At 58.4% G+C, this 45,309-nt stretch carries 39 protein-coding genes and 1 tRNA gene (1 of these 40 running past the window's edge); 20 read left to right on the top strand and 20 right to left on the bottom strand.

Annotated features, from left to right (window positions below):
• Positions 1-216: hypothetical protein (locus tag G5171_RS11990; RefSeq protein ID WP_421260224.1), on the top strand; the 216-nt coding region annotated here is incomplete at its 5' end.
• A gap of 136 nt (positions 217-352) precedes the next feature.
• On the opposite strand, the gene G5171_RS11985 is transcribed toward G5171_RS11990, so the two are convergent.
• The 4 genes from G5171_RS11985 to G5171_RS11970 all read right to left on the bottom strand — a co-directional run bounded on the left by G5171_RS11985 (position 353) and on the right by G5171_RS11970 (position 4,885).
• The gene (locus G5171_RS11985) at positions 353-2,284 is read right to left on the bottom strand and encodes a putative bifunctional diguanylate cyclase/phosphodiesterase (protein WP_421250801.1); all 1,932 of its coding nucleotides are present in this window, start codon (positions 2,282-2,284) and stop codon (positions 353-355) included.
• A 23-nt stretch (positions 2,285-2,307) separates the two neighbouring features.
• Complete coding sequence (locus G5171_RS11980; RefSeq protein ID WP_421260223.1) at positions 2,308-2,808, bottom strand: molybdopterin-binding oxidoreductase; 501 nt, start codon at positions 2,806-2,808, stop codon at positions 2,308-2,310.
• Between the two features lie 104 nt (positions 2,809-2,912).
• Positions 2,913-4,547, bottom strand: coding sequence for a chaperonin GroEL (groL, locus tag G5171_RS11975; protein WP_374807702.1), 1,635 nt, complete (start codon positions 4,545-4,547; stop codon positions 2,913-2,915).
• A 44-nt stretch (positions 4,548-4,591) separates the two neighbouring features.
• Positions 4,592-4,885 carry a co-chaperone GroES gene (locus tag G5171_RS11970; protein ID WP_005309514.1) on the bottom strand — a complete coding sequence of 98 codons (294 nt, stop codon included), beginning with the start codon at positions 4,883-4,885 and terminating at the stop codon, positions 4,592-4,594.
• Positions 4,886-5,145: 260 nt separating this feature from the next.
• Between G5171_RS11970 and G5171_RS11965 the strand changes: the two genes are divergently transcribed.
• Positions 5,146-6,480, top strand: coding sequence for an MATE family efflux transporter (locus G5171_RS11965; protein ID WP_236758186.1), 1,335 nt, complete (start codon positions 5,146-5,148; stop codon positions 6,478-6,480).
• Between the two features lie 47 nt (positions 6,481-6,527).
• Here the strand turns inward: G5171_RS11965 and G5171_RS11960 are convergent, their stop codons facing one another.
• Positions 6,528-7,004 carry an FxsA family protein gene (locus G5171_RS11960; protein ID WP_005340570.1) on the bottom strand — a complete coding sequence of 159 codons (477 nt, stop codon included), beginning with the start codon at positions 7,002-7,004 and terminating at the stop codon, positions 6,528-6,530.
• A gap of 442 nt (positions 7,005-7,446) precedes the next feature.
• Between G5171_RS11960 and aspA the strand changes: the two genes are divergently transcribed.
• Both aspA and G5171_RS11950 read left to right on the top strand, forming a co-directional pair.
• Entirely contained in the window at positions 7,447-8,889 is a 1,443-nt protein-coding gene (gene aspA, locus G5171_RS11955) for an aspartate ammonia-lyase (protein WP_005341227.1), read from the top strand.
• Between the two features lie 125 nt (positions 8,890-9,014).
• Positions 9,015-10,334 (top strand): anaerobic C4-dicarboxylate transporter, encoded by a 1,320-nt coding sequence (locus G5171_RS11950; RefSeq protein WP_021229055.1) that lies wholly within the window; start codon positions 9,015-9,017, stop codon positions 10,332-10,334.
• Positions 10,335-10,894: 560 nt separating this feature from the next.
• Here the strand turns inward: G5171_RS11950 and tsaD are convergent.
• Positions 10,895-11,908 (bottom strand): tRNA (adenosine(37)-N6)-threonylcarbamoyltransferase complex transferase subunit TsaD, encoded by a 1,014-nt coding sequence (gene tsaD, locus G5171_RS11945; RefSeq protein ID WP_005340567.1) that lies wholly within the window; start codon positions 11,906-11,908, stop codon positions 10,895-10,897.
• 179 nt (positions 11,909-12,087) lie between these two features.
• On the opposite strand from tsaD, the gene rpsU reads away from it, so the two are divergent.
• From rpsU to G5171_RS11920, 5 genes are all read left to right on the top strand, one after another.
• A complete protein-coding gene (rpsU, locus tag G5171_RS11940) occupies positions 12,088-12,303 on the top strand; it encodes a 30S ribosomal protein S21 (protein WP_005309452.1) in 216 nt (71 codons plus the stop codon).
• A 15-nt stretch (positions 12,304-12,318) separates the two neighbouring features.
• On the top strand, positions 12,319-12,762 hold the full coding sequence (locus tag G5171_RS11935; RefSeq protein WP_005341238.1) for a GatB/YqeY domain-containing protein: 444 nt from the start codon (positions 12,319-12,321) through the stop codon (positions 12,760-12,762).
• Positions 12,763-12,851: 89 nt separating this feature from the next.
• Positions 12,852-14,639, top strand: a complete 1,788-nt coding sequence (gene dnaG / locus G5171_RS11930; protein WP_421250798.1) for a DNA primase — start codon at positions 12,852-12,854, stop codon at positions 14,637-14,639.
• 183 nt (positions 14,640-14,822) lie between these two features.
• The gene (rpoD, locus tag G5171_RS11925; RefSeq protein WP_263718854.1) at positions 14,823-16,718 is read left to right on the top strand and encodes an RNA polymerase sigma factor RpoD; all 1,896 of its coding nucleotides are present in this window, start codon (positions 14,823-14,825) and stop codon (positions 16,716-16,718) included.
• Between the two features lie 187 nt (positions 16,719-16,905).
• A tRNA-Ile gene (locus G5171_RS11920) sits at positions 16,906-16,982 on the top strand.
• Positions 16,983-17,146: 164 nt separating this feature from the next.
• Here G5171_RS11920 and G5171_RS11915 read toward each other — a convergent pair.
• The 4 genes from G5171_RS11915 to purH form a co-directional block, all read right to left on the bottom strand.
• A complete protein-coding gene (locus tag G5171_RS11915) occupies positions 17,147-17,704 on the bottom strand; it encodes a cytochrome b/b6 domain-containing protein (RefSeq protein WP_216980127.1) in 558 nt (185 codons plus the stop codon).
• Positions 17,685-18,059 carry a cytochrome b562 gene (locus G5171_RS11910; RefSeq protein ID WP_216980126.1) on the bottom strand — a complete coding sequence of 125 codons (375 nt, stop codon included), beginning with the start codon at positions 18,057-18,059 and terminating at the stop codon, positions 17,685-17,687. The genes G5171_RS11915 and G5171_RS11910 overlap by 20 nt, the downstream gene beginning before the upstream one ends.
• Before the next feature lie 247 nt (positions 18,060-18,306).
• Positions 18,307-19,599, bottom strand: a complete 1,293-nt coding sequence (gene purD, locus G5171_RS11905) for a phosphoribosylamine--glycine ligase (protein WP_216980125.1) — start codon at positions 19,597-19,599, stop codon at positions 18,307-18,309.
• A gap of 109 nt (positions 19,600-19,708) precedes the next feature.
• Positions 19,709-21,301, bottom strand: coding sequence for a bifunctional phosphoribosylaminoimidazolecarboxamide formyltransferase/IMP cyclohydrolase (gene purH / locus G5171_RS11900; RefSeq protein ID WP_421260222.1), 1,593 nt, complete (start codon positions 21,299-21,301; stop codon positions 19,709-19,711).
• A 415-nt stretch (positions 21,302-21,716) separates the two neighbouring features.
• Here purH and zntR point away from each other — a divergent pair, with 415 nt between their 5' ends.
• Together zntR and G5171_RS11890 are read left to right on the top strand one after the other, a co-directional pair.
• Entirely contained in the window at positions 21,717-22,172 is a 456-nt protein-coding gene (gene zntR, locus G5171_RS11895) for a Zn(2+)-responsive transcriptional regulator (protein ID WP_335837108.1), read from the top strand.
• Between the two features lie 214 nt (positions 22,173-22,386).
• On the top strand, positions 22,387-22,626 hold the full coding sequence (locus tag G5171_RS11890; protein WP_236348958.1) for an alternative ribosome-rescue factor A: 240 nt from the start codon (positions 22,387-22,389) through the stop codon (positions 22,624-22,626).
• A gap of 215 nt (positions 22,627-22,841) precedes the next feature.
• Here G5171_RS11890 and hemW read toward each other — a convergent pair whose 3' ends face one another.
• The gene (gene hemW / locus G5171_RS11885) at positions 22,842-23,987 is read right to left on the bottom strand and encodes a radical SAM family heme chaperone HemW (RefSeq protein WP_421250788.1); all 1,146 of its coding nucleotides are present in this window, start codon (positions 23,985-23,987) and stop codon (positions 22,842-22,844) included.
• Positions 23,988-24,077: 90 nt separating this feature from the next.
• On the bottom strand, positions 24,078-24,674 hold the full coding sequence (gene rdgB / locus G5171_RS11880) for an RdgB/HAM1 family non-canonical purine NTP pyrophosphatase (protein WP_058059723.1): 597 nt from the start codon (positions 24,672-24,674) through the stop codon (positions 24,078-24,080).
• Positions 24,675-24,912: 238 nt separating this feature from the next.
• Here rdgB and G5171_RS11875 point away from each other — a divergent pair, with 238 nt between their 5' ends.
• The 3 genes from G5171_RS11875 to G5171_RS11865 all read left to right on the top strand — a co-directional run bounded on the left by G5171_RS11875 (position 24,913) and on the right by G5171_RS11865 (position 27,816).
• Positions 24,913-26,076, top strand: a complete 1,164-nt coding sequence (locus G5171_RS11875; RefSeq protein ID WP_042053392.1) for a multidrug effflux MFS transporter — start codon at positions 24,913-24,915, stop codon at positions 26,074-26,076.
• Positions 26,077-26,211: 135 nt separating this feature from the next.
• On the top strand, positions 26,212-27,261 hold the full coding sequence (locus tag G5171_RS11870; protein WP_421250787.1) for an oxidoreductase: 1,050 nt from the start codon (positions 26,212-26,214) through the stop codon (positions 27,259-27,261).
• Positions 27,262-27,570: 309 nt separating this feature from the next.
• Positions 27,571-27,816 carry a hypothetical protein gene (locus G5171_RS11865; RefSeq protein WP_193860654.1) on the top strand — a complete coding sequence of 82 codons (246 nt, stop codon included), beginning with the start codon at positions 27,571-27,573 and terminating at the stop codon, positions 27,814-27,816.
• A gap of 62 nt (positions 27,817-27,878) precedes the next feature.
• On the opposite strand, the gene rimJ is transcribed toward G5171_RS11865, so the two are convergent.
• Together rimJ and G5171_RS11855 are read right to left on the bottom strand one after the other, a co-directional pair.
• The gene (gene rimJ, locus G5171_RS11860) at positions 27,879-28,430 is read right to left on the bottom strand and encodes a ribosomal protein S5-alanine N-acetyltransferase (RefSeq protein ID WP_421244017.1); all 552 of its coding nucleotides are present in this window, start codon (positions 28,428-28,430) and stop codon (positions 27,879-27,881) included.
• Positions 28,430-28,984 (bottom strand): GNAT family N-acetyltransferase, encoded by a 555-nt coding sequence (locus G5171_RS11855; protein ID WP_182970399.1) that lies wholly within the window; start codon positions 28,982-28,984, stop codon positions 28,430-28,432. The genes rimJ and G5171_RS11855 overlap by 1 nt, the downstream gene beginning before the upstream one ends.
• A gap of 346 nt (positions 28,985-29,330) precedes the next feature.
• Here G5171_RS11855 and G5171_RS11850 point away from each other — a divergent pair, with 346 nt between their 5' ends.
• Positions 29,331-31,106 carry a M4 family metallopeptidase gene (locus tag G5171_RS11850; protein WP_421260221.1) on the top strand — a complete coding sequence of 592 codons (1,776 nt, stop codon included), beginning with the start codon at positions 29,331-29,333 and terminating at the stop codon, positions 31,104-31,106.
• A gap of 32 nt (positions 31,107-31,138) precedes the next feature.
• On the opposite strand, the gene G5171_RS11845 is transcribed toward G5171_RS11850, so the two are convergent.
• Positions 31,139-32,032, bottom strand: a complete 894-nt coding sequence (locus G5171_RS11845) for a LysR family transcriptional regulator (protein WP_216980120.1) — start codon at positions 32,030-32,032, stop codon at positions 31,139-31,141.
• Positions 32,033-32,124: 92 nt separating this feature from the next.
• On the opposite strand from G5171_RS11845, the gene mdtH reads away from it, so the two are divergent.
• Together mdtH and G5171_RS11835 are read left to right on the top strand one after the other, a co-directional pair.
• Positions 32,125-33,321, top strand: a complete 1,197-nt coding sequence (mdtH, locus tag G5171_RS11840) for a multidrug efflux MFS transporter MdtH (RefSeq protein ID WP_005340523.1) — start codon at positions 32,125-32,127, stop codon at positions 33,319-33,321.
• A 139-nt stretch (positions 33,322-33,460) separates the two neighbouring features.
• Positions 33,461-34,372: a bifunctional helix-turn-helix transcriptional regulator/GNAT family N-acetyltransferase gene (locus G5171_RS11835; protein ID WP_421260220.1), complete on the top strand. Its 912-nt coding sequence runs from the start codon at positions 33,461-33,463 to the stop codon at positions 34,370-34,372.
• A gap of 247 nt (positions 34,373-34,619) precedes the next feature.
• On the opposite strand, the gene prfC is transcribed toward G5171_RS11835, so the two are convergent.
• From prfC to G5171_RS11815, 4 genes are all read right to left on the bottom strand, one after another.
• Positions 34,620-36,206 carry a peptide chain release factor 3 gene (gene prfC / locus G5171_RS11830; RefSeq protein WP_005340517.1) on the bottom strand — a complete coding sequence of 529 codons (1,587 nt, stop codon included), beginning with the start codon at positions 36,204-36,206 and terminating at the stop codon, positions 34,620-34,622.
• A 219-nt stretch (positions 36,207-36,425) separates the two neighbouring features.
• The gene (locus G5171_RS11825; RefSeq protein ID WP_421260219.1) at positions 36,426-38,273 is read right to left on the bottom strand and encodes a diguanylate cyclase; all 1,848 of its coding nucleotides are present in this window, start codon (positions 38,271-38,273) and stop codon (positions 36,426-36,428) included.
• 195 nt (positions 38,274-38,468) lie between these two features.
• Positions 38,469-39,923 carry an ATPase RavA stimulator ViaA gene (gene viaA, locus G5171_RS11820; protein ID WP_421260218.1) on the bottom strand — a complete coding sequence of 485 codons (1,455 nt, stop codon included), beginning with the start codon at positions 39,921-39,923 and terminating at the stop codon, positions 38,469-38,471.
• 9 nt (positions 39,924-39,932) lie between these two features.
• On the bottom strand, positions 39,933-41,546 hold the full coding sequence (locus G5171_RS11815; RefSeq protein ID WP_236347561.1) for an ATPase RavA domain-containing protein: 1,614 nt from the start codon (positions 41,544-41,546) through the stop codon (positions 39,933-39,935).
• Between the two features lie 313 nt (positions 41,547-41,859).
• On the opposite strand from G5171_RS11815, the gene G5171_RS11810 reads away from it, so the two are divergent.
• Together G5171_RS11810 and rimI are read left to right on the top strand one after the other, a co-directional pair.
• Complete coding sequence (locus tag G5171_RS11810) at positions 41,860-42,285, top strand: DNA polymerase III subunit psi (protein ID WP_216980114.1); 426 nt, start codon at positions 41,860-41,862, stop codon at positions 42,283-42,285.
• A gap of 111 nt (positions 42,286-42,396) precedes the next feature.
• A complete protein-coding gene (rimI, locus tag G5171_RS11805) occupies positions 42,397-42,846 on the top strand; it encodes a ribosomal protein S18-alanine N-acetyltransferase (RefSeq protein WP_216980113.1) in 450 nt (149 codons plus the stop codon).
• Between the two features lie 37 nt (positions 42,847-42,883).
• Here rimI and G5171_RS11800 read toward each other — a convergent pair whose 3' ends face one another.
• The gene (locus G5171_RS11800) at positions 42,884-43,387 is read right to left on the bottom strand and encodes a hypothetical protein (protein ID WP_421260228.1); all 504 of its coding nucleotides are present in this window, start codon (positions 43,385-43,387) and stop codon (positions 42,884-42,886) included.
• Between the two features lie 227 nt (positions 43,388-43,614).
• Between G5171_RS11800 and G5171_RS11795 the strand changes: the two genes are divergently transcribed.
• On the top strand, positions 43,615-45,309 hold the 5' portion of the coding sequence (locus tag G5171_RS11795) for an AMP-dependent synthetase/ligase (RefSeq protein ID WP_167573616.1). 96 nt of this gene lie beyond the right edge of the window; 1,695 of the gene's 1,791 nt are visible here — the first part of the coding sequence; the start codon lies at positions 43,615-43,617; the stop codon falls past the right edge of the window.

Below are 45,309 nucleotides of genomic sequence, written 5' to 3'. Positions count from 1 at the left end.
GAAAATCAAAAATTGTTTTTGATGCTCGATGCTGTGAGTGCCCACACAGATTGCTTGATTCAAATTGTTAAAGAGCGACGCAACAGTTCGTTGCTGCGGGAGTGGAATTCTACTCAACCGCCTTCTCGAGTCAAGCCTTATTTTCAAAGGCTTTTCGAGGTTACCGACGAGGTTGTTTGCGTTGCCGCTTGCCCTGTCGATGGAGGCGCATTATAGGGAGTGAATTCGTTCTGGCAAGGCTAAATTGCATGTTTTTTTGATAAAACCGCACAACCGTTCAAACAACAAACAAAAAGAAGAAAGTTCGAGCTAAATCACACATTCTGGGGGCAGATGACAGGCAAGCCCCCTCTCAACTCATATAAGCCATTTCGGATTGTTGACGCGCCAGCCAAAGCTCCTCCATCTCCAACAAGGTTTGATAGATTTTTTCCGCCTGCTCTGGTCGGCTGAACAGATAGCCCTGCCCATACAAGTGGATATCGGTCAGAGATCGCAGTACATCCAACTGGGCCTGTGTCTCAATACCTTCACACACCAGACTCTTGCCCAACATGGATCCCATCCGACAAATATTGGCGACCAGTTCGGATGCCTCCATTGAGGAGTCAATGCCCTGTATAAAGGAGCGGTCGATCTTCACTTTGCTGACCGGTAACTTTTGCAGATAACTCAAAGATGAATAACCAGTACCAAAATCGTCCAATGCTAACAGTACCCCCTGCTGATTGAGATCCTGCATCAGTTGCAGCGAGTTCTTTACTTCCCGCATGGTAGTATCTTCGGTGACTTCCAGTACCAGACTGCTGGCAGGCAAATGGTGCTCCATCAATGCTTTTGCTACCAGTTTGAGCAGATTGCGCTGATACATACCCGGCGAGATATTCACGCATATCTGCAGATCGACCATTCCAAGCTGATGCCACTGATAAAGTTGCTCACAAGCAGTGTTAAGCACCCAACTGCCAACTCTCTCAGCGAGCTGAAACTCCTCAGCCACCATGATGACTTCATTCGGAGGAATAAAACCAAGCTCTGGATGACGCCACCTTAGTAAGGCCTCAACAGCTTCACAGCGTCCACTTTCAAGGTTGACGATGGGCTGGTAATAGAGTTCCAGCGCATTATGCTCCAGCGCCATAATCATGTCCGAGGCAAGATGCTTGCGCCGAGCCGTCTCGTTAAGCAGGGAGTTATCGTAAATCACATAGGGGACGTGGGTCTTGCGACTATGAAACAGAGCTTGTTCAGCACGACTCAATAACTCCTGTGTTTTGTCGCTGTCCATCGGATAGAAGGCAATCCCGATCCCCACCTCGAGCCGGAAGGGATAGTTATCATAGACGATATCTTGCTTCAGAGCGTGCAGCAGTCGCGCTACCAACTCCCTGACCTGACGCAGATCACTGCTACCACGCTGAATAATGGCAAATTGATCGCCCCCCAAACGACCACTCCACTCCCCTTCCTCACACAGCAATCTGATCCGTCTGGCCAATTCACTGAGCAAAAAATCGCCCGCATCATAACCAAACTTGCTGTTGATATCTCTGAAGTCGTTGATATCGACCAGAACCAGTCCGAAAGGCACCTCCTGAGTGGCACAGAGCTCCATCCGTTCCAGCAATGCCACCCGATTGGAGAGGCCAGTCAACGGGTCGCGCCTTGCGGCCCTAAAATGACGTCGAGCTTCATATATAAGAAGCGAACTAAGTAGTAAAACCGAGATCACCAACCCCGACACCATCAACAGCAGAGCATTACGTAATTGGCCAAAGTGGCGATCATTCTCTGAGTAGATGTTGATGTTCTTCTGCATAACGGAAGCTAGTGCATATGATAAAGGCTCCTGCAAGGGGGCCAGACGCATCATTACTTGCTGGTAGACAGAGTCACCGCTCTGCAGTTTGGTAATAACAGGCTCTATATCACGAATGTTGTTTTCAATCAGTTGCACCAAGCGCAAGGTTTTCTGCTTGTCTTGCATGCTTTTACGCAACTGACCGCTCAACAGGATAGGGGTTCTGCTCCAGAGAATGTCATAACGCAGCATCAAGTCATTGTGCTCTATTCCACCATAATGGTAGACCTCTACAGCACTGAGGAAGCGCCCCAGTTCAAGCTGCAACTGCATCAGCGCCCAGGAGACATCATAGGTATATTTCTCCATTGCTCTGGTCGCATTCTGGATCTGAACCAGACAATAGAGGGTACTCCCGGTAAATGACAGGATGGATACATACAGAATGACGAGCAGTGGCCACGCCCTGGTCTTTCCTTTCACCCCGTGCTCCCGTGACTCTTTTATCAGTGTTGGATATCTATCAGATCCAGCTGCCAAATCATCATGTCGGTATATTCAGAGCGCTTCAGCTCCGGATATTGATCAAGTGGCAACATAAACCAGAGCGGCCCCTTGTCACGAATCTTCATGGTTACCCCGTCATCTTCCCAAGCAAGGATAGGGTTATACTTGGCAACTTTGTCCCAGTTGATGCGGATCTGAAAACTGTTCAATGCTGTCAGGGTTATGCTCTTGCCATCAGCCCCCACAGCTGCCAGCACGTCTGCCACCTTGGGCCCTCTGTACTTATGAGGTTTATCAACCCAAGGGTTGCTGGTGACTATCTCATATTGCGGCAATGCCTGCAGCGTGGCCAAGTCAAAAAGCACTTTGCCATCGACCTCATCTGCGGCTCTGATATTGCCGCTTACTTTCAAGATCACTGGTCCCTTGGGGGCCTCGGCAGCCAACAGCGGCATGGTAATCAATGCAAACAGCAGAGTTATCCATCTGAGCACCTTCATCTTTCCTCCATACACTTTTCTGCTATCAACAGACTCAGTTTAGTCAGATATAAAAAAACGGCCCGCCAAGGCGAGCCGTTTCTCAAACAGAGCCGGGATGATGATTACATCATGCCCATGCCGCCCATGCCACCCATATCAGGCATGGCCGGAGCATCTTTCTTCGGCAGTTCGGTGACCATGCACTCGGTGGTGATCATCAGACCGGCGATGGAAGAGGCAAACTGCAGGGCGGAACGGGTTACCTTGGTCGGATCCAGGATACCCATGGCCAGCATGTCGCCATACTGTTCGCTGTAAGCGTTGTAACCGAAGTTGCCTTCGCCGTTCTTCACTGCGTTGGCAATGACGGAGGCTTCTTCACCGGCGTTGATGACGATTTGACGCAGCGGGGCTTCCATGGCGCGCAGGGCAACCTTGATACCGACGTTCTGGTCTTCGTTGTCACCACGCAGACCAGCCAGTTTGGCTGCAACGCGAACCAGCGCGACACCACCACCGGCAACCACACCTTCTTCAACCGCGGCGCGGGTAGCGTGCAAGGCATCTTCCACGCGTGCTTTTTTCTCTTTCATCTCGACTTCGGTGGCTGCGCCAACCTTGATCACGGCAACACCGCCAGCCAGCTTGGCTACGCGCTCTTGCAGCTTCTCACGATCGTAGTCGGAAGAGGTCTCTTCGATCTGCTGACGGATCTGGGCAACACGGCCTTCGATCACACCGGCATCACCCACGCCATCGATGATGGTGGTGTTCTCTTTGGTGATGACGATGCGCTTGGCACGACCCAGATCTTCCAGAGTCGCTTTTTCCAGCTCCATGCCAACTTCTTCAGAGATGACGGTACCGCCAGTCAGTACGGCGATATCCTGCAGCATGGCCTTGCGACGGTCACCGAAGCCAGGCGCCTTGACGGCAGCCACTTTCACGATACCGCGCATGGTGTTGACCACCAGAGTCGCCAGGGCTTCGCCTTCTACGTCTTCGGCAACGATCAGCAGCGGTTTGCCAGCTTTGGCAACACCTTCCAGCACCGGCAGCATTTCGCGGATGTTGGAGACTTTCTTGTCAACCAGCAGGATGAACGGATCGTCCAGCTCGACAGAACCGGTTTCCTGCTTGTTGATGAAGTACGGAGAGAGGTAGCCGCGGTCGAACTGCATACCTTCAACAACAGCCAGCTCATCTTCCAGACCCTGACCATCTTCAACGGTGATGACGCCATCGCGACCCACTTTGTCCATGGCTTCAGCAATCAGCTTGCCCACTTTCTCGTCGGAGTTTGCGGAGATGGTGCCCACCTGAGCGATGGCATTGCTGTCGGCGCACGGCTGGGACAGTGCTTGCAGCTCGGCAACAGCCGCCACAACGGCCTTGTCGATACCACGTTTCAGATCCATCGGGTTCATACCGGCGGCAACGGCTTTCAGACCTTCGTTGACGATAGCCTGAGCCAGAACGGTTGCAGTAGTGGTACCGTCACCGGCGGCATCGTTCGCCTTGGAAGCAACTTCCTTGACCATCTGGGCGCCCATGTTCTGGAACTTGTCTTCCAGCTCGATTTCGCGCGCAACAGATACACCATCTTTAGTGATGGTCGGAGCGCCAAAGGACTTGTCCAGCACCACGTTGCGGCCTTTCGGGCCCAGAGTCACCTTGACGGCATCAGCCAGAATGTTGACACCTTCCAGCATCTTGATGCGAGCTTCGTTACCAAACTTGACGTCTTTAGCAGCCATTTTCTTCAATCCTTTCTATCAATTCGGGGAAAATCGGGGATGGATTACTCTTCGACAATCGCCAGGATGTCAGTCTCGGACAGGATCAGGACGTCCTGACCATCCAGCTTCTCGGTCTTCACTCCGTAGCCTTCGTTGAAGATAACCTTGTCACCAACCTTCACGGCCAGCGCTTTCACATCGCCATTATCCAGGATGCGACCAGTCCCCACGGCAAGCACTTCACCACGGGTGGACTTCTGGGCCGCAGTACCAGTCAAGACGATACCGCCGGCAGATTTGGCTTCAGCTTCGATGCGCTTGATGATGACGCGGTCGTGCAGTGGACGAATTTTCATCGATAACTCTCCCAAAATGAGTCTCATTGTTGCTTTGAGGAATGGCCGTTCCAGGCCAAATCAGATATGTCCCTGATGTGGGGCAGAGTTGCTAACCCTTCAAGGGCAAATACAAAAAAAATTTTTTCACGTACTATAAACATCTTCGATGGTTCAGCCATGTCCGCACTCTGGAGCAAGGTCGGTTCAAGCCGCCCGGTTTCCATGCCAGAACCTTCAAAGCCAGCTGTAGAGACGAGCCCTTGACCCGCACCAACCCCATGCTGACAGCCCCTATTCCGGTCGTACTGCGCCAGATGACGGGCCCCATGATCTTCGGCATCATCGCCATTCTGGCCTTCAATCTGGTCGATACCTTTTTTATCGGTATGCTGGGAACCGAAGCTCTGGCCGCCATCAGTTTTACTTTTCCTGTCACTTTTGTGGTCACCTCGCTGGCGATGGGATTGGGTGCCGGATTGTCAGCGGTGATCGGTCATACCCTGGGGCAGGGCAAACACGATGAGGCAGCCCATCTCGCCACCGACAGCCTGTTTCTGGCGGTGATCATGGTAGCCCTGCTCTCCGCGGGGGGGGCTCTCACCATCAAGCCTCTGTTTACTCTGTTGGGGGCCAGTGCCGAGCTTATCTCTCTCATCCATGACTACATGCTGATCTGGTATCTCACCGTCCCCATGCTGGTGCTGCCCATGGTGGGCAATGCCGCCATCCGGGCGACCGGCGATACTAAAACCCCCAGTCTGGTGATGGCAGTAGCCGGGCTGGTCAACGGGGTACTGGATCCTCTGTTGATCTTCGGTATCGGCCCCTTTCCCGAATGGGGGATCCGCGGGGCCGCCATCGCGACCTCTCTCTCCTGGTTGATGGCGATGCTGGTCAGCCTCTATATCCTGCGTCATCGGGAAGGCTTGCTGCTGTGGCGCCTCTCGCCGCGAGCGCGATTGCTAACCCACTGGCGGGCGCTGCTCCATGTCGCCGTCCCCGCCTCTTTTACCAATATGCTCAACCCCCTGGCCAATGCGGTGCTGATGACGATCTTTGCTGGACTGGGTACCGAGGTGGTGGCCGCTTACGGCGCCGCATCGCGGGTCGAGGCGCTGCTGCTGATTGTGATGATGGCCCTCGCCTCCGTACTGGCCCCCTTCATCTCGCAAAACTGTGGCGCCGGCAATCCGGCCCGCGCCAAAGCTGCACTGCAGAGCTGCATGAGTTTTGCGTTGCTGTTCCAGCTCGCCATCTATGGCCTGACCTGGCTACTGGCGCCACTCATCGCTAACCTGTTCAGCGATCATCCACAGGTCATCCGCCTGATTATTCTCTATCTGCATCTAGTGCCGATCGGTTACGGATTTCAGGGCATGGTGATGCTGCTGGCCTCGGCACTCAATGGCGTGCGGGCATCCAGTATTTCGTTCTTGTTCAACGGATTGCGACTGTTTGGTTTTCTGTTGCCAGGAGCCTGGCTGGGGGCAAAGCTGGGGGGAGAACAGGGGATATATCTGGGGATCTTGCTGGCCAATCTGGCGGCGGGCACCCTCGCATGGTGGTATGCCCGACACCGCTTCGAGGCGTTGTGCCATCAGGGTAAACCCTGATTCAGTCACTCACCTCGGGTTTTCGTTTCGTCGATTACTCTTTACGCTCACTCTTTGCGCTCAAATTCGCCTTCGATGGTGGTGCCGCCCTGCTTGGCGTTCCCCAGATGATCATCGGACGGTGCGTTGCCAAACGGCGATTGAGTACGCTGGAAACCGCCCATCTGCATCCGGAACTGGCTGCTGCCGATCAGCTTGTCAGCCAGTTTGTTGCGCAGCCAGGGTTGCAGCAACAGCACACCGAAAATGTCGGTCACGAAACCCGGGATAATCAGCAGCAGGCCCGCCAACGCCAGCATCATGCCCCCCATCACCTCGCGGCCCGGCATCTCGCCCATCTGCATCTTTTGCTGGGCGCTGAACAGGGTCTTGATCCCTTCACTGCGCACCAGCGAGGAGCCCAATACCGCAGTCAGTATGAGCAAGCCGACAGTCGGCAGCGCCCCGATTACCGAGCCGACCTCGATCATCACGGTGAGCTCCAGCACAACCAGACCCACCAACAACAAAAACAACTTGCCCATATCCACTCCAGCACCGGTAAATTGAGAAAAAGTGGCGCCCATCCAACGATGGTCAGAGGCGATTTTGCCGCCCCGTCATCACCACTTTCTGCCCTGAATAAATGGGGGCCGTCCCCCCTTTTTCAAGTTGGTCAACTGACTCCTACGTCATCAGCAATCTAAAAAACCAGCAAAAAGTCACAAAAATATATAAAAATCATCACGATAAAAACTTCATAACATATGTGTACTTTCCTCAAAGTAATTTGAAAATGTCGCAAATTTAGTGATCCACCTCTAATAACCGATACCTCAATTGGAGTAGTATATTGATTAGTTTTTCGGGAGGTCACTCTCCCTACCGCCCCACTCGATGTGTGGTGCTTCAGGATGAGCTGTGCGCAAGGAACTCGCGACCACTCGGTGAGGATTTTTCCATTTATCTGATTTCTGAGGCATTACAATGAGCGACATCAAGAACGTCCGCATTGAAGAAGACCTGCTGGGCACCAAAGAAGTTTCCAATGATCTCTACTACGGTGTGCACACCCTGCGCGCTGTCGAGAACTTCAAGATCAGCTCTCAGAAGATTTCTGACGTTCCGGAATTTGTCCGCGGTATGGTGCTGACCAAGAAAGCTGCTGCACTGGCAAACGGCGAGCTCGGTACCATCCGTCCTGAAATTGCTGACAAGATCGTAGAAGCCTGCGACCTGATGCTGAACACAGGCAAATGCTTCGACCAGTTCCCGGTCGACGTTTACCAGGGAGGTGCCGGCACCTCCGTCAACATGAACACTAACGAAGTACTGGCCAACATCGCCCTGGAAATCATGGGTCTGGAGAAAGGCCGTTACGACGTCATCAACCCGAACGACCACGTCAACAAGTGCCAGTCCACCAACGATGCTTACCCGACCGGTTTCCGCGTTGCTGTGGTCAACAGCACTGACGTGACTCTGCATGCTCTGGAAGCACTGATCGCCGCTTTTGATGCCAAAGCAGAAGAATTCAAGAAGATCCTGAAGATGGGGCGTACCCAACTGCAAGATGCGGTTCCGATGACCCTGGGTCAGGAGTTCCACGCATTCGCCGTGACCCTGCGTGAAGAGATCAAGTCCATCAAGCGTTGCCAGGAGCTGCTGCTGGAAGTGAACCTGGGCGCGACCGCCATCGGTACCGGTCTGAACACTCCGCCCGAGTACTCTGCACTGGCCATCAAGCGTCTGGCCGAGATCACCGGTCGTGCCTATGTACCGGCAGAAGATCTGATCGAAGCGACCTCCGACTGTGGCGCCTACGTCATGCTGCACGGCGCCATCAAGCGTCTGGCCATGAAGCTCTCCAAGATCTGTAATGACCTGCGTCTGCTCTCCTCCGGCCCGCGCACCGCACTGAAAGAGATCAACCTGCCGGAAATGCAGGCGGGCTCCTCCATCATGCCGGCCAAGGTCAACCCGGTTATCCCGGAAGTGGTCAACCAATCCTGCTTCAAGGTATTCGGTAACGACATCACCATCACCTTCGCCGCCGAAGCCGGTCAGCTGCAGCTGAACGTCATGGAGCCGGTGATTGGTCAGGCGATGTTCGAATCACTGAGCCTGATGGAAAAAGCCTGTATTTCCCTGCGCGAGAAGTGCGTGGAAGGTATCACCGCCAACCCGGAAATCTGCATGAATCACGTGCTGAACTCCATCGGTATCGTGACCTACCTGAACCCCTTCATCGGCCACCACGAAGGGGATATCGTCGGCAAGATCTGTGCCCAGACCGGCAAGAACGTCCGCGAAGTCGTTCTTGAGCGCGGCCTGCTGAGCGCCGAGCAGCTGGACGAAATTCTCTCCATCGAGAACCTGATGAACCCGCAATACAAAGCCAAGCGTTTCACCCGCGAAGCTGCCGTATAAGCGAGTGTGGGCCGGGATCTTCCCGGCCCATAAAGTCAGTTCCCGATTGGTCTTTATCCCCAGCCCGATCGGGAATTGGCTTTTTGCCAAATAAAAACCAAAAACTAAAAAATGGAGTTATCGCTATGATTGGAATCGAGTTACTTGTCGTGCTCGCCGCTATCTATCTGGGGGCCCGGATAGGCAGCATCGGCATCGGCTTTGCCGGTGGTCTGGGGGTACTGGTATTGACGTGGGGTCTGGGCATGCCCATCCCGAGCGATCAACTGGTCAGCTACATCCCCTGGGATGTGATCATGATCATCGCGTCCGTCATCTGTGCCATCGCCTGTATGCAACTGGCTGGCGGGATGGACTATCTGGTCTTCCTGGCAGAAAAAGCGCTGCGCAAGAACCCCAAATACATCACCTTCGCCGCCCCGGTGGTCACCTATCTGATGACCATGCTGGCCGGTACCGGTCATACCGCCTTCTCCACCCTGCCGGTGATCGCGGAAGTGGCCAAAGAGCAGGGGATCCGTCCGTCCCGTCCGCTCTCCATCGCAGTTGTCGCCTCCCAGATCGCCATCACAGCTTCCCCGATCTCTGCCGCTGTGGTTGCCTTCTCCGGTATGCTCGAGCCGTTTGGTGTTGACTACCTGACCCTGCTGGCCATCTGCATCCCCTCTACCTTCCTGGCCTGTATCCTGGGCGCCTTCATTGCCAACATGATGGGCAAGCCGCTGGAGCAGGACGAAGTCTATCTGGAGCGCAAAGCCAAGGGTCTGATCAAACTGCGTGGTACTACCAAGCTCGAGATCAAACCGTACGCCAAGCTGTCGGTCTGGATCTTCATCGCCGCCATCGTTGCTGTCATGGCTTATGCCACTGCCATCTCCGGTAAAGTGGGCCTGATCACCAACCCGCCGATCCCCCGTGACGGCGCCATCATGGGCATCATGCTGGCCGCGGCCACCATCATGACCCTGGTGTGCAAACTGGACGCCACCCAGGTCACCAACATGCCGACCTTCAAGTCCGGTATGTCCGCCTGTATCTGCGTACTGGGTGTGGCCTGGCTGGGTAACGTCTTCGTTAAAGGCAACATGGACACCATCCAGCTGATCGCTGGCGATCTGCTGAACCAGTACTCCTGGCTGCTGGCTGTGGTGCTGTTCTTCGCTGCCATGCTGCTCTATTCACAAGGCGCCACTACCAAAGCGTTGATGCCTGCCGCACTGGCACTGGGTGTCAGCCCGCTGACTGCGATTGCCTCTTTCGCAGCCGTGAGCGCCCTGTTCGTACTACCGACCTACCCGACTCTGCTGGCCGCGGTAGAGATGGACGACACCGGCTCCACCCGTATCGGTAAGGCGGTCTTCAACCATCCCTTCTTCGTACCGGGCACCGCCACCATCGCCATCGCCGTGGCACTGGGCTTCTTCTTCGGCGGCATCCTGCTGTAATTCATCGCCTGCCGATCGCCAAATAAAAATCCCCGCCAGTTGGCGGGGATTTTTTTATCTCTTCCTCTAGCGCTTTGAGTGTTGCGACCATGTAAGGCAAGTGATGGTAACGCTCGCCTTATAAGGTCCTAAATGGCCGTGAGAGCCTTTTGGCTGCTCCGGAAAGGCTATCCCTCACCAACCCATCACTATCGCTTTATAGGACGCTAATGGCGCGATCTGATTTATCGCGTCATACAAGAAGAGCGGGAAGCCACTGTTAAAACAGATATAGAAAAACCAGAGAGAGCGGCAGATAGCAGAACGAACAGCTATAAGCCGAGATGAGGGTATATCGGCAAAAGCCATAAATTCAGTTTATTGCGAGCAATATGCGTCCCAAACAGGCTCCCAAACAGGCTTCGGGATGTTGCAGCAGGTCTGGCTGAGCCGCTGCCGATGTGAAGGGAAACATGTCGAGAAACTGGCAATAAAAATGCCTCGAGCAGGCTTCCGGATTATCGGGAGCATGCCCAAGGCATATCAAAACACCCGTCCGACAAGGAGCAGATTCCTCGGGATCAGACCGGATCCAAGGTATCCAGCGGCCAGCGCGGCACCGCTTTAACCGCCAACGGCTCGAACACGCCCGCCTTCAGACGCTGCATACCGGCATAGGCGATCATGGCGCCGTTATCGGTGCAATATTCAGTGCGCGGATAGAACACCTCGCCCTTGAGGCTCTCCATCAGCTCGGCCAGCTGGGCACGTAGATGGCGGTTGGCACTGACACCTCCAGCGACTACCAGACGCGTAAGACCGGTCTCTTTCAGCGCACGACGGCACTTGATGGCCAGGGTATCAACCACCGCATCTTCGAACGCCCGAGCGATATCGGCACGGGTCTGCTCATCATCACCATTGGCAGCAATCGTGTTTGCGGTGAAGGTCTTGAGGCCGGAGAAGCTCATGTCGAGCCCGGGACGATCTGTCATGGGACGGGGGAAGTGGAAGCGTCCCTTAGTGCCTTTCTCGGCCAGACGGGAGAGCAGCGGACCGCCCGGATAATCCAGCCCCATCAGCTTGGCGGTCTTGTCGAACGCCTCGCCAGCGGCATCATCGATGGATTCCCCCAACAGCTGATAGCTGCCGATGCCGTCAACCCGCACCAGCATGGAGTGACCACCGGAGACCAGCAGCGCCACGAAGGGAAACTCGGGGGCTTTCTCTTCCAGCATGGGGGCCAGCAAGTGCCCTTCCATATGGTGGACGGCGATAGCAGGCTTGTTCCATGCCATCGCCAGCGAACGACCAATAGTGGCGCCCACCAGAATGGCGCCAACCAGACCAGGACCCGCGGTATACGCGATGCCGTCGATGTCATCTTTGCCCAGTCCCGCCTCTTGCAATGCGGCCTGGATCAACGGGATCGTCTTGCGAACATGATCCCGGCTGGCGAGCTCGGGGACGACGCCACCGTAGTCCGCATGCAGCTTGACCTGGCTGTATAACTGATGGGAAAGGATCCCTTTTTGATCGTCGAAGATCGCGATCCCGGTTTCGTCACAGGATGTCTCTATGCCCAATACACGCATTGCTAAAAATTTTCACTGCTAAAATGAGACGGCTATGGTAACCTTCGCGGGTTTTTTAAACCAGAGCGATCTCTGCGGGTTTACTTTCATTCCCTGTCCAGAGTATAATTTCGCACCATTTTAAGACATGCTGATCGATTGAAGGTCAGCTAACAATTTATCACTGAGGTGAAAGGCACATGCCAGTAATCAAAGTCCGTGAAAATGAGCCGTTTGACGTTGCTCTGCGTCGCTTCAAGCGTTCTTGCGAAAAAGCCGGTATCCTGTCCGAAGTTCGTAGCCGTGAGTTCTACGAGAAGCCGACTACCATTCGTAAGCGCGCCAAAGCGTCTGCTGTCAAGCGTCACGCCAAGAAGCTGTCTCGCGAAAACGCACGTCGTATCCGCCTGTACTAATCAAGGGATCATGCCGTGTCTCTGAAGGATCAACTCAAGGATCAGCAAAAGCTCGCCATGCTTGCCAAAGACAAGCCGCGGTTGGGCGCTATCCGATTGTTGATGGCAGAAATCAAGCAGCGTGAAGTCGATACCCGTGTCGAGCTCAATGATGAGGATATCCTCGCTGTCGTGACCAAGATGGTCAAACAGCGCCGCGATTCCATCAGCCAATTTGAAGCTGCCGGTCGCCAGGATCTAGCCGACAAAGAGTCCGCCGAGATCGTTGTGCTGCAGGAGTTCCTGCCACAACAACTGACCGCAGATGAAATTGCCGCCCTGATCGAGCAAGCCATCGCCGAGAGCGGTGCTGCCGTCATGGCTGACATGGGTAAAGTCATGGCTGTCTTGAAGCCAAAAATTCAGGGGCGTGCCGATGTCGGCGCCGTCAGTGCTCAGGTGAAAACCCGCTTGGCGTAACAGGCAACTCTCTTGTTTGGTCGAAGAAGCCGTGCTTCCCTTGGAATGCGCGGCTTTTTTATTTTCTATCGCAGTGAAACAGGACGGTTATGGCAGGCAGGATCCCCCAATCCTTTATCGACGATCTGCTCGCACGCACAGACATAGTCGAGCTGATCGACTCGCGAGTGCGGCTGAAAAAAGCCGGTAAGAACTACCAGGCTTGCTGCCCTTTTCATAACGAAAAAAGCCCCTCTTTTACCGTCAGCCAGGAGAAGCAGTTCTACCACTGTTTCGGTTGTGGCGCCCACGGCAACGCCATCGGCTTTGTCATGGAATACGACGGCCTCGAATTTCCCGATGCCATCGAAGAGCTCGCCAGCATGCAGGGCATGCAAGTGCCTCGCGAGCAGAGCATAGGTGGTTCAGCCAGCTCCCAACCCGCAGTCAGCAAGGATCTGTTCGAGCTGATGAACCAGATCGCCCGCTTCTACGAGAGCAATCTGAAGAGCGCTCCCCATGCAGTGGAATACCTCAAGGGACGCGGCCTGACCGGTGAAGTAGTCAAACGCTTCAACATCGGTTATGCACCCAGCGATTGGGATCAGGTGCGCCGCCGCTTTGGTGCCAGCCGGGATCACGAGCAACTGCTTATCTCGGGTGGCATGCTCATCACTCGTGAAAATGGCGGTGGCAGCTACGATCGTTTCCGCGATCGCATCATGTTTCCGATCCGCGACAAGCGTGGCCGGGTCATCGGCTTCGGTGGCCGGGTGCTGGGTGATGGCACGCCCAAGTATCTGAACTCGCCGGAGACCCCCATATTCCATAAAGGGCGAGAGCTGTTCGGTCTCTATGAAGTGAAGCAGGCACACAAGGATCCGCGCCGGATCCTTGTAGTGGAAGGTTACATGGATGTGGTGGCACTCGGCCAGTACGACATCGACTATGCGGTGGCTGCGCTGGGTACTGCAACAACCAGCGATCATATCCACACCCTGTTTCGCACCACCGCCGAAGTGGTCTGCTGCTACGACGGTGACAACGCCGGTCGTGAAGCGGCCTGGCGGGCGCTGGATAATGCCCTCCCCCATCTGCAGGATGGCCGCGAGCTGAAGTTCGTGTTCCTGCCCGATGGCGAGGATCCCGACTCGTTGGTACGGCAGATCGGCAAGGAGGGATTTGAAGCCCTGCTCGATGAAGCTCAACCGTTCGCCGACTTCATGTTCGAGCGTCTCAGCCGGGATGCCGCCCTCTCCGGTGAGGCAGGCAAGTTCGAAGTGGCCAACAAGGCCGCCGAGCTTATTCGTCGCGTACCGGAAGGGTTTACCCGCGAAGGGTTGATCACCCGTCTATCCAGCATGATGCGCTGGGGTGAGAACAAGCAGCGTATCACCGAACTGTTTGCCCGCAATAGTCAGCCCAAAACCGAGGTCAACAAACCCAAGGCTGCCAAGCTGACGCCACTGCGGCGTGCGCTGGCACTGATGGTGCAATATCCGGCAGTAACGGCTGAGCTTCCCCCCATGCCGGAATTGGCCGGACTACGCGTACAAGGCATCAAGTTCTTGCTGCAACTGCACCAGCAGATCCTGGCACAGCCTGGTATCACAACCGCTATCCTGCTGGAACACTGGCGCGGTACCAAGGAGGGAGAGATCCTTGCTCAGCTGGCCATGCACGACCTGTTCGAGGAGATCAAACTCGATCAGGAGCCGGATATTCTGGGAGAATTGCAGGACACCTTCGTCGGCTTCATCAACCAGTTTCTGAAACAGCGGATCGAAGAATTGCAGGCCAAAGTGGCTCAGGAAGGACTAAGCTCCGAAGAAACCCAAGAGCTGATGATGCTGATAAGAGAGGTGCAAATTGAGAAAAGAAATGAGAGTGGGGCTTGATATTTGAGTGATTAGTCCCAATATGGATAGCGTTGCCCGAATCGACGGGATGAAAAGCAAAAATTTTATAACCGCCTGGCCCCGACAATACTGCGGGCAGGGGTTTCTCATGACCGACGCCGCAACCAGACATAGCATGTCTGGCGGTTTTCTATTAGAATTGGCTATTTGCGCAGCAGCGCACTGTACGCGCAACCTAGCAACACCAACCGGATGAGTTCTATGGAGCAAACCCCGCAGTCTCAGCTTAAACTCCTCGTTGCCAAAGGTAAAGAACAGGGCTACCTGACCTATGCCGAGGTGAACGATCACCTCCCGCAAGACATTGTCGATTCAGACCAGATCGAAGACATCATTCAGATGATCAACGATATGGGCATTCAAGTGGTTGAAAACGCTCCGGATGCCGATGACCTTATCATGGCTGAAGGTGGTACCGCCGATGAGGACGCTGCCGAAGCAGCGGCCCAGGCTCTGGCATCTGTTGAATCTGAGATTGGTCGCACGACCGATCCCGTCCGCATGTATATGCGGGAAATGGGTACCGTCGAACTGCTGACCCGTGAAGGCGAAATCGACATCGCCAAGCGGATCGAAGACGGTATCAACCAGGTACAAAGCTCCGTAGCCGAGTACCCTGAAGCAATTACTTACCTGCTCGAACAGTACGACAAGTACGAAGCCGAGCAGCTGCGTCTCTCTGACATCATCTCTGGCTTTATTGACCCGAACGAAACTGAAGATATGGCGCCTACCGCCACGCATATCGGTTCCGAACTCGGCGAAGACGATCTGGCCGACGAAGATGAAGAGGACGAAGAAGACGAAGACGAAGATGGTGACAGCTCTGACGACGACGGTGACGGTGGTCCGGATCCGGAAGTCGCTCGCGAGAAGTTCGGTGAACTGCGTGCCCAGTATGAAGTGACCCGCCTCTCCATTCAGAAGAATGGTCGCGCGCACGAAGATACCCAGGCCGCCATCGCCCAGCTGGCCGATGTATTCCGTCAATTCCGCCTGATGCCCAAGCAGTTCGATCGCCTGGTCAACAACATGCGTGAAATGATGGAGCGCGTCCGCGTGCAGGAACGCATCATCATGAAGCTCTGCGTTGAGCAGGCCAAGATGCCGAAGAAAACCTTCGTCGCGGCCTTCACCAACAACGAGTGTGAAACTGCCTGGTTCGAATACCAGAAGCAGGCTGGCAAAGCCTGGTCTCCCCGTCTGGTTGAAATGGACGAGGATATTCAGCGCGCCATCGGCAAGCTGCAGCAGATTGAAGAAGAGACCGGTCTGTCGATTGCCCAGATCAAGGATATCAACCGTCGTATGAGCATCGGTGAGGCCAAGGCCCGCCGTGCGAAGAAAGAGATGGTTGAGGCCAACTTGCGTCTGGTTATCTCTATCGCCAAGAAATACACCAACCGCGGCTTGCAGTTCCTGGATCTGATCCAGGAGGGCAACATCGGTCTGATGAAGGCGGTAGACAAGTTTGAATACCGTCGTGGCTACAAGTTCTCGACCTATGCAACCTGGTGGATCCGTCAGGCCATTACCCGCTCCATCGCGGATCAGGCCCGTACCATCCGTATCCCGGTACACATGATCGAGACCATCAACAAGCTCAACCGTATCTCCCGTCAGATGCTGCAGGAAATGGGTCGCGAACCGAACCCGGAAGAGCTGGCCATGCGCATGGGCATGCCGGAAGACAAAATCCGCAAGGTACTGAAGATCGCCAAAGAGCCTATCTCCATGGAGACGCCCATCGGTGATGATGAAGATTCCCACTTGGGCGACTTTATCGAAGATACCACCCTGGCTCTGCCAGCGGATGCAGCGACCAGCGAAAGCCTGCGCAACGCCACCCGCGAAGTGCTGGCCGGTCTGACTGCTCGCGAAGCCAAGGTACTGCGGATGCGTTTCGGTATCGACATGAACACTGACCACACCCTCGAGGAAGTGGGCAAGCAGTTCGACGTTACCCGTGAGCGTATTCGTCAGATCGAAGCCAAGGCACTGCGCAAACTGCGCCACCCGAGCCGCTCGGAAGTGCTGCGCAGCTTCCTGGACGAATAGTCCTGACCCTGTGTCAAACTACTCTGCCAAAGCCCCGCCATGCGGGGCTTTGTTTTGTCTGGCATTTACCCTTGCGACCCTCTTTGCGCCCTCAATCAAGCTGGACAATTAGTCGCCAAGTGGTTGATATGCCTATAGACTGCCCTTTCCTCTTCCCCTATAATCCACGCCGCTAAACGCACAATTTGGCCCCTTAGCTCAGTTGGTCAGAGCAGTCGACTCATAATCGATTGGTCGTGGGTTCAAGTCCCCCAGGGGCCACCAAATTGAAAAAGGCCGCTCATGATGAGTGGCCTTTTTGCATCTGCGGATCGAGCAATGTCCCGTGATAAGCTCGAGGAGGCCATAGAAAAGACCCGCCATGGGCGGGTCTGGGCAGGGTCTGGATCAGGCGCCTCACTAAGAAACAAGTAGCCTAATGCTGAGCCTCAGGTTTGCTCGTTGCTGCCGCTCTGGATGGATGAGCGACTCCCGATGGCAGGCAGCATCCGGGTAACCAGATTGCTGCGCTGGCGCCAGGAGGTGAAGACGATGGCCAGCAGATGCAGACCAATCAGTCCCTGCAGCGCCACCACGCACCACTCATGCCACTCGTCAGCCCCCAGTTCAAATCCCGTCTCGGTATTCTGAAACCAGCCGCTGCCTGCTGTCGCCAGCACGACCAGCCAGAGCGCCCACACAGCCAGCTTGCCGCTGCCGTGATGACCCGGTGCCGGAGGCTGCCGCTCACGCATCTCGCGCGCTTGCTGGCGAAAATCCTCACCGCTGGGGATTAAGGCACTAAGGCGAGCGTAGCCACGGGCGAAAGTGAGCCCCCAGAGCAGACGCAAGGAGACCAGCCCAATGGCGCCGTAACCCAGCCACTCGTGCCACTCCTCCCCCGCTTCGTTAACCCAGAGGTTGCCGATACAGATCGCCGCCACACCCCAATGGGTCAGGCGAACCACAGCATCCCAGCGAAAGGGATCACCCTTTTTGCTTGGCATACTTGTGATACTCCTTCTTCAGGTCGTTGACCTTGGCCAGGTGCTCGCGCGCCTTGGCTTCGTCACCGGCCTTGAGCGCAGCCAGGCTGGCATCCAGCTCGGTCTGTACCTCATTCATGCCTTCGAGGAACTTCTCCTTCTTGGCGGCAGGCATGTTCTTCTGCTTGGCCACATCCAGCTGGGCCTTCATCTCGTTGATGTGCTTCTCCATGGTAGCCGGATCATCAGCCTTGACCGCCTGCTTGTAGTTGAAGCCAATCTTCTTCATCGGCTGTTCCAGATCGCCAGCCATGGCAGGCAACGCGATCAGACCGAACATCAGAGGCAGCAGCAGGGGGCGAACAGTTTTCAACATGGGATTTCCTTATATAACAACATGCTCAAATTATTAGGGTCACCTATGAATCCAAACAGGAATTCATCACCAGCATAATGCCATGACTCATGGTGAAGCGTTTGTGAAAAATGATGTTTTTTGTGGCAAATGGTGACAAGAGTGCCTCGCTTGTTAACCACAGCAACATGAATGCATCGACAATCAGGCACTTTTCGGCATAAAAAACCCCGCCATTGGCGGGGCTTGTCACTGCGGGTATCGGCTATCAGCCTGCCTGCTGTTCACGCTCGATGGCGCGCCAGCCGATGTCATTGCGATAGAAGACACCGTCCCACTGGATACGGGCAGCCAGCTGATAGGCACGCTGCTGCGCTTCAGCCACTGTATGGCCCAGCGCAGTCGCGCACAGCACGCGGCCACCGGCGGTCACTACGGTATCGCCCTCAAGGCGGGTACCCGCGTGGAATACCTTCTCGCCGCTCGCCTCTTCCACCGGCAGACCGCTAATGGCCTTGCCCTGCTGGTAGTCGCCGGGATAACCGCCAGCAGCCAGCACCACACCAATGGCTACGCGGGGGTCATAATTCGCTTCCACCTGATCCAGCTTGCCGGCACAGGCGGCCAGACAGAGCTCCACAAGATCGGAGCGCATCCGCAGCATGATGGGCTGGGTCTCGGGATCACCAAAGCGGCAGTTGAACTCGATCACCTTGGGATTGCCTGCACCGTCGATCATCAGGCCAGCGTAGAGGAAACCGGTGTAGACGTTGCCCTCAGCCGCCATACCGCGCACGGTCGGCATAATCACCTGCTCCATCACCTTGCGGTGCACTTCATCAGTCACCACAGGCGCCGGCGAATAGGCGCCCATCCCGCCAGTATTGAGGCCGGTATCGCCATCCCCCACCCGCTTGTGATCCTGACTGGTGGCCATCGGCAGCACATGCTCGCCATCGACCATGACGATGAAGCTCGCCTCTTCCCCTTCCAGAAACTCCTCGATCACCACCCGGGCACCGGCGTCGCCAAAGGCATTGCCGGAGAGCATATCGCGCACGGCCTCTTCGGCCTCGGTCAGGGTCATCGCCACGATAACCCCCTTACCTGCGGCCAGACCATCGGCCTTGATGACGATGGGCGCTCCCTTCTCGCGCAGATAGGCCAGAGCGGGCTCCACCTCGGTGAAGTTCTGGTACTCGGCAGTCGGGATGGCGTGACGGGCCAGGAAATCCTTGGCAAAGGCCTTGGAGCCCTCCAGCTGAGCAGAAGCCGCGGTCGGACCGAAGATGGCCAGCCCCTCGGCACGGAAGGCATCGACCACCCCTTTCACCAGCGGCGCTTCCGGGCCAACGATGGTCAGACCGATGCGCTGCTCCTTGGCAAACGCCAGCAGAGCTGGAATATCGGTAGCTGCGATAGCCACGTTCTCGATACTCCCTTCGTGCGCGGTGCCAGCATTGCCGGGGGCGACGAAGACCCGGGTCACCAGAGGGGATTGCTTGGCCTTCCAGGCCAGGGCGTGTTCGCGGCCACCATTGCCAATGATCAGTACTTTCATCGTATCGCTCGCTTCTATGTGGGTCGCAGGCTTCCGCCAGAGGGAAGCCGGTCGCAATAGTCAGTGGAAAAGAGACAACAAAAGGGCCGCCCATGGCGGCCCTGATCCATCAGTGACGGAAGTGGCGCATGTTGGTGAAGACCATGCACATGCCGTGCTCGTTGGCGGCGTCGATCACCTCCTGATCGCGCATCGAGCCACCCGGCTGGATCACGCAGGAGATACCGGCCTGCGCGGCAGCATCAATACCGTCGCGGAACGGGAAGAAGGCATCGGAGGCCATCACGGAGCCCGCCACGGTCAACCCTTCATCAGCCGCCTTGATACCGGCGATTTTAGCGGAGTAGACGCGGCTCATCTGGCCGGCGCCGACGCCGATGGTCTGGCCATCTTTGGCGTAGACAATGGCGTTGGATTTGACGAACTTGGCAACTTTCCAGCAGAACAACAAATCTTGCAGCTCTGCCTCAGTCGGCTGGCGCTTGCTAACCACGGTCAGGTCACCCAGAGTCACCATGCCGAGGTCCCGCTCCTGCACCAGCAAGCCGCCGTTGACGCGCTTGAGGTCAAACCCTTGCGCCGGGGCCGTCCACTGACCGCATTCGAGCAGACGCACGTTCTGCTTGGCGGCGACCGCATCGCGGGCCTCCTGGCTGACGGTTGGGGCAATGATCACCTCAACAAACTGACGCTCGACGATGGCCTTGGCGGTGGCGCCATCCAGCTCACGGTTGAAGGCGATGATGCCGCCGAAAGCAGAGGTGGGGTCGGTCTGGTAGGCACGATCGTAGGCACTCAGCAGGTCGTTACCGATGGCAACGCCACACGGGTTGGCATGCTTGACGATGACGCAGGCCGGCTCGTCGAACTCCTTCACGCACTCCAGCGCCGCGTCAGTGTCGGCGATGTTGTTGTAGGAGAGCGCCTTGCCCTGCAACTGGGTCGCGCTGGAGACAGAACCCGGCGCGGCATGCTCTTCGGCGTAGAAAGCGGCAGCCTGATGGCTGTTTTCGCCGTAGCGCATGTCCTGCTTCTTGATGAACTGGCTGTTGAAGGTGCGCGGGAAGCGGGACTCCTCATCACCCTCCTTGTTGTCGCCATAAGAGGGCACCATGGTGCCGAAGTAGTTAGCGATCATACCGTCGTAGGCAGCGGTGTGCTCGAAGGCTTTGATCGCCAGATCGAAACGGGTCGCCAGTTTCAGACTGTTGCCGTTGGCATCCATTTCGCGAATAATCCGATCATAGTCGGCAGCTTTGACGACGATAGCGACATCTTTATGGTTTTTGGCGGCAGAGCGAACCATGGTCGGGCCGCCGATGTCGATGTTCTCGACCGCATCGGCCAGGGTGCAGCCCGCTTTGGCCACGGTGGCAGCAAAGGGGTAGAGGTTGACGACAACCATGTCGATGGGGGAGATAGCGTGCTGGGCCATGATGGCGTCATCCTGATCCCGACGGCCAAGGATGCCGCCATGAACCTTGGGATGCAGGGTCTTGACCCGGCCATCCATCATTTCAGGAAAACCCGTGTAGTCGGAGACCTCGGTCACCGGCAGACCCGCCTCGCCAAGCAGCTTGGCGGTACCGCCCGTGGAGAGCAGGGCAACACCACGCTCGTTGAGTGCCTTGGCAAATTCCAGAATGCCAGTTTTGTCAGACACACTCAGCAGTGCACGGCGAATGGGTCGAGCTTGTTCCATCACACTATCGTCCTCAACATAACGGGGACCGTTCCATGGGAGGCGAGGCTCAACACAGAGAGTCCCCAAATAAATGGAAGTGGGGGATTTCGCAAACCACTCTCGCCCCGACATCCGGCAAAAGCGTTTTAGGAAATGCCCGCTTGGTGCGGCGCTCTGTTATGGGCGCGTATTCTACACAAAAAATGTGACCTGTGGTGGATTTTTTGAAACAGCAAAGCCTTATTTGGCGCGGCGTTAAACGTTTTCCAATTGATTTTCTCGAAACGTTTGCACTTTCAGTGTTTTATGGGAAAAAGGGTCGCCAGGAGATGTTTATCTGCCCCTTTTATGCCCTTGGCTGGCAATCCATGGGCAAAGGGGTGATAGTGGATTCCGGTTTTTGTGGCGGCATACATTCAAGGGGAGAGAGAGCATGTATCGGATCGGTGAACTGGCCAAGGCGTGCGGGGTCAAGGCAGATACCCTGCGTTTTTACGAGAAGAACGGGCTTATCTCACCGGGGATCCGCAACGAATCCGGCTACCGCCTCTACAGTGAACAGGACAAGCGGCGGCTGGAGTTCATCATTCGCGCCAAGTCGGTGGGCTTCTCCCTTGCAGATATCGGCGAGCTGCTCGACCTCGATACCAACAAGGCCAAAGTCACCTGTCAGGAGGTGAAAGCTGTGGCCGACACCAAGCTGGCCCAGGTGGAGCAGAAGATCATCGAACTGACCCGCTTTCGCGACAACCTGCGCGAGCTCTCCAATATCTGCTGCGGCGGCCCCCGCTCGGCGGAGCAATGCGCCATCCTCGAGACGCTGGAATCTGGCGCCCCGGCCCATCACGAGCATCATAGCCACGACCAGCATGACCCGGTTCACGGCTGACATGGTATGCCTGACTGAGCGTGCCTAGCTCAGTGTGACTGACTCGGCGTATCCGACGCATTGCTCCAGCTGCGATTTGGTGACAAAATCACCGCGTTTTTAACCGATGCCAGTGCATCCGGTTGCCGGGCGCTAGCCTGAACAGGCGCCCGCAGCGAAAACCGCCATCCAGACACAAGCATCAACACCCCAAGGACAAAGAAGAGGAGCCATCATGGCCAAGATTCGGGTCGACCAACCCGCCCTCCCCCGTGAGGAAGATGCGCAAGGGGGCTGCTATGCCCATCAGCGCGGCGAGATAAAGGATAACCATCTGCACGCCCTGCTCTCCGATCCCCTGTTTCGCAGCCGGGTCGAGCGCAACAAGAAGGGCAAGGGGAGTTACCAGCGCAAAGCCAAATTCGGCAAGCGGTGGGAGCCCGGCCAACAGCAGATGATCCGCGTCTGCTGCTGAGCGGGTTTCTACCGACCATAAACAATCAGGGCGCCATTGGCGCCCTGATTGTTATCTCAAAACACGGTTCGCCAAAACTGGCTCACGACCTGTCGCGAGAAGCTGTCAGCAAGGTGAAGAGCAGCGCAGGAACCGGAGCGTATAGAGATACGTGAGGCTTCCGAGCAGTACATGAACCTTGATCTCGGCCTCGCAGCCAGATCGTGAACCCGTTTTCACTCATCCATAAACAGTTCGAGCAACACGTTGAGATAACGGTGGCCGAGAGAAGTGAGCTGCCAGCTATCCCCCAAATCCTCGATCAGCTCCTTGCTTTGGGCGATGGCGAGCACCGTCTCCACCCGCTCCAGCGGCAAGCCGGTATAGGCCTCGAACTCCGCCTTGGGGGCTGGTTCAAACAGGCGGAAGCGGTTCATAAAGTATTCGAGCGGCAGATCGTCTGCCGTCACCTGCCACTGCTCGTCCAGATAGGGGCGACTCTTGTCCAGATACCCTTTCGGATGCTTCACCTTGGCGGTGCGCAGGATCTGCTGATTCACGAGATCGGTCACCTTGCCGTGAGCACCACAGCCGATCCCCAGATAGTCGCCGAAACGCCAGTAGTTGAGGTTGTGATGGCACTGGTAGCCCTCTTTGGCATAAGCCGAGATCTCGTACTGGCGATAACCGCTGGCGGTGAGCATGGCGTGGCCCTGCTCGTAGATGTCCCATAGGGTGTCATCTTCCGGCAGTTTGGGCGGCTTGGAGGCAAACGCCGTGTTCGGCTCTATGGTGAGCTGATACCAGGAGAGGTGCGGTGGTGCACAGTCGATAGCCTGTTGCAGGTCATAAAGGGCGTCATCCAGACTCTGATCCGGCAGACCGTGCATCAGATCCAGATTGAAGGTGGGCAACTTGATGGCATGGGCCAGTGCCGCCGCCTTGCGCGCCTCTTCCGGGCCGTGAATGCGGCCGAGGCGGCTCAGCTTCTCCTGCTGGAAGCTCTGCACACCGATGGAGATGCGGTTGATGCCGGCGCGCTGGAAACCGGCAAACTTGTCCGCCTCCACCGTGCCCGGATTGGCCTCCATGGTGATCTCGCAATCTGCGGCGAGCGGAATACGGGCCCGCACCCCGTCCAGCAAGGCTTGCATCGCCTCCACCGTCAACAGGCTGGGGGTGCCGCCACCGATAAAGATCGAGGAGAGCGGCCGCCCCTGTGCCCACTTCAGATCCTGATCCAGATCCTCCAGCAGGGCGGCGACATATTCGAGGTGAGGCAACTCCCCCTTCTGGGCATGGGAGTTGAAGTCACAGTAAGGGCACTTCTGGACGCACCAGGGCACATGAATATAGAGAGAGAGCGGCGGCAGTTGCAGCATGGGGCTTCCAATAAAACGGGGGCTCAAGGCCCCCATTGTAGATGACTATGTGTGATTGGCCGTGTGTAACCGACAAGGTGGCGAAGTGACTCAGTGCGCAGCAGCCAGCGCCGCTTTGAGCTTGGCCAGCGCCTGACCACGATGGCTCAGCTGGTTTTTCAGTTCGGCGGGCATCTGGGCGGCGGTGCAGTCGTGATCCGGCACGAAGAAGACCGGGTCATAGCCAAAACCGTGCTGACCGCGCGGCTCGTCGATGATCATCCCTTCCCAGCTCGCCTGACAGATGACGGGGGTGGGATCGTCGGCGTGACGCATATAGACCAGCACACACCAGAAGCGGGCGCTCTTCAGGTACTCGGGGGCACCTTGCAGCTCGCCGAGCAGCTTCTCGATGTTGGCCTTGTCACCAGCCCCCACACCGGCAAAGCGGGCGGAGTAGACGCCGGGGCGCCCTTGCAGCAGATCAACTTCCAGACCGGAATCATCGGCCACGGCGGGCAGACCGGTAATGCGGGCGGCGTGGCGGGCCTTGATGATGGCATTCTCGACGAAGGTGGTGCCGGTCTCATCGGCATCGGAGACCGCAAACTCGCTCTGTGGGATCACCTGGATCTTCATATCGGCCAGCATGGCGGCCAATTCCTTCACCTTTTTCTGGTTACCTGTTGCCAGGACAAGCTTGTTCATCGAGCACCTCCGCAAAAATAATCTGCGCATTCTATGCGGCGCAAGCGTTTAGTAAAAGCGTCAATTACACCCGCTGTGATGGGGTTACGGGGGATTTGCCGCCATCGAATAACCAGCTTTTTAATACATGTTTCCATAATGGAATAACCAAAGTGATTAAATACCATTTCTATTCATTACTGTGAGTCAGTAGACTCGCGCCCCAATTCATTAACCTGGCTGACTAAAGAGGTGACAGATGCCATTGATACTTTTACTCGTACTACTGGTGCTGTTCAGTCCGCTGGCTATCGACATCTACCTGCCCGCCATTCCGCAGATGGCCGAGCAGCTGGGCGCCGAAGTAACCCTGATGCAGGGCACCATCACCTGGTTCCTGTTCAGCATGGGGCTGGGGCAACTGCTTGTTGGCCCGCTGGCCGATCGCTACGGTCGCAAGCCTATCGCGCTGGGCGGCGTGCTGCTCTATGGCCTGAGCGCGCTGGGGGCCGGTTTTGCCGCCAGCCTCGGCGAATTGATGCTGGCCCGGGTGCTGCAGGGCTTCGGCGCCTGCGCTACTTCGGTCGCCGCCTTCTCGGTGGTGCGTGACAGCTATGGCCCGAAAAAGAGCGGTCAGATGATCTCCTACCTCAATGGCGCCATCTGCTTTATTCCTGCGCTGGCTCCCCTGCTCGGTGGCTGGCTCACCGCCAAGGCGGGCTGGTCTGCCAACTTCTGGTTTATGGCCGGTTATGCGCTCATCGTCGGCAGCTGGCTGATGTGGCGGATGCCGGAGACCCGCCCGGAGGAGACCCGCAGTGAAGGGGCCCTCATCAGCTGGTCCCGCTACAGCCCGGTACTGCGCTCCCCCAGCTTCCTGTTCAACGCGGCGCTGTGCATGCTGGCGATGGCGGTGATCCTCGCCTACGTCACCGCTGCGCCGGTACAACTGATGGTGAAACTGGGGCTCGATATGAGCGGCTTTAGCTACTGGTTTACCGCCAACGCCGCGCTCAACATTCTGGCCTGCTTCATGGCACCACGCTTTATCGCCAAGGTGGGGCCAAGACGCACTCTGCGCATCGGCCTGCTGGTGTTGATGCTCTCGGCCATCACCCTGACTCTGGCCATGCACATCGAACATCCGCTGGCGATGATGGGGCCGGTATTCCTCTCCAGCATCGGCTTTGCCATGATCTTGGGCGCTGCCGCCGGGATGGCGCTGGCACCGTTCGGCCACTGCGCCGGTACCGCCGCCGCCCTGCTCGGCCTGTTCCAGATGAGCGGATCCGGCGCTCTGGTTGGCCTGACCGGCGCCCTGATGCACGACCCGCTCAGCCAGCTGGCGCTGCATATGTGGCTGCTGCTGCCGCCTCTGGTGATGCTGATGACCCGCCGCGGCCGCCGCTTGTGTTTGCAATAAATCCTGTGCTCTGATGGGCACACTCAGGGGGCCATCGGCCCCCTTCTCGTTTGTATCGCCTTTACAGCATATGGCCATCCGGCAGAGAGCCTGTGATGGCAACCCCACTCACTCGATGTCAGCGGAGAACTCCCGATGAGCCACACTCTCAACGCAGCCCTAGTGGGCTATGGCTTTGCAGGCAAGACCTTCCACGCCCCCTTCCTCTCCACCACGCCGGGCTTGTCCCTGAGGTGGGTGGTGAGCCGCGATGCCGCCAAGGTGCAGGCCGATCTGCCCGACTGCCGGGTCGGTTCACTGGAGGAGGTGCTAAGCGATGAGACCGTCGATCTGGTGGTGATCGCCACCCCCAACGACACCCATGCCCCCCTCGCCCGCCAGGCGCTACTGGCAGGCAAACATGTGGTGATCGACAAGCCCTTTGCACTGGATCTGGCCGAGGCGCAAGCACTGGTCGAACTGGCCGAAAAGCAGCAGCGACTGCTCAGCATCTTCCACAACCGCCGTTGGGACGGGGATTTCCTTACCGTGCGCCGTCTGCTGGTAGAAGGGAGTCTGGGGCAGATAGCCCAGTTCGAATCGCACTTCGATCGCTATCGCCCCGAAGTGCGCCAGCGCTGGCGCGAAGCGGGTGGCCCGGGTTCCGGCCTCTGGTTCGATCTCGGCCCCCATGTACTGGATCAGGCGCTACAGCTGTTCGGCCAACCGGACTGGCTGCAAGCAGACCTTGCCGGGCAGCGCCCCGGCGCACTGGCGGACGACTACTTCCATGTGGTGCTGGGTTACGGTGCTCTGCGGGTCATTCTGCATGGCAGCTGTCTGGTCTCGGCCACCATGCCGCGTTTCATCGTTCACGGCAGCCAGGGTTCGTTCGTGAAATTCGGTATGGATGTGCAGGAAGATCAGCTCAAGCTGGGCAAGCGGCCCCCGGCGGCGGATTGGGGCATGGATAGCGAACCCGGTCAGCTCAGCCGCATTGTCGATGGTCAGTTACAGCAGCAGAGCGTGGTGGGTGAGGCGGGGGATTATGGCGCCTACTATCGCGGTGTCTGCGCCGCCATCAAGGGCGAAGGGAGCAACCCGGTGCCAGCAAGTGAAGCGCTGGCGGTGATGGCGCTGCTGGATCTGGCCCGCCAGAGCCACCTTGAGGGAAAACGGCTGCCCTGTCAGAAGCTGTCTGACTAAGGTGTGGGCCATCGGCCGCGCTTGAGCAACCTTGACCTTGTTAAACCGCCACAAGATGGCAGCAAAGCGGTGTTTTATTGTGCAATCAGCACTATTTAACGGCATCTTGTATTGATATCAGTCGTTGCAGTGGAGCTTTTTATCAACGGCACGAAAAAATGTCATTGTGATATCCGTTTTCATCGGTAACTAATGGGGCTATATTGCGCCCGCCTGCTGCCTCCCGGCTTCTTGTTTCAATACCGGGCAACGGTGGGCGCTGTGATGGTTGCACAGACCATCTCTCCATATTTATTTGAGGGAATGCACATGAACAAAGTACTGGTAGCCGGTATCCTGGGTCTGATGTTGACTGCTTGCGGTCAGAAAGAAGAAAAAGCTGCCGCTCCTGCTGCTCCGGCCGCCGAAGTTGCTGCCACTGTAGAAAAAGCCGCTAGCGAAGCCACCTCTACCGTAGAGAAGGCCACCTCCGAAGCGACTGCAACCGTAGAAAAAGCTGCTACCGAAGCGGCTACCAAGGTTGAAGCTGCAGTGAGCGATGCCAAGGCCAACTAAGCCTGCACCTCATTCGAAGACGGGTCCGAAGGCAACTTCGGGCCCGTTTTTTTATCTGTCGTTCAGGAGGCCGGATTAATCAGCGAGGTGAGGATGTGATCCTCCCAGCGGCCATTGATCATCAGATATGAACGCGCGAATCCCTCACGCTCGAAACCGAGCCGCTCCAGCAAGGCGCCACTGCGCTGATTGGCAGGCATATAGCAAGCCATGATGCGATGCAGATCGTGCTCCCGAAACAGGTAGTCGATGGCGGCTGACAGCACCTCTCTCATCACTCCCTGCCCCTGATGCTGCTGGTCGATGGCATAGCCCAGATGACACGCTTTGAAGACCCCCATCAGGATATTGCTGAAGTTGCAGGTGGCGATCACCCGCTCGCCAGCCGGATCGAGTGCCACCAGATTGATGCCGGTGCCGTTGAAGAACTGGCTGTAGCTGTCCTGCAGCCGGGCATGCCAGTACGAGAGGGTATAAAAGTGCTCGTCCCGAAGCGGCTCCCAGGGGGTGAGATGGGCACGGTTGCGCCGGTAGAAGTCGAGCATCATGGGGGCCTGATCCGGCGACAGTATGGTCAGGTGGGTGCGGGCCGTCTTGATATGTGGCAGCGCCATCAGGACTCCCTCTGTCTTAGCCACTCGTCGCGCAGCAGGCTGTAGTGGGCATGGTCCACAATCCGGTTGCCCAGCCGCTCTGCGCGCCGGGTCACCCCCTCCTGCTGCATCCCGAGCCGTTCACAGACGGCTCTGCTGGGCTCGTTATCGGTGGCGGCACTGATCTCCACCTTCTCCATCCCCATCTCCTCGAAGGCGTGATGGATCAGGGCCTGGCAGGCCCGGGTGATGATGCCGTTGCCCTGCCAGCGCTCCGCCAGCCAGTAACCGATGATCACCTTGCCAAGGTCGTGATCGATGCTGTTGTAACCGATGACCCCCACCACCTCCCCCTGATACTCGATAGCGGTGGTGAGCCCCTCACCGCGGGCAAACTTCTCGATGGCACTGCGAATGAAGAGGGCGCTGTCGACGGGGCGCTGGATCAGTGGCGGCCAGGGTAGCCACTGGGAGAGATACTCCCGGTTGTCATTGCAGAGGGCAAACAGTTCGCTCGCCATATCGGGCTGCAAGAAGAGCAGCGCAAGCTCGTCGTCCAACTGCCATGAAAACATGGGATTCTCCTTTCAAATCAGTGATCAAATAGCGAACCAGCACCCAATGTAGCCAATCGCCACTGGCCGCGCCAGCCACTTTTACGGCCCTCATCCGACAGGCTTCGCGGAGAGTGGCAGCGCACGTTCTCTCCTCCCTCAAAAGAGGAGGGTGGGTGTCTGAAACCGGATAACAATCTCCACATGGCACCGTCGAATACCCCCAAACGGCACTTTGGCAGATCCTGCTACCCCTTTGTGCTGCTCTGTCACTTTTGACAGGGGGCACTTTCCCCCACCGGCGCTAGCTTCAAAGCGCCCGACCTTCGGTCGGTTTATCAAGCTCATCGATTTAAGGAAAGAAGAGATGAATAAAATTTATCTGGCCGTTGCGCTGGCCTGCTGGGGAAGCGCCGCACTGGCGGCGCAAGAGGTAGAGATCAACGTAACGACAAACGGCATCCGGGCCATAACCGGCCTCAGTGCCGCGAGTGCTACCTTGCAACTGGAAGATGGCGAGTTTCGTCAGGTACGGGTGGTCCAGCTGCCCAACGGCCAGCAGCGGATCCGCTACGAGCAGGTCTGGAACGGCATCCCGGTAATGGGTCAGGTGGTGGTGGCTGACAAGAGCCTGAGCGGCCAGCTGCAGAAGGCCACCGGGCGCATGCTGCGCCAGATCGATCAGGATGTGGCGAGCCCGGTCGCAACCCTTTCGCCACAGGATGCCACCAGCAAGGCCAAGGCGGGCAGCAAGGGGAGCAACGAGCAGATCAAGCTTTACGTGATGCAGGACAAGAACGGGCTGGCCAGGCTGGTCTATCAGGTATCCTTCATCGCCGAAGGTGACAAGCCAAGCCGCCCCTTCGTCATCCTTGATGCCCAGAGCGGTGAGGAGCTCAAACGCTGGGAGGGGATCAACCACAAGGATGCCACCGGCCCGGGGGGCAACATCAAGACAGGCAAATACTTCTATGGCACCGACTTTGGCCCGCTCATCGTCGATGACAGCTGCCGGATGACCAGCCCCAACGTCGATACCATCAACCTCAAACACGCCACCTCTGGCGGCACCATCCACCAGTTCACCTGCCCGGAGAATACGGTCAAAGAGATCAACGGCGCCTACTCGCCCCTCAACGACGCTCACTACTTCGGCAACGTGGTGTTCGACATGTACCGCAACTGGTACAACACGGCGCCCCTCACCTTCAAACTGAAGATGCGGGTTCACTACAGCAAGAATTACGAGAACGCCTTCTGGGATGGCAGCCAGATGACCTTCGGTGACGGCGCCACCACCTTCCACCCGCTGGTGAGCCTCGATGTGGCGGCCCACGAGGTGAGCCATGGCTTCACCGAGCAGAACTCCGGGCTGATCTATTCAGGACAATCCGGCGGCATCAACGAGGCCTTCTCCGACATGGCGGGGGAAGCGGCCGAGTTCTACATGAAGGGGAGTAACGACTGGCTGGTCGGCGCCCAGATCTTCAAGGGCAACGGCTCCCTGCGCTACTTCGAGGATCCGACCCGTGATGGCAGCTCCATCGGCCATGCGGCGGATTATCAGGAGGGGATGGATGTACACCACAGCTCCGGGGTCTATAACCGCGCCTTCTATCTGCTCGCCACCAGCAGCGGCTGGAACCCCCGCAAGGCATTTGAAGTGTTCGTGCTGGCTAACCGCCTCTACTGGGGCGCCAACACCAACTACCAGCAAGGGGCCTGCGGCGTCAGCCGGGCGACCGCCGATCTGGGTTACAGCCAGGCGGATGTGGCGCGTGCCTTCCAGACCGTCGGGGTCGATGCCAGCTGCGGCACCACGCCGCCACCGAGTGACAATGTACTGCAAAACAGCGTGCCGGTGAGCAACCTCGCCGCCAGCAAGGGTGGCAAGCTCAACTACACCCTGAACGTACCAGCTGGCACCAGGTCGCTGCAGATCAGCAGCAGCGGCGGTACCGGTGATGCCGACCTCTACGTCCGCTTTGGCAGCGCCCCCACCAGCAGCAGTTATGACTGCCGTCCCTACAAGGGGGGCAATAACGAAAGCTGCTCGTTCACCAATCCCAAGGCGGGTACCTGGCATGTGCAGCTGTCAGGGTTTTCCGCGTTCAGTGGCGTAACCCTCAAGGCCAGCTACTGATCCACCCGATGCGGGCCTTGTCCCGCATCGTTCTACTCATTGCGCCACCGTTTCGCCAGCGCGCGGGCGGTGGCCAACACGGTTTCCCGGGCCGGGTTGGGCCGCTTGCCACCGCGCCACGCCATCATCACATCCCAATGCTCTTGCGGCAGATTGCGCACATCTAGCCTGACCAGCCGCCCCACCTCCAGATCCCGCTTGATGGCCAGCTCCGGCATCAGGGTGATAAACCCGTGTTCCAGCGCCAGATCCCGCGCCGCACTGGCGGGCTGCACCGCATGCAGGGGGCTGGCGGCCCGCCGCAACCGCCGCAACTGCTGGATAAAGACGTCACACCCCGGCCCCCAGACCTGAGGCGCCAGCCGCTGGTCGGCAATATCCTCCAGGGTGAGACCGTGACAACCGGCCAGCGGATGCAATGGCGAGGCGATAGCGATAATGGGGGAGCAGCAGAGCAGCTCCATCTGGAGGCCCGCAACCGGCGGGCGCTTGAGTACAAAGCCGATATCGGCCTCCCCGGTCAGCAACGACTGCATGATCTCGCCGGAGTGATCCGTGGTGCAGCGGATCTCGAACGGCTCGTCCACCAGCTCCATCAATAACGAGCCAAACACCACCGAAGTGAGGGATGGCAGACTGGAGAGACGGATACAAGGCAGCGCAGGCGCCCCCTGCAGTGCCAGCCGCCCTTCGCTCAGGATCGCCAGCGCAGAGCGGGCCGATGGCAGAAACTCCTCGCAGGCACGGGTCGGCGTCACCCCACGCCGATGACGCTGAAACAGCGGTGCCCCGAGGCTCTCCTCCAGCTGGGCAATCCGCTGGCTCACCAGCGGCTGTGACCAGCCACGAATGGCCGCCGCCTGACTGAAGCTGCCCAGCTCGGCCACATCCAGCAGCAGTTGCAGATCGTCCAGATCCATAGACATAAATAATCCTGATATGAAATATAGGTAGTTGTCGTCTACCACTATATCTAAACCCTCTCCAGAATGAAGGTATCTGTGAATGAGAGGGCGTTATGGTCGATAGGGCGAGGTTTTGGGGACGCTGGTTTCTGGCGCTGGATACCACACTGGTGATCCTGGGTTTCTTTGTAGTGATGCCGATGATCAGCCTGCGCTTCGTCGACCAGCTCGGCTGGGCGGCCGGTCTGGTGGGGCTGGCCCTCGGCCTGCGCCAGCTGACCCAGCAGGGGCTGGGGATCTTTGGCGGCTCGCTTGCCGACCGCTTCGGCGCCCGCCCGCTCATCGTCACCGGCATGTTGCTGCGCGCCGTCGGCTTTGCCACCCTGGCCTGGGCCGACAGCGGCGCCATGCTGATCTTCTCCTGCTTCCTCTCGGGTCTGGGCGGTTGCCTGTTCGACCCGCCACGGGCGGCACTGGTGATCAAATTTACCCGTCCCCATGAGCGGGGCCGCTTTATCTCCCTGCTGATGATGCTGGAGAGCGCGGGAGCCGTCACCGGTGCGCTGCTCGGCAGCTGGCTGCTGCGTTTTGACTTCACCTACGTCTGCCTGCTGGGCGCCGGACTCTTCACCCTGGCGGCCCTGTGCAACTGGACCCTGCTGCCCGCCTACCGCCTCTCAGTCAAACCGACTCCGATGCGGGAAGGGTTGGGACAGGTGCTGGCGGATCGCGCCTTCTGCCGACTGGTACTGATCCTGAGCGGCTACTACATGCTGTGGGTACAGGTGATGCTGATTTTCCCCATTCTGGTCAAGCAGCTCTCCGGCACCACCACGGCAGTGGGCTGGATGTACAGCCTGGAAACGGCGCTGTCACTGGCGCTGCTCTACCCCATCGCCCGTTTCAGCGAGCGGCGCTATCGGCTGGAGAGCCGACTGATGGCGGGTATCCTGCTGATGACGGTGGGGATCGGGCTGGTCGCCTTCGTCAGCACCCTCTCCGGCATCTTCGTACTGCTGGCCTGCTTCTATCTGGGGATCATCATCTGTGAACCGGCCCGGGAGACCCTGATGACCCGGCTTGCCAACCCCACAGCCCGCGGTAGCTACATGGGCTTCAGCCGCCTCGGACTGGCGCTGGGAGGCATGACCGGCTACGTGGGCGGTGGCTCCCTCTATGACTTCTCGCTGCAACAGGGACAACCGGCCCTCCCCTGGCTGGTGCTGGGCACCATAGGCGTCGCCACCATGCTGCTGCTCGCCCGCTGCTTCTCCCGCCGCCCGGAGCTGGCTATCAGAGCCGCCGCCTGACGACCGCCCCACCTGCGGCAGCCCAATCAACGGGGCTGCCGCTCACCTCATATTCTGCAAGTCATCACAGCAAAAGGTTGCGAATTACAACTTTTACGCTATTTTAGTTGTCATGCACAACTAAAAAGGAACCCACGATATGGATCCCCGTCCCCTGCGCGCCCTGTCGCGCGATCTGGTTCGCGAACTCGGCATGCTCTCCCAGCAGTGCGGCAATCTGGCCCTCACCCCCATCGAGGCTCACCTGCTGATCGAGCTGGAAAACGCCCCGGCTACCAATCAGCAGCTGGCAGAAAAGCTGCACATCGACAAATCCAACGCCAGCCGTCCGCTGGCACGCCTCGCCGAGCGGGAGCTCATCAGCTGGCACCCGCACCCCTCCGACGGCCGCAGCAAGGAGGCCCGCCTCACCGTCAACGGTCAGGGGATGCTGCTGGAGTTGCACCGGGAGATGGACGGGGCGATGGAAGAGATGCTGGCGCAGTTGAGCCTGCCCGAGCGGGAGCAGCTGTGGCAAGGGTTGCGGCTCTATCGCAGCGCCCTCTCCCGCGCCCGTCGCCAGCGGGGCTACCAGATCCGCCCCATCACGGCGGCAGACAATGCCCATATCGCCTTGGTGATCCGCGCCGTCTCGGCCGAATATGGCCTCACCGCAGACAAGGGGTATGGTGTCTCGGATCCCAATCTCGACACCCTCTCCCAGAGCTATCAGGGGGAGAAGAGTCGCTACTGGGTTATCGAAGGGCCAGACGGTTCCATCCTCGGCGGTGGCGGTATCGCGCCATTGGCGGGAGAAGAGGGGGTCTGCGAGCTGCAGAAAATGTATTTTATGCCCGCCCTGCGCGGACTGGGCCTTGGCAAACGGCTGGTATTGCAGGCACTAGACGAGGCGCGCGCGCTTGGTTATCAGCGCTGCTATCTGGAAACGACCGAGGTCTTGCGCGAAGCCACCAGCCTCTATGAATCACTGGGCTTTGAACACCTGCCCGGCCCCCTTGGCTGCACCGGCCACGGGGATTGCGAGATCTGCATGGTGCTGACACTGGGGTAGCACCCTCATCCCCAACCCTTCTCCCGCAAGGGGAGAAGGGGGCAAAAACACTTCCGCGACCTTTCAGGCAGACCTCTGATGGTTCCCTCTCCCTCCGGGAGAGGGCTAGGGTGAGGGCTGCTTGCGACTGTATATGCTGAATCATTACCCCCTGCATCCCTCCTTAAACAGGCAAAACGGCACAAAACAAGAGACCCCGCCGAAGCGGGGTCTCTTTTATCTTGTCTGCCGAGCAGGCAAGCACTTATCAGTGCTCGCGAGTCTGGCGGAACTCCACGTCCGGGTGACGCTCCTGAGCCAGGCGCAGGTTGACCATGGTCGGTGCGATATAGGTGAGGTTGTCACCGCCATCGAGGGCCAGGTTGACCTCGTTCTTGCGCTTGAACTCCTCGAACTTCTTGACGTCGGTGCCTTCCACCCAGCGGGCGGTGGAGACGTTGACCGCCTCGTAGATGGCCTCGACGTTGTACTCGCTCTTGAGGCGCGAAACCACCACGTCAAACTGCAGCACACCGACCGCACCGACGATGAGATCGTTGCTAATCAGCGGACGGAACACCTGTACCGCGCCCTCTTCGGAGAGCTGGACCAGCCCCTTGAGCAGCTGCTTCTGCTTGAGTGGGTCGCGCAGGCGGATGCGGCGGAACAGTTCCGGTGCAAAGTTCGGGATACCGGTGAACTTGAGATCTTCACCCTGGGTGAAGGTGTCACCGATCTGGATGGTACCGTGGTTGTGCAGACCGATGATGTCACCGGCGAAGGCGTCTTCCGCCTGCTCACGGTCACCGGCCATAAAGGTCACGGCGTCGGAGATGTTCACATCCTTGCCGATACGCACGTGGCGCATCTTCATGCCCTTGCTGTAGGTGCCTGATACGATACGCATAAAGGCGATACGGTCGCGGTGTTTCGGATCCATGTTTGCCTGGATCTTGAACACGAAACCGGAGAACTTCTCCTCGGTCGCCACCACTTCGCGGCTCTCGGCCTTGCGCGGCATGGGAGACGGCGCCCAGTCAGTCAGGCCATCCAGCATGTGGTCAACACCGAAGTTACCCAGTGCGGTACCGAAGAAGACCGGGGTCATCTCGCCAGCGATAAAGGCATCGTGATCGAACTCGGGAGAGGCGCCCTGCACCAGCTCCAGCTCGTCACGCAGCTGCTGAGCCAGATCTTCACCGACGGCGGCATCCAGATCCGGGTTGTTCAGCCCCTTGACCACCCGCTTCTCCTGGATGGTGTGGCCCTGACCGCTCTGATAGAGATATGTCTCATCCTTGTAGAGGTGATAGACACCCTTGAAGGATTTGCCGCAGCCGATGGGCCAGGTGATCGGGGCGCACATGATCTTCAGCTCGCGCTCTACTTCATCCATCACTTCCATCGGATCGCGCACTTCGCGGTCCAGCTTGTTCATGAAGGTGAGGATGGGGGTATCACGCAGACGGGTGACTTCCATCAGCTTGCGGGTCCGGTCTTCAACACCCTTAGCGGCGTCGATGACCATCAGGCAGCAGTCGACCGCGGTCAGGGTACGGTAGGTATCTTCAGAGAAGTCCTCGTGACCCGGGGTGTCGAGCAGGTTGACCAGACAATCGGCATAGGGGAACTGCATCACCGAGGTGGTGATGGAGATACCACGCTGCTTCTCCATCTCCATCCAGTCGGATTTGGCGTGCTGGCCCGAGCCACGGCCCTTGACGGTACCGGCGCGCTGAATGGCCTGTCCGAACAGCAGGACTTTCTCGGTGATGGTGGTTTTACCCGCATCCGGGTGCGAGATGATCGCAAAAGTGCGTCTCTTGGAGACTTCACTCAGAAATTCAGCTGACATAATTCAACGTTCTTCTATTGAGCGGTGGCATCAGCCACCGTGGGAATAAATCCGGAATGCCGCTCACGGCACATGTATACGCAACGAAAGCCACGCCAGCTGGCGTGTTGCCAACCTGGTGGAGAGAGGGAGGAGGGTTGCGTTACATTGGTCTTCTCGCCTGAGTCAAAGCAAAATTGCGCGACATTATACCCGCGCGAGTGAAAAATACCCAGTCCGTCAGTCGTCTGTTTCCACCCGGTTGCGCCCGGCCCCTTTTGCCCGGTAGAGAGCCTCATCCGCACGCCGGATCAACGCGGCCAGATCCTGATCATCATCGCGCTGGCAGGCACACCCGATGCTGATGGTCACCGGATGGGACAAACCGGGCAACGCCCGTTGGCCGACCCTGGCGCGGATCCGCTCAGCCAAACGGGACGCCTCCTCCAGCCCCGTCTCCGGCAGCAGTGCCAAAAACTCCTCTCCACCGGTACGGCCCAGCAGATCCTGCTGCCGCAACTCTCTTGCCACCATTCTGGATACCCACTGCAGTACCCGATCTCCCTGATGATGACCCAGCGAATCGTTGATCCGCTTGAAGTGATCGATATCAAAAAGCAGCAGAGAAAAGGGCATTCGCTGCCTGCGGGCCAGCTCAAAGTGCTCGCGCCCATCCACCAGCACCCGACGCCGGTTATCGATGCCGGTCAGCTCATCGGTAAAGGCCAACCGATGCATCCGACGATTGCGCTCCAGCAACCATCTCATCGTCAGCAGAGCCACTCCACCGCAGAGCACCATCACCACCAGCAACCAGAAGCGACGCTCCTTGATCTGCGCCAGCTCCTGCCGCTGCAACTGCTGCTCGACCCGCAACCGCTTGTTCTCTTCCGCCTGGCGGGTCAGTTCAAACTGGCCGCGCACCCAGGCTGTACTCTGCTCTCGCTGCATCTGGTCGAGGCGCTGCTCTTGCACCAAATGATCCCGCAAGGCCGCCAGCGCAGCCGGATAGTTCCCTTGCAGCTCGAATGCTTCGCTGCGCACTGCGTAGAGATCCATCAGGTAACGAGTGTGCCCCTCAGCCTTCAGGATCGGTTCAATCTTCGCCAGTGCGCTCAAGGCCGGGGCCGGATCCCGCATTTTCACCTGCAGTTTGGCCATTACCAGCTCGAGATGGGCGTGGAGGGTAGGATCAACTTCAGGGGTGAGCACGCCTGCTGCCTGCGCCAGCAAGCGTCCGGCCTGCTCCAGGCGCGCCAGACCGAGCAGAGCCTCCGCCAGCATCACTTGACGATCCGCATGTTCAATCCGGTACTCGGGTTGTTGCAAAAAGGCGAGACTACGTTCGAGCTCCTGCTGCGCTTCCTGATAGCGCCCCGTCTCCAGATAGACCAGAGCCAGCTGCTCTCTCATCCTGGCCAAACCGAACCCGTCATGGTTGTGGGCAAAGTGTTCATGCAACCGGTTCAGGGTAGTGAGAGCCTCGGCATAGAGACCCATGCGGCGAAACGCGGCGGCAATCTCGAGCTGCGCCCGGTTATACCAGGTGGTCAATCCCAACCGTTCGTAGATGTCGTGCGCCCTAGTGAGATCCACCAGCCCCTGCCCTGACGCCCCCTGAAACGACAACATGGCTCCCCGGTGGGACAGCGCCAGCGCCTCCAGCTTGAGCACAGCGGCCTCCCCTGCCAACCGCAGCCCCTCATCATAATCCCGACGGGCTTGTGCCACCTCGCCGAGCAGCTGATTGAACCAGCCACGACAGATGAGCAACTCGGCAATGGCTGCGTCATCTCCCCGTTGTTGAGCCAGCACCAGTTGGCTGTCGGCATACGCAATCGCACGGCGAGACGCCTGGATGTCATCGGCAGATTGGGCCCAGCAAGCCAGACGACTGATCCGCATCAGCTGGGACGGTGGATAGTCGCTGCCATCCCGCAGCAAGCGAGCAACGCGCTCCCGCAGCAACTCGATAGGCTGATGGACCTGCTCCATCTCCTCCAGTTCATTTTCCAACTGCTCGGGGGACAAGGGTCTGGCTGCCAGCCCGAATACCGCCAGCAACAGCAGCAAGGCAAGTCGGCTCATAAACACTCCGGATGAATGGGGAAAGAGCAGCAGGCGACCCGATACCGGAAAATCACCCTGTAACAACGGCTGTAAAGGCTACCGCAAGGAGAGAGGACTTGAATGGGTTTCATCTCACATTTTACAGCAATATCATAACGTTGGAATGAGGAGGGGGATACAGAGCGAAAGAGGGGGCTGGCTCCCTCCCGGTAACTAATGATGCTGCCAGCGCCGCAGTAGCCGACCGCGCAGACCGCAATCGAGCAGCCAACTGTTGTCAAATACCCGCAGCAGCGCCTGCTTGGCGTGGCGGGACATGGCGACGGCGTGAAATCGGGTCTGGCGTTGACGATAGCAGTTCATCTGCTCGAGCAAGGCATGGGGCAGACTCTGAGCGATAAAGTCCGAGATAACCAGCACATCCGCCTTGGCAAAAGCGGGCTCATCGAGTTTGACCAGCGCCTTCTCCAGACAAGGCACCAGATCGGTACCACCGTGAAAGCTCATGGAGAGGAAGCGCTCCGCCTTGTCCAGTCCGGTATCGGCGGTGATCTCAAGGGTCGCCACCTCGGTAGAGAAGAGCATCAGGTAGCAACCGCGCTTCTCATCCATCGCCACCTTGAGCAGCGCAAGAAAGAGTGCCTTGGCACACTCCTCGGGATAGCCCCCCATGGAGCCGGAGGTATCGACACAGACGATAAAGGGGCCCCGCTGCTGCAACTGCTGCCCCCCCTGCTCCGGGGTGCGCAGCATGATGCGCTGGCGCGGCAAGGTGCCGCGTGACTGGTAACTGAGCAGGCGCCGCTCCAGATAGCGGCGGTAGAACTCCAGCTCCAGCTCCGGCAGCCCCAGCATCACCGCCTCGCTTGGCAGTAGCCGCATCAGGTCGCTCGCCTGGTGGATGCCCACCAGGTCGTCCGGCACATCGTCGCTGGGGGCGGGCTCCAGCTCCAGCACCTGAACCGGTGGCACCGGCTGCTCCTGCGCCCGGCGATCCCGCTCGCTGCGCCCGAGAAGAGCGGCAATCTCCGCCAGCAAGGGCTCGCGCTGCAACATACGGGCGTATTGCTTGACCAGCACCAGACTGCGTTTGTGCCAGTGCCCCTGCGCCAGATCCCAAAGGCCGCCCGCGGAAATCTGATTAGGATCAAGGGCATCAGCCAGGGTGCGACTCGCCAGCAGCTGATCTTCAATCTCCTGACGCTGCTTCTCCCGCTCCGCCTCGGCGATCTGCTGCTGCAGTTGCAGCAGGCTACCCACCAGACTGGCACGCCACTTGTCGATAAAGAGCTGGCGCAGCCCCTCGGTAGGATGGGCCATCAGCTGACGCACCAAGGAGCGTGCCTCACCGGCGAAGGGGCTGTAGTGATCCAGCGACTCCAGCAGAGTGGGCAAACGACCTATCAGTTCGGTCATCGGCAACTGTCGGTGCGCCTGATAGAGCAGGTACTCCTGCTCCAGCGCCACCGGCACCGGCTTGTGACGGATCTCCTCGCCAAGCTGCTCACCCCAGCTCTGCAGGCGCTTTTTCAGCAGCTTGCCCTGCAGCGGGGAGCGTTTGATAAATTCGGAGATCTTGGGCGACGCAGCAAGCAAAAGTGCCACCTCCCCTGCAAGCTCCCCTTCACCGATCAGGAGCCCCAGATCCAGCATGCCAATCTCAAGCATGAGCGCTCCTTACTCGTCCAGTCTTGGCAACCGCTCACGCCAATGCACCAACTCGCCACGCAGCAGTTCAAGATCCCGGTTCAGCACGAAGAAACTGTCCTCCACCTGTTGCAGCCAGCGCTGGGCAATAAATAGGTGCTGCCGATGACGCTCGAACAGAGTGCGCTGCTGTTTAAGCTCCTGCATCACCTTGCCGACCTGGACCAGTTGCTCGTCGAGCGCTTGCAGCCAGGGCGCCAGCACCACCTCGGGGATGGCGTTGCGCTCCATCAATACCAGCGGGATCTGCTGGCGCTGGATATCGAGCACCTGCAGGCGCAGCTCATCGTCCAGCACCAGCTCGTAATGCCCCTCTTTCGGGTTGCCGAACTCATAGCCCACCAGCGCCTCACCGGTCGGATGCCAATGGGAGAGCAGGGTACGATCGAACACCAGGGTGCTGGTAAGACGCTCAGGATCGCTGCCATCCAGCGGGGCCGGGGTGAGCAGATGGAAGTGTACCTGTTTACCAAAGGGTCTGGCATTGGCGAGCGGGATCTCGATCCCCCTCGCCCGACGGCCAAACCACTGTTTACGCTTGCGTGCCTTGCAGCAGAGACGCTGGGACACGCCCTGCTTGAGCTGTTTGAATTGATCCCGCAGCGCCAGCAGCTGGCGGGTCATCGCCAGTTGCTGATAACCATAGAGGCGGGAAAACTCGGTCATCATCTCCAGCAGGGCGGTACGAGACTCCTCGTCATGCCATAGACAGTCCTTGAACAGCAGCAGATCTACCGGCGCGACCTCGTCACGACCGTTGAAGAAGGCGCTCGCCTTGATAAGCCGTACCGCCTTCTTCCAGCGACGATCCGACACATAGCAGCGGTGGGCCAACTGGCTGTCGAGCTGCTGGCGCAGCTGATAGATGAGTTCGAAACAGGCATCCGGCAAGCGCACCTGTTCAATCTGGCTCTGCCACTGCTCGTACTCATCACCCCGGATCTGCAGGGATTCCGGCAAGTTCTGGTGGGCGTGACCATCGCTGGCCAACATGGATTGAAAGTTGGCTTTCTCTTGCACCCGATCCATCCAGATCCGCACCAGCATCCGGTCGTAAAGCGCTTCCAGCCCGCTATCCGGCGCCGGTAGTTCGTTGGATGCGGTCACCAGCAACCGCATCGGGATGGGGTGCTGGCTGTCGCCGTTGCGAAACTGTCGCTCGTTGATGGCGGTAAGCAGGGTGTTGAGGATGGCGGGGCCCGCCTTCCAGATCTCGTCGAGAAACACCACCTCGGCCTCTGGCAGATAACCAGCGGTGAGGCGCAGGTATTTGCCATCCTCTTTCAACGCCTGAATGGAGAGGGGGCCGAACACCTCCTCCGGCGTACTGAAACGGGTCATCAGGTATTCAAAGTGGCGGGCGTCGTGAAAGGCCAGCTTGAGGCGGCGTGCGATCAGGCTCTTGGCGATACCGGGTGGCCCCAGCAAGAAGACACTCTCGCCACTGAGGGCCGCCAGCAGACCGAGGCGCAGGGCATCCTGCCGTTCGTAGAGTCCCTCACCGAGGGCGGCCAGCAACCGGGGCAGGCGCTCCTGGATAGGAATAAGACGCGCAGGGTTCTTGGCTTGAGCTAAAGGCGACATAGAGACGGTTCCGAAGCTGGGATAATGATGACCCCAAGGCGTGATATCCATCTATTCGCCATAGGGTTTTGTCTGGTTATGATGGTTATTCTGGTATCTCTTGCCGCACAATACCCGCCTCTGGCAGGAAAAAAACCAAGGTCGGCGTGATACCGTATAGACATCGTGTTGCGCCCATGCATAGCCAGTGTCCTGATGGCACCATGCCAGCATGCGCCAGATGATGCGTTGCAAAGGGTGCAGCAAAAGCGGTTCGAGTGTACCCTGCGCAACACATTTTTCCCCAATGCAGATCAAGAGTGAGTCGCCTCAAATGCAAGATCCCGTTCGTCAGAGCATGTTGGCCCGCATGGGCATTCAAAGCTGGCAACTGCGTCGTCCGGCATTGCTGGGCGCAGACCCCGCTCGAGAGCTTGAGCAACATACCAGCCAGACAGCCCCCGCCACCAGCGCCCCGCTGCCCAGCGGCAAACTCTGGTTGCTGGCACCTCAGCTGCCTGCCACCACGCTGCTGGCGGATATCTGCCAGCTGCTCGGCATGACCCCCGAGGAGGTCTCACTGCTCAGCGAGCTGCCGCCTGCCGATCTGCAAACGGCGGGCGCCTCGCCGCTACTCTGGCTGACGGAGGCCAACCCGGAACGACCCGATGCGCTGATCTGTCCGCTAGACCCCAGCGCCGCGCAAAAGCGAGCCTTGTGGCAACAACTGCGCCGACATATGGCAAGTTCCACGGCATGATCCTGCATCCTGCCTTCAACATCCTCACTGAAGCAGCTCTATTTACCTGATTTTACAAAAGTTGTGTCTGACAACCCCGAGACATCCCCTATTCAGCTACCCGGAGTCACCATGCCTGAGTTTCGCCCCCTGCTCGAAGCCGATTTCGACCTTGTTTACCCCATTGAGCAGGCTGCCCACAAGGAGCCGTGGAGTGAGGCCAACCTGCTCTCCTGCTTCGGTCCTCGCTATCTCAACGGTTTGATGCTGGTCGATGGTCGCCCGGCCGGCTTCTATATCTCGGATCTGGTAGCCGGAGACAGTTCGCTGATGAACATCTGTGTCCATCCCGAATGTCAGGGCAAGGGGTTGGGAAGGGCACTGTTGCAAGCCTACCTGACTCGCAGCAAGCAAGCCGGTGCACAGGCCTGGTTCCTCGAGGTGCGGGCTGGCAACCAGACCGCCATCAACCTCTACGAGAGTGCCGGCTTTGCCGAGTATTGCCGACGCGCCGACTACTACGGCACCGGTAATGATCGGGAAGATGCGGTGCTGATGTCACGGCTGTTCGATTTCGGCTGATCCTGCCTGTTCATCACACTCAGGCACCTTGCCCTCTTCAATCGAGGGGGGCATTGTCCAGCGTCGGATCCTGCAAGGCGAGAGTGGTATGAACCACCGCCTCGAATCCGGCGGCAGAAAGCGGCATATAGAAGCCCCGCTGCCAGGTTTTCCCGGGCATCCAGATCTGCTGTATATCCACCACTATCTTGATCGGTTTAAGGGGTTGACCCGGCTGCTGGATATAGATGCCAGGCGGTGTGGCGACCTTGGGAAAGCGGCGCAGGATCTGCTCGCTGCCATCCCCCTTGCCCGGGTTGAGCCGCACCTTCACCAGCCGGGCAAGCGGGCCAGCCATCTCCTTGCTCTGCCAGAATTTCTTCTCCAGATCGCCGCAGCGGCGGCACTTGGGGGTCTCCAGCACATAGAGCAGCGGATAGCCCAACGCCAGCGCCTGTTGCTGCGCCTGCTGATACCCCTCGGCCCCCTGATACCAGGGATTGGCGGGCCCCTGTGATGACGTTCCGGCAAAGAACCAAAACGCAGCCCCCCCCACCACCATCAGCCCGACCGCGGCCAACGCCCCTTTCACCCACAGATTCATATCGTTAACCCTCTCTCTGCCTCATAGCAGTATCGGCCAGTCTGCGCAAAGGGAGAGCTATTTGCGCTCTTTGTGATCCAAGACAAACGGCGAACACTTGTAAGCTGTAATGTTGGAGTTTAAACTCTAGCCCGATTTTTAGTGCCCTCGCGGGCGTACAACTGTAATTAAAGGATGTTTAACTGATGCCGAAGCTTCATCTGGTTCGACTGATGCGTGAACGTATTGCCCAGCTTGGCAACAAGGCTGCCCTGCGGGTTCAGCAAGATGGCCAGTGGCGCGCCATCGGCTGGCGTACTCTGGGCCAGGCCATGGACTACTGCGCACAGGCGCTGATCCGTGCCGGCCACCAGCCAACCGAAATGGTCGGCATCTATGCCCGCAACATGCCGGAGTGGACCCAGGCCGATCTCGGCATCCTTGCTGCCCGCGGTGTCAGCGTCCCTATCTACCCCACCAGCACCCTCGATCAGCTGCGCTACATCGTCAAAGATGCCGGCATCAAGGTACTGTTCGTTGGCGAACAACCCCAGTTCGATCAGGCGCTGCAACTGATTGAAAGCGGCGAGATCCGCCAGCTCATCGCCCTCGACGGCAGCGTCAACCTGCGCGGCTGCGAGCAGGCGAGCCACTTCCAGACATTTCTGGTCTCCGGCAACCATCAGCCCAGCGAGCAGGAACTGCGAGTACGGGAAACCCAGTACCGGATGGATGATCTGCTGACCCTGATCTACACCTCCGGCACCACAGGCGAGCCCAAGGGGGTCATGCTCGACTTCAGCAACATCGCCGCCTGTTTCGAGATGCACAACAGCCGCCTCGATCTGAACGAGCAGGATGTGTCGCTCTGCATGCTGCCGCTCAGCCACGTGTTCGAGCGGGCATGGAGCTACTACGTGCTCTACTGCGGTGCCGAGAACGTCTATATCCGCGATCCACAGAAGGTGATGGATGTGATTGGCGAGGTGCAGCCGACCGTAATGTGCGCCGTGCCGCGCCTCTACGAGAAGGCCTACGCCATGATCCAGGCCAAAGTTGCTCAGGCTCCGGCTCTGCGCCGCGCCCTGTTTGGCTGGGCGACCAAGGTCGGCAAGCAGATGGTTGCCACCCGTCAGGCGGGCAAGTCCGCCTCCCCGCTGCTCTATGGCCAGCTCTGGCTCGCCGAGCGACTGGTGTTTCGCAAGCTGCGCGCCCGCTTCGGCGGCCGCACCCGCTTCCTGCCAGTGGCGGGCGCCCGCCTGGCCGACGATGTGAACCTCTTCTTCCAGGCGATGGGGCTCAACCTCAAGTACGGCTACGGCATGACCGAGACCACCGCCACCGTCTGCTGCTACGAGGATAGCCAGTTCAAGTTGGGCTCCATCGGCACGGCACTGAACGGCATCGAAGTGAAGCTGGGTGAGAACAACGAGCTGCTGGTGCGTTCCCCCACCGTAATGCGCGGCTACTACAACAAGCCGGACGCCACCGCCGAAGTGATGACCGAAGATGGCTTCCTGCGTACCGGCGATGCCGGTGAGCTCGATAGCCAGGGCAATATCTACTTCACCGAGCGCCTCAAGGAGCTGATGAAGACCTCCAACGGCAAGTACGTAGCACCGCAGCTGGTGGAAGGGACCATCGGCAAGGATCGCTTTATCGAGCAGATCGCCATCGTCGCCGATGCCCGCCACTTCGTCTCGGCGCTGATCGTCCCCTGTTTCGAGTCGCTTGAGGAGTACGCCCGCTCCATCAACCTGCAGTACCAGTGCAAGACCGAGCTGCTGCGCCACTCCCGGGTGATGGAGTTCTTCGAGGCCCGCATCGCCGACTTGCAAAAAGAGCTGGCCAAGTTCGAGCAGGTGAAGAAGTTCACCCTGCTGCCGAGCGCCTTCTCCATG

Origin of the sequence: Aeromonas sp. 600774 (assembly GCF_049175075.1) — a bacterium.
Taxonomy (GTDB): Bacteria; Pseudomonadota; Gammaproteobacteria; order Enterobacterales; family Aeromonadaceae; genus Aeromonas; species Aeromonas veronii_A.
This window is presented reverse-complemented; position numbering and strand designations above follow the sequence as displayed.

What these genes read in the sequence shown, in the direction of transcription:
- G5171_RS11980 (WP_421260223.1), bottom strand. Translation starts at nt 2,808, where the DNA reads ATGAAGGTGCTCAGATGGATAACTCTGCTGTTTGCATTGATTACCATG.
- groL (WP_374807702.1), bottom strand. Translation starts at nt 4,547, where the DNA reads ATGGCTGCTAAAGACGTCAAGTTTGGTAACGAAGCTCGCATCAAGATG.
- G5171_RS11970 (WP_005309514.1), bottom strand. Translation starts at nt 4,885, where the DNA reads ATGAAAATTCGTCCACTGCACGACCGCGTCATCATCAAGCGCATCGAA.
- G5171_RS11965 (WP_236758186.1), top strand. Translation starts at nt 5,146, where the DNA reads ATGCTGACAGCCCCTATTCCGGTCGTACTGCGCCAGATGACGGGCCCC.
- G5171_RS11960 (WP_005340570.1), bottom strand. Translation starts at nt 7,004, where the DNA reads ATGGGCAAGTTGTTTTTGTTGTTGGTGGGTCTGGTTGTGCTGGAGCTC.
- aspA (WP_005341227.1), top strand. Translation starts at nt 7,447, where the DNA reads ATGAGCGACATCAAGAACGTCCGCATTGAAGAAGACCTGCTGGGCACC.
- G5171_RS11950 (WP_021229055.1), top strand. Translation starts at nt 9,015, where the DNA reads ATGATTGGAATCGAGTTACTTGTCGTGCTCGCCGCTATCTATCTGGGG.
- tsaD (WP_005340567.1), bottom strand. Translation starts at nt 11,908, where the DNA reads ATGCGTGTATTGGGCATAGAGACATCCTGTGACGAAACCGGGATCGCG.
- rpsU (WP_005309452.1), top strand. Translation starts at nt 12,088, where the DNA reads ATGCCAGTAATCAAAGTCCGTGAAAATGAGCCGTTTGACGTTGCTCTG.
- dnaG (WP_421250798.1), top strand. Translation starts at nt 12,852, where the DNA reads ATGGCAGGCAGGATCCCCCAATCCTTTATCGACGATCTGCTCGCACGC.
- G5171_RS11915 (WP_216980127.1), bottom strand. Translation starts at nt 17,704, where the DNA reads ATGCCAAGCAAAAAGGGTGATCCCTTTCGCTGGGATGCTGTGGTTCGC.
- G5171_RS11910 (WP_216980126.1), bottom strand. Translation starts at nt 18,059, where the DNA reads ATGTTGAAAACTGTTCGCCCCCTGCTGCTGCCTCTGATGTTCGGTCTG.
- purD (WP_216980125.1), bottom strand. Translation starts at nt 19,599, where the DNA reads ATGAAAGTACTGATCATTGGCAATGGTGGCCGCGAACACGCCCTGGCC.
- purH (WP_421260222.1), bottom strand. Translation starts at nt 21,301, where the DNA reads ATGGAACAAGCTCGACCCATTCGCCGTGCACTGCTGAGTGTGTCTGAC.
- zntR (WP_335837108.1), top strand. Translation starts at nt 21,717, where the DNA reads ATGTATCGGATCGGTGAACTGGCCAAGGCGTGCGGGGTCAAGGCAGAT.
- G5171_RS11890 (WP_236348958.1), top strand. Translation starts at nt 22,387, where the DNA reads ATGGCCAAGATTCGGGTCGACCAACCCGCCCTCCCCCGTGAGGAAGAT.
- hemW (WP_421250788.1), bottom strand. Translation starts at nt 23,987, where the DNA reads ATGCTGCAACTGCCGCCGCTCTCTCTCTATATTCATGTGCCCTGGTGC.
- rdgB (WP_058059723.1), bottom strand. Translation starts at nt 24,674, where the DNA reads ATGAACAAGCTTGTCCTGGCAACAGGTAACCAGAAAAAGGTGAAGGAA.
- G5171_RS11875 (WP_042053392.1), top strand. Translation starts at nt 24,913, where the DNA reads ATGCCATTGATACTTTTACTCGTACTACTGGTGCTGTTCAGTCCGCTG.
- G5171_RS11870 (WP_421250787.1), top strand. Translation starts at nt 26,212, where the DNA reads ATGAGCCACACTCTCAACGCAGCCCTAGTGGGCTATGGCTTTGCAGGC.
- G5171_RS11865 (WP_193860654.1), top strand. Translation starts at nt 27,571, where the DNA reads ATGAACAAAGTACTGGTAGCCGGTATCCTGGGTCTGATGTTGACTGCT.
- rimJ (WP_421244017.1), bottom strand. Translation starts at nt 28,430, where the DNA reads ATGGCGCTGCCACATATCAAGACGGCCCGCACCCACCTGACCATACTG.
- G5171_RS11855 (WP_182970399.1), bottom strand. Translation starts at nt 28,984, where the DNA reads ATGTTTTCATGGCAGTTGGACGACGAGCTTGCGCTGCTCTTCTTGCAG.
- G5171_RS11850 (WP_421260221.1), top strand. Translation starts at nt 29,331, where the DNA reads ATGAATAAAATTTATCTGGCCGTTGCGCTGGCCTGCTGGGGAAGCGCC.
- G5171_RS11845 (WP_216980120.1), bottom strand. Translation starts at nt 32,032, where the DNA reads ATGTCTATGGATCTGGACGATCTGCAACTGCTGCTGGATGTGGCCGAG.
- mdtH (WP_005340523.1), top strand. Translation starts at nt 32,125, where the DNA reads ATGGTCGATAGGGCGAGGTTTTGGGGACGCTGGTTTCTGGCGCTGGAT.
- G5171_RS11835 (WP_421260220.1), top strand. Translation starts at nt 33,461, where the DNA reads ATGGATCCCCGTCCCCTGCGCGCCCTGTCGCGCGATCTGGTTCGCGAA.
- prfC (WP_005340517.1), bottom strand. Translation starts at nt 36,206, where the DNA reads ATGTCAGCTGAATTTCTGAGTGAAGTCTCCAAGAGACGCACTTTTGCG.
- G5171_RS11825 (WP_421260219.1), bottom strand. Translation starts at nt 38,273, where the DNA reads ATGAGCCGACTTGCCTTGCTGCTGTTGCTGGCGGTATTCGGGCTGGCA.
- viaA (WP_421260218.1), bottom strand. Translation starts at nt 39,923, where the DNA reads ATGCTTGAGATTGGCATGCTGGATCTGGGGCTCCTGATCGGTGAAGGG.
- G5171_RS11815 (WP_236347561.1), bottom strand. Translation starts at nt 41,546, where the DNA reads ATGTCGCCTTTAGCTCAAGCCAAGAACCCTGCGCGTCTTATTCCTATC.
- G5171_RS11810 (WP_216980114.1), top strand. Translation starts at nt 41,860, where the DNA reads ATGCAAGATCCCGTTCGTCAGAGCATGTTGGCCCGCATGGGCATTCAA.
- rimI (WP_216980113.1), top strand. Translation starts at nt 42,397, where the DNA reads ATGCCTGAGTTTCGCCCCCTGCTCGAAGCCGATTTCGACCTTGTTTAC.
- G5171_RS11800 (WP_421260228.1), bottom strand. Translation starts at nt 43,387, where the DNA reads ATGGTGGTGGGGGGGGCTGCGTTTTGGTTCTTTGCCGGAACGTCATCA.